This is a genomic window from Vibrio kasasachensis (assembly GCF_050337565.1).
Lineage (GTDB): Bacteria > Pseudomonadota > Gammaproteobacteria > Enterobacterales > Vibrionaceae > Vibrio > Vibrio kasasachensis.
In genome coordinates this window covers 1-57,671 of record NZ_JAKJTB010000018.1, presented here as the reverse complement: position 1 = coordinate 57,671, position 57,671 = coordinate 1, and the positions used below count along the sequence as shown (strand labels likewise).

Annotated in this window: 47 protein-coding genes and 2 pseudogenes (1 of these 49 running past the window's edge); 25 read left to right on the top strand and 24 right to left on the bottom strand. The window is 42.9% G+C overall.

From position 1 onward, the window contains the following. The 3 genes from L4C38_RS15210 to L4C38_RS15200 all read left to right on the top strand — a co-directional run. On the top strand, nucleotides 1–519 hold the 3' portion of the coding sequence (locus L4C38_RS15210; protein ID WP_428798408.1) for a fimbria/pilus periplasmic chaperone. It extends 144 nt beyond the left edge of the window; the window shows 519 of its 663 coding nt (coding positions 145–663); its start codon lies off the left edge, out of view; its stop codon occupies nucleotides 517–519. Between the two features lie 14 nt (nucleotides 520–533). After that, nucleotides 534–2,927: a fimbria/pilus outer membrane usher protein gene (locus L4C38_RS15205; RefSeq protein ID WP_428798407.1), complete on the top strand. Its 2,394-nt coding sequence runs from the start codon at nucleotides 534–536 to the stop codon at nucleotides 2,925–2,927. A 237-nt stretch (nucleotides 2,928–3,164) separates the two neighbouring features. Then, nucleotides 3,165–3,350, top strand: coding sequence for a hypothetical protein (locus L4C38_RS15200; protein ID WP_428798406.1), 186 nt, complete (start codon nucleotides 3,165–3,167; stop codon nucleotides 3,348–3,350). Nucleotides 3,351–3,433: 83 nt separating this feature from the next. Here L4C38_RS15200 and L4C38_RS15195 read toward each other — a convergent pair whose 3' ends face one another. The 7 genes from L4C38_RS15195 to L4C38_RS15165 form a co-directional block, all read right to left on the bottom strand. Next, complete coding sequence (locus L4C38_RS15195; protein ID WP_428798405.1) at nucleotides 3,434–5,005, bottom strand: ABC-F family ATP-binding cassette domain-containing protein; 1,572 nt, start codon at nucleotides 5,003–5,005, stop codon at nucleotides 3,434–3,436. 315 nt (nucleotides 5,006–5,320) lie between these two features. After that, the gene (gene sufE, locus L4C38_RS15190; protein WP_428798404.1) at nucleotides 5,321–5,734 is read right to left on the bottom strand and encodes a cysteine desulfuration protein SufE; all 414 of its coding nucleotides are present in this window, start codon (nucleotides 5,732–5,734) and stop codon (nucleotides 5,321–5,323) included. 4 nt (nucleotides 5,735–5,738) lie between these two features. Beyond that, complete coding sequence (locus L4C38_RS15185; protein ID WP_428798403.1) at nucleotides 5,739–6,971, bottom strand: SufS family cysteine desulfurase; 1,233 nt, start codon at nucleotides 6,969–6,971, stop codon at nucleotides 5,739–5,741. Then, entirely contained in the window at nucleotides 6,964–8,235 is a 1,272-nt protein-coding gene (gene sufD, locus L4C38_RS15180; protein ID WP_428798402.1) for a Fe-S cluster assembly protein SufD, read from the bottom strand. The genes L4C38_RS15185 and sufD overlap by 8 nt, the downstream gene beginning before the upstream one ends. Beyond that, complete coding sequence (gene sufC / locus L4C38_RS15175; protein ID WP_428798401.1) at nucleotides 8,210–8,956, bottom strand: Fe-S cluster assembly ATPase SufC; 747 nt, start codon at nucleotides 8,954–8,956, stop codon at nucleotides 8,210–8,212. The genes sufD and sufC overlap by 26 nt, the downstream gene beginning before the upstream one ends. 5 nt (nucleotides 8,957–8,961) lie before the next feature. Beyond that, a complete protein-coding gene (sufB, locus tag L4C38_RS15170) occupies nucleotides 8,962–10,425 on the bottom strand; it encodes a Fe-S cluster assembly protein SufB (RefSeq protein WP_428798400.1) in 1,464 nt (487 codons plus the stop codon). 2 nt (nucleotides 10,426–10,427) lie between these two features. Beyond that, a complete protein-coding gene (locus tag L4C38_RS15165) occupies nucleotides 10,428–10,796 on the bottom strand; it encodes a HesB/IscA family protein (RefSeq protein WP_428798399.1) in 369 nt (122 codons plus the stop codon). A gap of 190 nt (nucleotides 10,797–10,986) precedes the next feature. Between L4C38_RS15165 and nrdH the strand changes: the two genes are divergently transcribed. The 4 genes from nrdH to nrdF are packed head-to-tail and all read left to right on the top strand — an operon-like array spanning nucleotide 10,987 to nucleotide 14,725. Next, nucleotides 10,987–11,208 carry a glutaredoxin-like protein NrdH gene (gene nrdH, locus L4C38_RS15160; RefSeq protein WP_428798398.1) on the top strand — a complete coding sequence of 74 codons (222 nt, stop codon included), beginning with the start codon at nucleotides 10,987–10,989 and terminating at the stop codon, nucleotides 11,206–11,208. Beyond that, entirely contained in the window at nucleotides 11,208–11,621 is a 414-nt protein-coding gene (gene nrdI, locus L4C38_RS15155; protein ID WP_428798397.1) for a class Ib ribonucleoside-diphosphate reductase assembly flavoprotein NrdI, read from the top strand. The genes nrdH and nrdI overlap by 1 nt, the downstream gene beginning before the upstream one ends. Beyond that, the gene (nrdE, locus tag L4C38_RS15150) at nucleotides 11,599–13,731 is read left to right on the top strand and encodes a class 1b ribonucleoside-diphosphate reductase subunit alpha (protein ID WP_428798396.1); all 2,133 of its coding nucleotides are present in this window, start codon (nucleotides 11,599–11,601) and stop codon (nucleotides 13,729–13,731) included. Before nrdI ends, nrdE begins: the two co-directional genes overlap by 23 nt. A 19-nt stretch (nucleotides 13,732–13,750) precedes the next feature. Continuing rightward, nucleotides 13,751–14,725: a class 1b ribonucleoside-diphosphate reductase subunit beta gene (nrdF, locus tag L4C38_RS15145; protein WP_428798395.1), complete on the top strand. Its 975-nt coding sequence runs from the start codon at nucleotides 13,751–13,753 to the stop codon at nucleotides 14,723–14,725. A gap of 96 nt (nucleotides 14,726–14,821) precedes the next feature. On the opposite strand, the gene fusA is transcribed toward nrdF, so the two are convergent. The 3 genes from fusA to L4C38_RS15130 all read right to left on the bottom strand — a co-directional run bounded on the left by fusA (nucleotide 14,822) and on the right by L4C38_RS15130 (nucleotide 19,271). After that, nucleotides 14,822–16,837 (bottom strand): elongation factor G, encoded by a 2,016-nt coding sequence (fusA, locus tag L4C38_RS15140; RefSeq protein WP_428798394.1) that lies wholly within the window; start codon nucleotides 16,835–16,837, stop codon nucleotides 14,822–14,824. Nucleotides 16,838–17,142: 305 nt separating this feature from the next. Further along, nucleotides 17,143–17,901, bottom strand: a complete 759-nt coding sequence (locus L4C38_RS15135) for a recombinase A (RefSeq protein WP_428798393.1) — start codon at nucleotides 17,899–17,901, stop codon at nucleotides 17,143–17,145. Nucleotides 17,902–18,284: 383 nt separating this feature from the next. After that, nucleotides 18,285–19,271: an acyltransferase gene (locus L4C38_RS15130; protein WP_428798392.1), complete on the bottom strand. Its 987-nt coding sequence runs from the start codon at nucleotides 19,269–19,271 to the stop codon at nucleotides 18,285–18,287. A gap of 985 nt (nucleotides 19,272–20,256) precedes the next feature. On the opposite strand from L4C38_RS15130, the pseudogene L4C38_RS15125 reads away from it, so the two are divergent. From L4C38_RS15125 to L4C38_RS15090, 8 genes and pseudogenes are all read left to right on the top strand, one after another. Continuing rightward, nucleotides 20,257–20,506 (top strand): annotated as a pseudogene (locus tag L4C38_RS15125) (transposase); the annotation flags it as partial. 461 nt (nucleotides 20,507–20,967) lie between these two features. Beyond that, nucleotides 20,968–22,287 (top strand): polysaccharide lyase 6 family protein, encoded by a 1,320-nt coding sequence (locus L4C38_RS15120; protein WP_428798391.1) that lies wholly within the window; start codon nucleotides 20,968–20,970, stop codon nucleotides 22,285–22,287. Between the two features lie 362 nt (nucleotides 22,288–22,649). Further along, on the top strand, nucleotides 22,650–23,942 hold the full coding sequence (locus tag L4C38_RS15115; RefSeq protein WP_428798390.1) for a DEAD/DEAH box helicase: 1,293 nt from the start codon (nucleotides 22,650–22,652) through the stop codon (nucleotides 23,940–23,942). A 368-nt stretch (nucleotides 23,943–24,310) separates the two neighbouring features. Next, nucleotides 24,311–24,502, top strand: a complete 192-nt coding sequence (locus tag L4C38_RS15110) for a YwbE family protein (protein ID WP_428798389.1) — start codon at nucleotides 24,311–24,313, stop codon at nucleotides 24,500–24,502. Between the two features lie 584 nt (nucleotides 24,503–25,086). Further along, nucleotides 25,087–27,021, top strand: a complete 1,935-nt coding sequence (locus tag L4C38_RS15105; protein WP_428798388.1) for a TonB-dependent receptor domain-containing protein — start codon at nucleotides 25,087–25,089, stop codon at nucleotides 27,019–27,021. 53 nt (nucleotides 27,022–27,074) lie between these two features. Beyond that, nucleotides 27,075–28,736: an ABC transporter ATP-binding protein/permease gene (locus L4C38_RS15100; protein WP_428798387.1), complete on the top strand. Its 1,662-nt coding sequence runs from the start codon at nucleotides 27,075–27,077 to the stop codon at nucleotides 28,734–28,736. A 133-nt stretch (nucleotides 28,737–28,869) separates the two neighbouring features. Continuing rightward, on the top strand, nucleotides 28,870–29,493 hold the full coding sequence (locus L4C38_RS15095) for a class I SAM-dependent DNA methyltransferase (protein WP_428798386.1): 624 nt from the start codon (nucleotides 28,870–28,872) through the stop codon (nucleotides 29,491–29,493). Between the two features lie 184 nt (nucleotides 29,494–29,677). Next, entirely contained in the window at nucleotides 29,678–30,697 is a 1,020-nt protein-coding gene (locus L4C38_RS15090; RefSeq protein ID WP_428798385.1) for a Gfo/Idh/MocA family protein, read from the top strand. 12 nt (nucleotides 30,698–30,709) lie between these two features. Here the strand turns inward: L4C38_RS15090 and L4C38_RS15085 are convergent, their stop codons facing one another. From L4C38_RS15085 to L4C38_RS15075, 3 genes are all read right to left on the bottom strand, one after another. Continuing rightward, on the bottom strand, nucleotides 30,710–31,576 hold the full coding sequence (locus L4C38_RS15085; RefSeq protein ID WP_428798384.1) for a helix-turn-helix domain-containing protein: 867 nt from the start codon (nucleotides 31,574–31,576) through the stop codon (nucleotides 30,710–30,712). A gap of 424 nt (nucleotides 31,577–32,000) precedes the next feature. Further along, on the bottom strand, nucleotides 32,001–32,423 hold the full coding sequence (locus tag L4C38_RS15080) for a DUF3010 family protein (protein ID WP_428798383.1): 423 nt from the start codon (nucleotides 32,421–32,423) through the stop codon (nucleotides 32,001–32,003). A 72-nt stretch (nucleotides 32,424–32,495) separates the two neighbouring features. After that, nucleotides 32,496–33,539, bottom strand: a complete 1,044-nt coding sequence (locus tag L4C38_RS15075; protein ID WP_428798382.1) for a helix-turn-helix domain-containing protein — start codon at nucleotides 33,537–33,539, stop codon at nucleotides 32,496–32,498. 184 nt (nucleotides 33,540–33,723) lie between these two features. Here L4C38_RS15075 and L4C38_RS15070 point away from each other — a divergent pair, with 184 nt between their 5' ends. Beyond that, nucleotides 33,724–34,059, top strand: a complete 336-nt coding sequence (locus tag L4C38_RS15070; protein WP_428798486.1) for a DUF805 domain-containing protein — start codon at nucleotides 33,724–33,726, stop codon at nucleotides 34,057–34,059. Continuing rightward, nucleotides 34,056–34,553, top strand: coding sequence for a hypothetical protein (locus L4C38_RS15065; protein ID WP_428798381.1), 498 nt, complete (start codon nucleotides 34,056–34,058; stop codon nucleotides 34,551–34,553). Before L4C38_RS15070 ends, L4C38_RS15065 begins: the two co-directional genes overlap by 4 nt. A gap of 194 nt (nucleotides 34,554–34,747) precedes the next feature. Here the strand turns inward: L4C38_RS15065 and gabT are convergent, their stop codons facing one another. From gabT to L4C38_RS15035, 6 genes are all read right to left on the bottom strand, one after another. Beyond that, nucleotides 34,748–36,019: a 4-aminobutyrate--2-oxoglutarate transaminase gene (gabT, locus tag L4C38_RS15060; protein ID WP_428798380.1), complete on the bottom strand. Its 1,272-nt coding sequence runs from the start codon at nucleotides 36,017–36,019 to the stop codon at nucleotides 34,748–34,750. Nucleotides 36,020–36,164: 145 nt separating this feature from the next. Further along, nucleotides 36,165–36,599 carry a universal stress protein gene (locus L4C38_RS15055; RefSeq protein WP_428798379.1) on the bottom strand — a complete coding sequence of 145 codons (435 nt, stop codon included), beginning with the start codon at nucleotides 36,597–36,599 and terminating at the stop codon, nucleotides 36,165–36,167. Between the two features lies 1 nt (nucleotide 36,600). Continuing rightward, complete coding sequence (locus L4C38_RS15050) at nucleotides 36,601–37,923, bottom strand: TRAP transporter large permease (protein ID WP_428798378.1); 1,323 nt, start codon at nucleotides 37,921–37,923, stop codon at nucleotides 36,601–36,603. Further along, nucleotides 37,920–38,498, bottom strand: coding sequence for a TRAP transporter small permease subunit (locus L4C38_RS15045; RefSeq protein ID WP_428798377.1), 579 nt, complete (start codon nucleotides 38,496–38,498; stop codon nucleotides 37,920–37,922). Before L4C38_RS15045 ends, L4C38_RS15050 begins: the two co-directional genes overlap by 4 nt. 131 nt (nucleotides 38,499–38,629) lie before the next feature. Next, complete coding sequence (locus L4C38_RS15040; RefSeq protein ID WP_428798376.1) at nucleotides 38,630–39,664, bottom strand: TRAP transporter substrate-binding protein; 1,035 nt, start codon at nucleotides 39,662–39,664, stop codon at nucleotides 38,630–38,632. Between the two features lie 331 nt (nucleotides 39,665–39,995). Next, nucleotides 39,996–41,435 (bottom strand): NAD-dependent succinate-semialdehyde dehydrogenase, encoded by a 1,440-nt coding sequence (locus L4C38_RS15035; protein WP_428798485.1) that lies wholly within the window; start codon nucleotides 41,433–41,435, stop codon nucleotides 39,996–39,998. 152 nt (nucleotides 41,436–41,587) lie between these two features. Between L4C38_RS15035 and L4C38_RS15030 the strand changes: the two genes are divergently transcribed. Continuing rightward, nucleotides 41,588–42,520 carry a LysR family transcriptional regulator gene (locus tag L4C38_RS15030; protein WP_428798375.1) on the top strand — a complete coding sequence of 311 codons (933 nt, stop codon included), beginning with the start codon at nucleotides 41,588–41,590 and terminating at the stop codon, nucleotides 42,518–42,520. A gap of 89 nt (nucleotides 42,521–42,609) precedes the next feature. Here the strand turns inward: L4C38_RS15030 and lhgO are convergent, their stop codons facing one another. Further along, nucleotides 42,610–43,860, bottom strand: coding sequence for an L-2-hydroxyglutarate oxidase (lhgO, locus tag L4C38_RS15025; RefSeq protein WP_428798374.1), 1,251 nt, complete (start codon nucleotides 43,858–43,860; stop codon nucleotides 42,610–42,612). A 104-nt stretch (nucleotides 43,861–43,964) separates the two neighbouring features. Next, nucleotides 43,965–44,924 carry a glutarate dioxygenase GlaH gene (glaH, locus tag L4C38_RS15020; RefSeq protein ID WP_428798373.1) on the bottom strand — a complete coding sequence of 320 codons (960 nt, stop codon included), beginning with the start codon at nucleotides 44,922–44,924 and terminating at the stop codon, nucleotides 43,965–43,967. Nucleotides 44,925–45,096: 172 nt separating this feature from the next. Between glaH and L4C38_RS15015 the strand changes: the two genes are divergently transcribed. Further along, the gene (locus tag L4C38_RS15015) at nucleotides 45,097–45,981 is read left to right on the top strand and encodes a LysR family transcriptional regulator (RefSeq protein WP_428798372.1); all 885 of its coding nucleotides are present in this window, start codon (nucleotides 45,097–45,099) and stop codon (nucleotides 45,979–45,981) included. A gap of 82 nt (nucleotides 45,982–46,063) precedes the next feature. Here L4C38_RS15015 and L4C38_RS15010 read toward each other — a convergent pair whose 3' ends face one another. Continuing rightward, on the bottom strand, nucleotides 46,064–47,017 hold the full coding sequence (locus L4C38_RS15010) for a DUF3187 family protein (protein WP_428798371.1): 954 nt from the start codon (nucleotides 47,015–47,017) through the stop codon (nucleotides 46,064–46,066). A gap of 916 nt (nucleotides 47,018–47,933) precedes the next feature. On the opposite strand from L4C38_RS15010, the gene pdhA reads away from it, so the two are divergent. From pdhA to L4C38_RS14995, 3 genes are read left to right on the top strand one after another with little or no spacing between them, the layout of a single operon-like run. Then, nucleotides 47,934–49,028, top strand: a complete 1,095-nt coding sequence (pdhA, locus tag L4C38_RS15005) for a pyruvate dehydrogenase (acetyl-transferring) E1 component subunit alpha (protein WP_428798370.1) — start codon at nucleotides 47,934–47,936, stop codon at nucleotides 49,026–49,028. Beyond that, nucleotides 49,021–50,004, top strand: a complete 984-nt coding sequence (locus L4C38_RS15000; protein ID WP_428798369.1) for an alpha-ketoacid dehydrogenase subunit beta — start codon at nucleotides 49,021–49,023, stop codon at nucleotides 50,002–50,004. The genes pdhA and L4C38_RS15000 overlap by 8 nt, the downstream gene beginning before the upstream one ends. Then, nucleotides 50,001–51,143 carry a dihydrolipoamide acetyltransferase family protein gene (locus L4C38_RS14995; RefSeq protein ID WP_428798368.1) on the top strand — a complete coding sequence of 381 codons (1,143 nt, stop codon included), beginning with the start codon at nucleotides 50,001–50,003 and terminating at the stop codon, nucleotides 51,141–51,143. Before L4C38_RS15000 ends, L4C38_RS14995 begins: the two co-directional genes overlap by 4 nt. Nucleotides 51,144–51,277: 134 nt before the next feature. Here L4C38_RS14995 and L4C38_RS14990 read toward each other — a convergent pair whose 3' ends face one another. Continuing rightward, nucleotides 51,278–52,246, bottom strand: coding sequence for an electron transfer flavoprotein subunit alpha/FixB family protein (locus L4C38_RS14990; RefSeq protein ID WP_428798367.1), 969 nt, complete (start codon nucleotides 52,244–52,246; stop codon nucleotides 51,278–51,280). Nucleotides 52,247–52,394: 148 nt separating this feature from the next. Between L4C38_RS14990 and L4C38_RS14985 the strand changes: the two genes are divergently transcribed. Further along, entirely contained in the window at nucleotides 52,395–54,062 is a 1,668-nt protein-coding gene (locus tag L4C38_RS14985; protein ID WP_428798366.1) for an electron transfer flavoprotein-ubiquinone oxidoreductase, read from the top strand. 82 nt (nucleotides 54,063–54,144) lie between these two features. Here L4C38_RS14985 and L4C38_RS14980 read toward each other — a convergent pair whose 3' ends face one another. Beyond that, entirely contained in the window at nucleotides 54,145–54,840 is a 696-nt protein-coding gene (locus L4C38_RS14980; protein ID WP_428798365.1) for a VC0807 family protein, read from the bottom strand. A 641-nt stretch (nucleotides 54,841–55,481) separates the two neighbouring features. Here L4C38_RS14980 and L4C38_RS14975 point away from each other — a divergent pair. Then, nucleotides 55,482–57,296 carry a methyl-accepting chemotaxis protein gene (locus L4C38_RS14975; RefSeq protein WP_428798364.1) on the top strand — a complete coding sequence of 605 codons (1,815 nt, stop codon included), beginning with the start codon at nucleotides 55,482–55,484 and terminating at the stop codon, nucleotides 57,294–57,296. 123 nt (nucleotides 57,297–57,419) lie between these two features. After that, a pseudogene (locus L4C38_RS14970) lies at nucleotides 57,420–57,671 on the top strand (helix-turn-helix domain-containing protein); the annotation flags it as partial.

Here is a 57,671-nt window from a genome sequence, read left to right as displayed (position 1 = left end):
TATGAAATTTTGGCGACCACACGCGAGATTAACAGTGCTGGAGAAGAAACTCGCCATCCAACGAAAGAAATTCGCGTATTCCCATCAAAAATCATCCTCGAACCTCAGCAGAAAAAACGCATTAAAGTGATTTACCTTGGAAAACGAAATATCTCACGGGAAAAAGCATTTCGCGTGGTGTTTATGCAGCTTGATCGCGACGTCACCGAAAACGAACAGCAAGCTCTAAATTCAAAATTTAACTTCCATACTGCATTTTACGTAACACCTAAAAACGCAACATCCGACCTTAAATCAACGCTATCAGCAAACAGTCAGGGCACGCAACTAGCGCTGTCAAACCTAGGAAGTAAGCATATTATCTTACAGGATTGGCAGCTCAAGCTAACTTCTAGTGAACAAAGCATCATGTATGACCAACCGTTGCCAGACATCAACATGCTCGCCAATAGCCAAGTGTTTATCCCCTTATCTGACAAAGTGAAATCGTATGATTTGGCTGAAGTTATACTCAACTGAAATGCCGTAGTCTTATGGTGAATTGGCGCGGTTTTAACTCAATATTGATCTACACAGTTGGTGTTGTCCCTTCTGTATCCGCGTTAGAAATGGTCATTCCAATTGATGTGGATATAGTCGGCAAAAGAGTTGAGATCACTGGCTATCTTGACGATGAACGTGAACAATATTGGGCATTGGAAGGCAATGAACTGATCCCAGCTCTGGCATTATCTGTCGACGCCACGCGCCTCGACGCTCTAAGAGGCATATTGCAGGATCGTAAGGCCACTAAGGCCGATTTCACACAAGTTGGTTGGCACACTGAATATAATATTGATGAACTACTGATCTCCATTGTTATTCCAGTAAACGAACGAAAATTAATAGAAATACCTTTTGAACCGGCTAGCAACACAGCGCCACCAGCGAATCTTCCTCATGTTAAACCAGCACTGTTTAGCGGAGCGTTAAACACTTATTGGTCTCATACCCGCAATTTAGTCGAGACTGATTATTCCATTTCACAAGTTGCAACACGCACCACTGCCGCCTTTGGGGCAATAACCTTTGAAGACGGACATACCTATAGCTACAACCATTTTAATCATCGTGGAAACTGGCTTCGTGACAGCTCACGATTGATGGCAAACTTACCCAATCGTATGGGCTTTGTTCAATTCGGCGATTACCGGATTAAAACCGACATATCGCCCCTACCAAGCGGCGATCTATTCGGTCTTTCTTATTCCTATCAACCTGAATATATTGAGAATAGCCTTAAGCCAAATATCGTACCTATCAGCTTGGAATCGACCTCACTTGTGACTGTGCGGATCAATGGTGAAGATTATCGAACCATTCGACTCGCTGCTGGGCAATACAACTTGCGCGATTTACCTTTGGAGCAAGGCGTAAACGAAGTTGAAGTGAGCTATATCGATCAAAGCGGCATCGAGCAGAAGCGCTTTTTCAACTTAGTTGATCACCCACAACTACTACTGCAAGGAGACATCGAAACACAGTGGGTTTATGGTGCTGAACAGATATATAGCGATAACGGTGACAAGCGAATCGAGACCGACCGCATCAACACCCAAGGTGTTATTTCATATGGTCTTACGAACTGGTGGACACTTTCATCATCGTTTCTGTTAGAACAAGATTCGCAACACTATTCAATTGATCAAAGCTTTGCTCTTGGCGACTTCTTTATTACGTTTGACGGTGAACTTAACGAGCTAGAAGATTCTCGATCTTACAGCCTACAGAGTCAGTTCTACGCGAGTGAGCTATTGGATGACAATCTTTCAAGCTTCTCACTTCGCTACGGAGTAAACAAAGCCTCAGAAATCACACCTCTTAGCCATACTATCGCTCTGAGTTCAGGCGTGAAGACCCCAGTAGAGACCGGCTATCTCTCTTTTAATATTGAGCATCAATTTAATGATCAAGGCACAATGAAGCAGTCTGCTTCCATTAACACTAGTTATCGAGTAAATGAACTCGTCACCACCAGCCTGAATCTACGTTGGCAAAGGTACAACAACAGCATAGATCGAAGTCTTTACTTAACGGTTTCGCTGCCCCTGCGTTGGAACGACGTGAGTATTTCAACCAGAACCGCCTATGACAGCCGCAATGATGAATATCAAAGTGAGCTTTCTGCATCACAATACAAACCCGAGTATTATTGGCGTGCCGCGACAAAATACAAAGACAAACAGTATGACGGTTTTGATGGGTATGGAAAATGGTATGGAGAACGAGTTACTTGGAACGGTCGCTATTCCTCACGAAATTTGTCTCAACAAACCAGCAGTAGAACCTTATCCATTGGTGCCGACACCGCGTTAGCTTGGGCTGGAAATAACCTAATATGGACCTCTCCTGTTTCAAGCAGTTTTAACATTGTCTCTTTACCGGAAGAACTTACCGATAAATACGCACTTAAGTACGATCAATATCGTCGTATTCAGATTGTTCCAGCTGATGAAGGAGGGCAAAATCAACTGATGGTGCCGGTTAAAAATGATGGGCATCGCACCATTAAAGTCGGGGGAGATAACTTAGAGTTCAACGAAGAACTCAAGCAAGGCGAATTTGTTGCATTCGGCGGATTATATAATGGTTCAGCACATCAACTCAGTGTCGATAAAGGTTACTTTGTGAGTGGCTTCTTTCATAACCAGAATCGCGACCCAATGGCTGATATTGTTGGCGAATTTAGAGACAAACACTCCAAGCATACCTATCCATTCTTTACCGATGAAATGGGCAACTTCGAGCTAGATGTACTGCCCGAAGGTAACTATCAAGTCTATTTCTACGATAACGTCGCACAAGCAGTCGATATTCAAATTTCTCAACAACAAGTTAGTGACGAAGTTTTCATCGATCTTGGTGTTGTACCTGTAAGTGCGAACTAACCATCCGATGGCTGACAAAACGATCACGTTCAACTTCAAACATAAAAGCCGTGACAATGGATTTAGCGTAATTGACCCTGATTCTAGGCAACGTATCCTTGACTACTATACCCAAGAAACTTGAAGATGCAGGTAGGCGGTAAGTAAGAAAGCCCCCTGAGCATAGGTCAACTATGTGATTGGGGCGCACGAACACAGCCAACACCGCTGCAACTTCAAGTATGACGGTTATATCAATTGGCGGAGCTACGCTACTTTCTCGAAGAGCTACTCTTTATCTTAGAAGCCACAACCAGTGGTGAGTTGATCTCAAGCTACTTTTGGCAAAGCGAAAACTACCCACAATATCTCGCCAGCAAATTAGGGCTGTCAGACATTACCTTGTCGATATCTTCAGAGCCAAGCGAACTGAAGCTTTTATAGATTCACCGCCACACTGTTTAAGGGGCAAGATAAGTCAGAAAACACCTGCTGTGTCGATGTATGGGTAGTATACCTAGTTGTGTTTACGCAATCTCGATCTGGCGAGAAACACCCGATTCCACCGCAAAGTCCTGATCATGGCTAATCAAAATATAGCCGCCTTGATAGGATTCCAACGCATTAGCCAGCATGATTTTCGACTCTATATCGAGATGATTGTCCGGCTCATCCAGTAGCAGTAACGGTTGCGTTGGTTGGTGACTAACAATCAGCATCGCTAATTTCATCTTCTCCCCACCGCTGAGTGCCTCGCCCAAGCGAAAAACACTATCTCGGCGAAAACCGATCCCCGCCAGTAGTGTTCTAGCATCACTCTCTTCCATGCCTTCACATCGCCCCACTAGATTTTCGAGTAATGTTAGTTCATGACAAATCGAACCAAAATGCTGATCCAGATAATGAAGCGGCGTATTGAGTTGCACTTCACCTTTTGCAAGGGTGAAGTGACCAAGGAGCGTTTTCAACAAGGTTGATTTCCCACAACCATTCGTTCCAGTCAGATGTACTTTATCATTTGCGGATACTTGCAACGTTATCGGAGTATTGTTGCCAAAAGGCAACACCGCGTTGAGCATCGAAATCACAGTAGATGAACCTTTGTGATCGCTATTTAAATATATTTTCTGGCTCTTTATCTGCTCCAACCGTAACCTCAACGCCTGCTCTTTTTGCCGTAAGTGAACTTTCCTCAATTGTTCATTCTTATTGCGTCTAGACGCTTGCGCAGTCGCACTGTCTTTCTTCGCATCCATGAGTATTTTAGGCTGGCTACCCTGCTTACGTAATCTGTTCCCTTTTGATGCCTGTTGATCGGCTTTTTCACGATTTCGCTGGGCTTGCTCTTCCAATTGCTTTTGCTGGCGACTAATGCTGGATAACTGTCTAGTCACAGCCTGATTTTCAACCTCCTTTTGCTCAGCATAAAAATCGTAGTTACCACCAAACACCTGTATTCCAAGGCTTGAAAGCTCCCATATTTCTCCGCATTCTCGTAGTAACTCTCGGTCATGACTGATCAGTAATATCGCTCCATCAAATAATTGTATGCGCTCAATGAGCCATTGCTTACTGACCGCATCAAGGTGATTGGAAGGTTCGTCGAGCATCAATACATCCACCTCACTCTCAAACAGTTGCCATAACTGTAATCGGGCTAACTGTCCTCCACTCAATTGAGAGCAAGGGAAATTCGGTTCTTGCGGCAAGCTCATTGCGTGTAGTTGCTGCATTAAACGAACTTCTAAATCCCACTGTTCACCAACTATTTCAAACCATTCATCCGCGCAATCACCAGCTTCAATCCTCTTTAATGCAGCGAGTACCGTGTGCTTTCCCAGAAACTCTGCAATAGATAGTTCACCTGAGAGTAATTCTGACGGCTGCTGGCGATAAATAGCAAAAGAAGATGGCGGTGTGACCGTGCCACTGATTGGTATGATCTCTCCAAACAACATCGAGCCCAGAATCGATTTACCGACGCCATTACGCCCAACCAAACCGACTCGCGATTGATTCATTGAGCATGAAATAGATTGAAAGAGTAACTCTCCGTTACCAAATTGATGGCTGATATTAAAAGACTGTAAAAACGGCATAATTTGCCTCCTGTATGACAGGGACAACAGTCGCAGCAACTCGAGATTTGTACTTGAAATAGATCGGAGCCATCAACTTGCCCTAAGCTGTCCTAGGTGAACAACGGGAGCTAATGCTACGAAATATCGGAAAGTGAGCTACGCCTACTAACCCTGTGAATCCAAAGAATATAGTGAAATATGGATGACAGGTTTAGTGCTTCATATTGGCGTAATCTCCTACAGAAATGATGCCGTTAGCTTAACGAATTTCTGATTGAAAAAGCAAGAGAACGAATAAGACTTTAGTCACAAAGCCACGTTCCTTCTTGTTGCTTAACTCGATAATTGCTGGCGAGCATTGGTTTGCACTTCTTTTACAATCGCGTCCAATCCCTGAGTCCTGCTAGGCGTTAAGTGTTCTCTTAACTCAAGCTCATCAAACCAAGAATGGATATCAAAAAGCAGCACTTCTTGCGGCGATTTCTCATCATAGGCAATGTGCAGCAATGCTAATAATCCTTTTACAATAGCAGCGTCACTCGTCGCTAAAAACCTAAGTGATTTTGATTCCAATTGATAGTGAAGAGTAAGCCATACTTTACTCTGACATCCTTTGACTAAGTTCTGAACCGTCATTTGGTCATCAGGGTAATTGGGAAGACGCTCTCCAAGCTCTATTAAGTATAAGTATCGCTCTTCCCAATCGCTGCAACGGTTAAAGTTGCCAACCATTTTATCTGGTGTCATATCGCTACCTCAACAGTTGATTAATTCTATTTAATCCTTCTACCAAAGCATCAATGTCAGCGGACTGTGTATACATACCAATTGACACTCGACAGACGGAACTTTGACCCAACTTTCTAATCAGCGGCATTGCACAATGGTGACCGGTACGTATGGCAACACCATATCGATCTAAAAATGCTCCAACATCAAATGAGTGAAGCCCTTTCATATTAAATGCCACCACGCCAACTCGATTTTCGGCGTTACCATATATTTCTATACCATTAACGTGAGTAAGGCTCTCAACCAAATAAGCCATGATTCGACTTTCATACTCAGCAATATTATTGAGCCCAATAGTATCAATGTATTCAATTGCCGCACCTAAACCCAAAATACCCGCAATGTTTGGTGTTCCGGCTTCAAAACGCCAAGGGGCTTGACCATAAGTAGTTCCCATTGGCAAAGTCACTTGGTCAATCATTGCCCCACCACCTTCCCATGGCTGCATGCGCTCCAAATGACACGACTTAGCGTACAAAATACCGGTTCCTGTTGGACCATAAAGTTTGTGGGCAGAAAATACATAAAAATCGCAGCCGAGTTCAGCCACGTTAACGGCTTGATGCTGCACCGCTTGAGCGCCATCGACTAATACCGAGATGTGACGCTTATGCGCGTAGCTGACAATCTCTTTTATTAAATTGACGGTCCCAAGTACATTCGATACATGGGTCACAGCTATCATTTGAGTTCTGCGCGAAATCAAACGATTTAGGTCACCCAAATCCAACTCATTGCTTTGATTTAGCTGCCACACCTTTATCGTGACTCCACACAGTTCAGATAACAACTGCCAAGGCACCAAATTCGCATGGTGCTCCATTTCCGTTACAATAATTTCATCGCCCGGAGAGAGCAACGTTCTCAAATAACTGTGCGCAACAAGATTGATGGCTTCGGTGGTACCTTTGGTAAAAATGATGTTGCTAGCAGATTCAGCACCAATAAATCGAGAAACCAGAGCTCTAACTTGCTCCATGTCCTCTGTCGCTTTTGCGCTCAGGAAATGAATGCCACGGTGCACTGTCGCATAGTCGTTTTGATAAAAACGTGTCATCCTGTCTATCACAACATTGGGCGTTTGTGCAGTTGCAGCAGTATCAAGATAGCGGAGCGGTTTTTGATAAACCTCGGTTTTCAACGCGGGAAAATCCTCGCACCACGGGCTGTTTATTGAGGCAAGTTCAACCATTGACCTCTCCTTGAGATAAAGCGAGTTCCAACTTGTCACAGACATGTTGCTTCACCAATGGATTGCGGATTTTAAGCGCCACTTCAGCGGCAAACGCAAAGGTTATCATTTGCTCAGCTTTTGACTTTTTGATCCCTCTCGCACGCATATATTCAATCTGGTTCGGGTCGAGTTGCCCGGTCGTCGCACCATGGCTACATTTCACATCATCGGCGTAAATCTCAAGTTTAGGCTTACAGTTAACTTGGGACGCTTTGCTCATGATTAAGTTGTGGCTGTCCATCTGACCATCTGTCTTGAGTGCTTTTGGATCAACATAGATCGTGCCATCAAACACGCCACAAGATGCGCCTCTAGCGATCGTCTTATGCAGTTGTTCACTGCGGCAATGAGCAGCTTGATGCCTTAGATAAGTACGAGTATCAAAGGTTTGTTGATTATCAGGCATCGACAAGCTATTCATTTCGATAAAGCTGTTTTCACCTCGCAAGTGGCTACTGGTTTGATGACGGCATATTAATCCAGACAGCATAAAGCAATTTGATTGCACGCTGGCATCACGTTCAATAACAAGATCATTGTGACCAAAATGATGCTGTAATGGGGACTCTTCAATCAATTTAGTGTGGTATAGATGCGCCCCTTCACCCACATAAAAACTCAGCCTAGAGAGAGTCGCTCCCCCGCCTTGGTCCAACGAAATATGATGTTCTATCACCTCACATTGGGATAGGCGTCCCAACTCAATGTGATGGCGATAACTGCAAACATCGCCTTTCACTCCACTGCTGATGTGCAGTAAATAAATCGGTTTATCAATCAAGGTGCCGGGTTCGACCTCAATCAAAACTCCTCCCATTGCCGTCGCATCGGTTAAGTAAGTAAACGCATCAGGGCAAACCGATTTTGACATTTCATAAGATTCAACGGCAGATAATCTCTCTAGAGGAGTAACGGTTGTTTTAGGGATCCAATCCGAACATCTTACTGAAAATAGACCATCAAAAAACACCAAACGATAACCATCGAGAGCAAGACTTAAGCTCTCATACGAAATATTTTCGGCGGGTTGGCGTGCAGCGCAATGCAGTGGTAGCTGTTTAAACATCGATAACGACGTGTATTTCCAATCCTCATCGCTGTGTACCGGAAGCCCTACGCCTGCCATTTTACTCCATTGTTGTTGCTGCCAATTGTTCGGCTTAACCATAGTTTCAAGGCTTACCAATAAATCCGTATCATTGTTCACCAGTAATCCACCCATAGCCTTTATCCTCTAATTGCTTCGCTAGTGTGTGATCACCAGATTTGACGATTTTCCCTTTGTAGAGCACGTGAACGTAATCTGGCTTTATATAATCTAAAATGCGTTGATAATGCGTGACCAAAATAAACGAACGCTTGCCATCTTTAAGGGCATTAACCCCAGCGGAAACTGCCTTTAATGCATCAATATCAAGCCCTGAATCTGTCTCATCCAGAATGCACAACTGCGGAGATAGCACCGCCATTTGCAAAATGTCATTACGCTTCTTTTCCCCACCGGAAAAGCCCTCATTTACTGAGCGTTGTAACAAATCCATTGGCATTTTCAGCAACTGTGCTTTTTCTTCCAGTAAGTCTTCAAAATCAAACCGGTCGATTTCTTCCTCACCACGATACTTTCGGATGCCGTTCAAGGCCGTTTTCATAAACAATTTGTTGCTAACGCCAGGGATCTCAACCGGGTACTGGAACGCTAAGAAGACGCCCTCGCCCGCCCGCTCTTCGGGATCCAGCTCAGTTAATTGCTTGCCTTTAAAAACAATTGTTCCCTTATCTACTTGGTAGTCTTCTTTACCTGCCAATGCCGAAGACAAGGTACTTTTCCCGGAACCATTCGGCCCCATAATCGCGTGAACCTCTCCAGGTTTGATGTGTAAATCAATACCTTGAAGAATTGGCTTATCGTCAACGCTGACGTGTAAATCTTTAATTTTTAGCATCTTGGTTACCCCACGCTATGCTCGAGGCTAATTGAAAGCAGTTTTTGAGCTTCTACCGCAAACTCTAACGGCAATTCAGAAAATACATCTTTGCAGAACCCATTAACAATCATCGAAATGGCATCATCTTCACTGATACCTCTTTGAGTACAATAGAAGAGCTGATCTTCGCCGATGCGGGAAGTTGTCGCTTCATGCTCAACCTGAGCATTCGGGTTACTTACTTCAACATAAGGAAACGTGTGGGCACCGCAGTCGGCTCCAATCAACATCGAGTCACATTGAGTAAAATTACGCGCCCCTTCCGCATTGGCTAAAATTTTAACCAGACCCCGGTAACTATTTTGACTTTTACCAGCTGAGATCCCTTTTGAAATAATCGTTGAACGGGTATTTTTTCCGATATGGATCATCTTCGTTCCCGTATCCGCTTGCTGAATACCACTGGTGAGGGCTACAGAGAAAAATTCCCCCACAGAGTGGTCACCTTTCAAAATTACGCTCGGATACTTCCATGTGATGGCTGAACCCGTTTCTGACTGTGTCCATGACATTTTGCTGTAATCGCCATCGCACACGGCTCGCTTTGTCACGAAGTTAAGTATCCCGCCCTTGCTCTCTTCATCACCCGAAAACCAGTTTTGTACCGTCGAATATTTCACTTCTGCATGTCGATGAACAATCACCTCAACCACAGCGGCGTGCAGTTGATAATTGTCTCGTACTGGCGCTGAACAGCCCTCAATATAGCTCACATACGAGCCTTCATCGGCAATTAAAATCGTTCGTTCAAACTGACCTGTCTTAGCCTGATTAATACGAAAATAAGTGGAAAGTTCTCTAGGGCAACGAACGCCTTTCGGTATGTAAACAAAGGTGCCATCAGAGGCTACAGCAGCATTTAAAGCCGCAAAAAAGTTATCATCAGCTGGCACGACCGTTCCTAAATATTGACGTACCAAATCAGGATATTCATGGATAGCCTCACTGAATGAGCAAAAAATTATTCCCTGATCTTTTAACTCTTTCTGATAAGTCGTCGTAACCGAAACAGAATCAAATATGGCATCAACCGCTACTTCTGCCCCTTCTCTTACCGGGACACCAAGTTGCTTAAACGCGGCTTCTACCTCATTGGTTAGAAATTCATTGGAGCCATCGTCCTTCGTCGAACCATCGCATTTTCCGCAAGCCGGTGCAGAATAGTAACTGTAGCTTTGATAATCGAGACCAAAATACTCGGCTTTAAGCCAGTGAGGTTCTTTCATTTTTTGCCATTTACCAAAGGCATCCAACCTAAATTCCAACATCCACTCAGGTTCGTTGCGCTTTGCAGAGATAGCACGTACGACGTCTTCATTAAGTCCTACTGATAACGTATCTGACGGTAATTCAGTATAGAAACCTTGTTTGTAGCTGCTGTTTTGCAGCATCTGTTCAACTTGCGGTTGTGTTTCAACAGCACACATTTTCAAACTCCGAAACTTTCGCCACAACCACACATATTTTTGACGTTGGGATTGTGGTAGACAAAGTTACTATTCAACCCTTGACGAACAAAATCGATTTCTGTTCCATCAAGCATTGGCATTGCACTTAAGGCGACGTAAAACTCAATCCCCCTAGAATTCAACTTAAGGTCCGTTTGCAGCGCTTGTTCGATAAGCGCTACCTCATAGGCGAATCCCGTACACCCCGAAGGACGAACACTTAAGTGAAAGGACTGCCCATTTGCAGATAGTTGTAGGATTCGGTTGGCTGCCGATTCTGATAATTCAATCCCCTTCCACTCCATGTCATGAATAGAAATTTCAGTTGATTCTGAACTTTGAATGCTCATCTCAAACTCCTCATTCTGCCTATCAAATTGCACTCATTGCATGAGAATGATATTGATTATCACAAAAGATTCAACCACTCAGTTTATAAGGCTTTATTTGTGACACACTACATATTGACATTTTGATATTTGCAAATACCATATATAGAATCATATGCTAACGATTATCATTACATTTAGGATGAATAAGATGGATATTATTGTTTACTCAAAACCTCAGTGCGTGCAGTGCACAGCGACAGTAAAAGCGCTTCAAACAAAAGGGATTGAACACAAAGTAATTGACCTAACGCAAGATGATTCTGCAATGAGCACGGTGCAATCTTTGGGTTACAGACAAGCACCCGTTGTTGTGGCGGGATCACGCCATTGGTCTGGGTTCCGCCCTGATATGATCAGCCAGATCAGCTAATGCTGGTTTATTATTCGAGTGAATCGGGCAACACACAACGCTTTATAAACCAGCTTGAATTGCCCGCTATTCGCTTACCTATTGACCCTGACGGTTACTTCCCGCCAATAACATGCCCTTTTGTTCTGGTATGCCCGACGTATGCAGATGGCCAAGGGCGCGGAGCGGTACCAAAATCGGTAATTAAAGCTCTAAATGAAGAGCATACTCGCTCACTGCTTATGGGCGTTATCGCATCAGGGAATAGAAACTTCGGAACGCTATTTGCCCAATCAGGCAATATTATTTCCCGCAAGTGCAACGTACCAGTGCTGTATCGATTTGAACTCTCAGGGACACCACAAGATGTACAAATCGTGCGTCAAGGGCTAACACAATTTTGGAGCCATCATGGACACGCAATTCACTCATGAGCATCTCGATTACCATGAGCTAAATGCCATGCTCAACCTTCTTGATCAACAAGGAGATATTCAGTTCGAGTCAGACAAGCAAGCCGCTCGGCAGTTCTTTCTTCAACACGTTAATCAAAATACGGTTTTCTTTCATAACTTGAGTGAAAAGCTCGATTACTTAATCAAAGAAGGTTATTACGAAGCCGAAGTATTACAGCAATACAGCCCTGCATTCATTAGCCAAATTTGGGATCAGGCTTACCAGACCAAATTCCGTTTTCGTACTTTTCTCGGTGCTTACAAATTTTTTACTTCTTACGCCCTTAAAACCCGCGATGGGAAACGATACCTAGAACGTTTTGAAGATCGAGTGGTGATGACCGCACTAACATTAGCCAGAGGCGACGAAACGTTCGCCCTGCAGTTGATGAATGAGATCATCCACCAACGATTTCAGCCGGCCACACCGACTTTTATCAATTCAGGTAAGAAAAGCCGTGGGGAATTGATCTCTTGTTTTCTGCTTAGAATTGAAGACAACATGGAAAGCATTGGGCGAGCAATTAACTCTTCATTGCAGCTTTCAAGACGAGGGGGAGGCGTTGCGTTATTGCTGAGTAACTTACGTGAGCAAGGCGCTCCAATTAAAGGCATCCTCAATCAGAGCTCTGGAGTTGTTCCGGTAATGAAGTTGCTTGAAGACAGCTTCTCGTACGCCAACCAGCTCGGAGCAAGGCAAGGCGCAGGTGCTGTTTATCTAAATGTACATCATCCCGATATCATGCAGTTTTTAGATACTAAACGCGAAAATGCCGATGAAAAAATCCGTATAAAAACACTCAGCCTCGGCGTAGTGGTACCTGATATTACCTTGGAACTTGCCAAGCAAAATAAAGACATGTATCTGTTCTCCCCGCATGATGTAGAGAAGCTGTATGGCATGCCGTTCTCTGAAATAAGCGTCACCGAAAAGTACCATGAGATGGTTGACGATCCGCGGATCCGAAAAACCAAGATCAGCGCACGAGTTTTATTCCAAACCCTAGCAGAGATTCAGTTTGAATCTGGCTACCCTTACATCATGTTTGAAGATACGGTTAATCAGGCAAACCCAATTGAAGGGCGGATTAACATGTCTAATTTATGCTCTGAAATACTTCAAGTAAATGATGCATCGGAGTTTAACGACGACTTAAGCTACGCACATTTAGGGCGGGATATTTCATGTAATTTAGGCTCAATTAATATTGCCAAAGCACTCGATGGCGGTGATCTTCCTCAGACAATTGATGTATCTATTAGGGCGCTTAATGCCGTTTCTGAAATGTGCGCCATCGACAGTGTTCCTTCAATACGTAAAGGTAATGATGAAAGTCACGCAATTGGGCTTGGGCAAATGAATCTACATGGATTTTTAGCTCGCGAAGGCATCCATTATGACAGCCCTGAAGCTGTTGATTTTACCAATGTTTACTTCGCTACAGTTCTGTTCCATTGCCTTGTTGCCTCAAACCGCTTGGCAAAACAAAGGCAAACCACCTTTAATGGATTTGAACAGTCAAGCTATGCGAGTGGCGAGTTTTTTAACCAATATTTGGAAACAAACTTCCAGCCAAACACTGAGCAAGTATCTGAGTTACTCGCGAAGTTAGACTTAAAACTCCCCAACCAAGATGATTGGGCGACGCTCAAACAGCAGGTTATGCAAGATGGGCTCTACAATCGTAACTTACAAGCTATACCGCCCACGGGTTCGATCAGCTATATCAATGACTCTACCGCTTCTATTCACCCTGTTACCGCGAAAATCGAGATTCGTAAAGAAGGAAAGATAGGCCGTGTGTACTTCCCTGCTCCCTATCTGGATAACAGCAATCTCGAGTATTACCGAGATGCCTATGAAATAGGGGCGGAAGCCATTATTGACGTGTATGCTGCCGCGACTCGCCACGTCGATCAAGGTTTGTCTTTAACCTTATTCTTTAACGATAACGTCACAACACGTGATATCAACAAAGCGCAAATTTACGCATGGAAAAATAAAATTAAAACGCTTTATTACATTCGTATGCGCCAAAAGGCGTTAGATGGTACTCAGGTTGATGGCTGCGTTTCTTGTACGCTTTGATTGAATGGAAAACCAAATTATGACGACAATAACCACTTTACAACCAGTCAGAGCAATCAACTGGAACCGCATGCAAGATGACAAAGATCTTGAGATTTGGAACCGACTCACGGTGAATTTTTGGTTACCTGAAAAAGTTCCTCTTTCCAATGACATTCCAACATGGAAGCAGCTCACTGAAGAAGAGCAAACTTTAACCATTCGTGTCTTTACCGGATTAACACTGCTCGACACCATACAGAACACAGTTGGTGCTCCTGCATTAATGGCAGACTCTAGAACTCAACATGAAGAAGCAATACTCACTAATATTGCCTTTATGGAAGCGGTGCATGCACGTAGTTACTCTTCGGTATTCTCGACCCTTTGCACTACCCCTCAAATTGATGAGGCTTTCCGTTGGGCTGAAGAGAACGAACTGCTGCAGCGCAAAGCCCAGATTATTTTGGACGATTACAAAGCCAATGAAAATCCTCTAAAGAAAAAAGTCGCCAGTGTTTTTCTCGAAAGCTTTTTGTTCTATTCCGGCTTTTATCTACCTATGTATTGGTCAAGCCGCGCAAAGTTAACCAACACTGCCGATCTCATTCGTTTGATCATTAGAGACGAAGCCATTCATGGCTACTACATAGGGTATAAATTCCAACAAGCGTTCAGCGAGCTTAGTGAAGCGGAGCAGGCGATAGTGAAAGATGAAGCGTTTGCGTTGATGTTCTCTTTATATGAACTAGAAAGCCAATATACCGAGTCATTGTATGATGACGTAGGGCTAACTGAAGATGTAAAACATTTCCTTCACTACAATGCCAATAAAGCACTAATGAATTTGGGTTTTGAGCCGCTGTTCCCTGATGAGCTGTGCCAAGTTAGCCCCGCAATTATGGCGGCACTCTCCCCTAACGCTGATGAGAACCATGACTTTTTCTCGGGTTCGGGATCCTCTTACGTGATAGGTAAAGCCGTCGCAACCGAAGATGAAGATTGGGATTTCTAACATTGTAAATATCAGAATCACTTTAATGTGCTTCCCATCCCCGTTCATTGTGTAGCAAACACCGGCAATATTACCGGTGTTTGCTACGTAGTGGTTTTAAGCTAAATCCTCACACACTCGATTTTGTACATTAGGTGGGGCTGGTTCGTAATGACTCAACGTCATATTAAACGTACCTTCACCCCCAGTAAGCGAACGAAGCCTACGAGCATAGTCTTGCAACTCATTCACTGGCGCTTTTGCTCTCAATATAGTGAAATTATTAGCCTCAGGCTCTGTACCTTCAATCAAGCCGCGATTACCCGATAGGTCACCAGAGACATCACCAACACTTGATGTGGGAATGTACAGTTCCATTTGAACTATCGGTTCAAGCACAATAGGGGCGGCATTATTAACAGCATCTAAAAAGGCTTTTTTACCCGCAATAACAAAGGCAATCTCTTTCGAGTCCACAGAATGGTATTTGCCATCGTAAACTGTCACTTCAAGATCTTTAATTGGATTGCCGGAAATTGCCCCCTCTTCCAATGCTTGATGTATGCCCTTCTCAACGGCAGGGAGTAGCGCGGTAGGAATAGAGCCTCCAACCACCTTGTTCACTAGCTTAAATCCTGTGCCCCGCTCTAGTGGACGAACTTTTAACTGAACTTCACCAAATTGCCCCGCACCGCCACTTTGCTTTTTATGCCTATATTGCCCTTCGGCAGCTTTGGTTATAGTTTCAAAATACTCGACACTCGGTTGCTCAGTCTCTACATCTAACTTATAGATATTCGCCATTTTTTCTAGGGCTACTTTAAGATGAAACTCACCTTGACCACTGAGAATGGTTTCGTTAGTGCGTGTTCTATGCTCTATACGTAAGGAAGGGTCTTCACTGATAATACGATTAATCACATCGCCAAGCTTTTGCTCATCCCCCCGCTTCTTAGCTTTTAAACTAACGGAATACATAGAGTTAGGAAAGTTAAGCGTTTTTAGCTGAACATCATCTTCGGCATGAGAGTCATGCACTATTGAGTCAAATTCCAACTCATCCACTTTTGCAAGAACGCAAAAATCCCCCGCTAGCGCTTTATGAATTTCATATCGGTCTTTACCTTGCAACTGATATAGGTGCCCAACTTTAAAAGATTTATTACTGCCACCGATATATAAATGGCTACCTGCGGTGATCTCACCTTGGAAAACACGTAAATAGGCGAGTTTACCCATATATGGATCGACACTGACCTTATAAACATGAGCGACGCTGTGCTCTAAAGTTTCACAATTTACTTTTATCTTTGTACCATTTTTTTCTAATAATGGCGGGTTGCCTTCATTAGGCATCGGCATAATTTCTGAAAGCGTTTTTAATAATAGTTCAACCCCCGCCCCGGTTTGTGCCGATACAAAGCAAATAGGGATAACATGGTGAGTGCGAAGCGCTTCTTCAAATGGATCGTGAAGTTGCTCTGGGGTTAGCTCTGAACCTTGTTCAAGGTAGAGTTCCATCAATTCTTCATCGACCTCAATAACTTGGTCAATAAGAGTTTCATAAGCTTCACTGACATTAGAAATCAATGTTTCTTGCTCATGTTGGGGCTCAAAGTAGCAATCAACGACAGATTGACCATCAACCGATGGAAGATTTATCGGCAGACAGTTATCACCAAAATGCTCAAAGATCTTATCCAAAATTTGTTCGAGTTTATTGCCGTGATTATCTAACTTGTTAATGATGATCATTTGGCATTTTTTCTGCTCTTTGGCGAAAGCAAATAATCGGCTTGCTGTTTTGTTTATCGGAGTTTGAGGATCAATAACTAGAGCGGAAGTTTCTACGGAGGGGAATATACTTAACGTTCTACCAAGCAATTCACTTTGTCCGGGAGTATCTATGATATTGAAGCGCCGATTTTGCCAAGACAATGTCACTGGGGTGGCTTCAATACTCCGTTGATATTGAATCGACTGGGCATCAAAATCGGTGACTGTGTCTCCTTTTTCTACACACCCTAAATGCGTTGTTGCCTCTGAAGTAAATAGGAGTTTTTCGATCAGCGTGGTTTTGCCTGTACCCGTTTGACCAACAAACGCAATGTTGCGGATTTTATTAATAGGCATGGAGCCTCCTTGCGAGATGACGAGAGAAGACAACCTGATTTCAGGTTACAAGTTAATTTAAGTAGGCGGGTTTACCGCCTTCTCGTCTTCCATGTCATTTTCCGGATGGCTCTATGCATAGATACCTCAGTCATTGATGAATAGAGGGTTTAACTAGCGTGCCGTATCAACAACAATATTTATGTGACGTATTTCAAGCTGCTTTGATTACATTCTAATCTATTTAACAAAAATCACCTTTAATATGGCTCGTTACCCATTCTAACTTCACTTTATCGCGTTCGAAAAACCAGCCCTTGTATTGATTACTTCATTTCACTCATGGCAAATTGAATCTCTTCTGACGAAAATCCTTTGCGGCTTAACATAGCATATGCTTTGTTTCGTTCTTTATGCGTGCTTAAATCGTAGGATTTTTTCTCTAGTTGCTCTAGGCAAGCGCCGTAAAAATCTAACTGTTCAGAGTGAATTAATTTTTCTACTAGGGAATCAAGATCGGTGATGTCTATTTTCCGCTGGCGCAACTCTTGGCGAATCACTGTCATCCCCTTCCCCTTGCGGGCATATTTCAACACTTCCTTTTCTAAATCCGCTTTTTCCGCTTTGATCTCAAGGTTAGTTTGCAGTTGATGAAAACAGACATGTTGTTTTATCGCTTCATTGACTTGAGAATAACTGAAGCCTCTTTTTTGCAGCGTTGCCGTGAGCTTTTCTTTGCTCATGCTGAACTCTTGATAATAGCTATTTACACGTTCATTTAAAATCGCTTGCTCATCAATACACAATTCATCCTTTACCTTGGCAATGGTTTCATTGATCAGCGTACTGTTAAGCCCTTTCTTTTTTAGCTTTTCGAAAATGTACCCGCTGCCATACTCACTGGAAAATGAACGTTCTGCGAACTTAACGGCAAACTCGTTATCTGATTTTAGATAACCAAAGCCACGCAACTTCTCTAGAGTGTCGGCTATCCAATCTTCGTTATCTGTTTTGACTCGAAGCTTAGCAAGTAACTCACTTTCCGTAAGGTCCTTTTGACCCAAGTGCCACAATGCTGAGTTCATAACACTTTCTATACGCGTTGCTTTTTTAACTCGATTTTCGTCAGGGCGCACACTGCGGTCTCTTTTTAAAGGAATGCACCAAAGAGTTTACACTAATCTCTATCTTTTCTGGGCGAACTATTAACGATTCGTTAAGCCATTTCCCTATCACACTTAAACTCGCCATGATAAAAGGTTCAATGACCAATTGACTGCGCGACAACTATACCCAAGAAACTTTAAAATTCAGCAATCACAACATTGATGAGCATGACAAGTGCGCTTTGTGCAGAGCGTCAAAAAGAAACAAACTTTTAGACATATTTGGCATTCTCCAATCTACCGCCTTAGCTCATCAACATACGGACCTACCTGAGTAACCTTATTGCCGCTGGAAATTCATATTAGATCCCCAACCATTTGTGGGAAAACTCGACCTTGCTAAGATAATAGATTATCACCCACGAAATAAAAAACGTAATGATTGCATACAAGCTAGCATCTAATACCATAATTCCAGTTAATACTTCATTAGTAGAACGAGATAAAAATTCCAATATAATATAATGAATACAATATATTCCCATCGTATACTTGCTAACTTTACTTAGTTTGCTTTCCTTATTATCTAATCCATTGAAGAAAACATATAAGCTAATAGCACCAATCATGGTGGTGTAAACAGTGCCTGATGAAAACATGAAAGCCACATCATTCTTCAAATCGATAAAATATACAGTTAACCCGACGGCTACAAACATTGATGCAAAGTACCCTAATAGACTGATAATCTTGCCTTTTGAGCCAACAACAAAGTCTTTCAAGATATCTCCCATAGTAAAATACCCTATATAGGTGAACAATTGTAAGATTTGAATTTTCATGTTCATTTCAAATACAGGCGCTATGAGAAGAGAAACCACACTGAATAACACATAACCTTTTGTCGATAGCTTGTTTTTAATTTTGTATAATAAAGGCGTAACCAAATACAGACCAAATATCATATACAAAAACCACAAGTGTATATAAGGAGTTCCAACAAAAAAATCCACAACAACGCTGCTTACTGTACTTCCTTCAACGAAAAACATCTTATATCCACTATAAATAACTGACCAAAATAGTAAGGGATATAAAACTCGATTTGCTCTCTTAACATAAAAATCTTTGATGCTTATTTTTGAAAGACAATCCATCAAATATCTACCACTAACCATTACAAACAAAGGCACTGCAACCCTAGTAAAAACAGCGATAGATGTTGATAGCTTCAAATCAAGATTGAACTTATCAAAATTAGCTATTATAAATATTGCAAAACTATGCAATATAACCACCATTATGATGGCAATGACTCTCAAAGAGTCTATATTCATTTCCCTTTTCATTTACCACACCATTATCATTGTGAAACATAATTTTCAAAACTTATCTAAATCCTAGTTAAGCTAAAACCTACAAATATAGCACTTACTCCCTTTACATTAACGACATACCATTTACCATAAGAAAACCATCAATTATTCCGTCAATTTTTACAATATTCCAATTAACATTTGAATAAAAATTTTTAATCAGAGATTTATTATACTCACCATTCAAATGACGTTGATTCGATAGAAATACTCTACCTTCAGTTATTCTCCTCTAGGAGTCGTATACGTTAATACAGGAGTACTATTCGCTTACATTCTAGCCATGCTGCAATCTAAAATGCCTGATAAGTACTGAAAATATGAAGGAAAAGTTGGAGTCGTACCTCACGCCTAGGCACTTCTTGCGGTAAACTAAATAAAGAACCCATCGGCATCGATGAAAAAACATTTCCTTAGCGTTGTTCAATTTGCATTACATTCGAAATGTCGTCCAACTCAGCCCTGCGAATAACTATCTTATTCTTTTTGAGGTTATCTCCACTTTTTAACAAATCCATAATTGAAACAAGTGCTAGTCGCTAATTTACCTATGAGTGCGAATGAATGATAACGGCTCCCTCTCCCATAGTGATTAACAACATGCTGAAGAACCTACGGATATGATGTCTACAGTTCGAACTATTGCTGTTAATCTTGCCTATAATTCGCTCAGTATTCACAGCGCTGATATATATAGCAAGTGTACTTTGTGAAAAACCTTCAAAAGAAACAAACTCTTAGACACATTCGGCATTTTACAATCTACCGCTCACCTTATTAATACTAAAACGGCGGGACACACATTTTAAATTTGCCCTTCTATTTGGCTTTGTTTCCTAAATAATGGAACTAACTCATCAACCTACGATCTGATCAACTAAGTTCATTCAAATACTTAGACCAATGGGCCAAGCCTCGCTACAAAACAACTAACTGGAAACACTAAAACCAAGCTTTAATCAATCGCGGTTAACTGACATCTGGGATTGATGAAGAAGCCATTCAGCTATGGAAGCAAATCAAGCAAGGCAACCGTGAGAGACTTCGTTTGTTTAATGACTTAGCCATTGAGAGGTCTGCAAGGGTTCATCAACTCAATTATCAAGCTCGCTCAACTACCGTTGTCATGCCCTCATTGTTCATGCATTAGCAAGCAAGCCAAAACGGTCAACGTCGTGTTCAAGACAAAGACTAGAGCTAGTATTAGGGTCACCCGTTGCCTTCGCTATCTGCTTCCACTATTTACTTGAGGTGCGTGTGTCCTTCCCTCATAAAACCGTGTCCGAAAATGGGGGAATTTCTTATAGCATGATTAAAATAATGTAATAATCAGATCTAAAATGCATAAAAAACCTCTTTATTATAATTAATTATCGACGGAAAACTTAAGTGTTCAGATGAAAACAACAACGTATTATTGACACTATTGAGACGTTTATTTGACGTATTATGAAGTGCTGTTTAATTTTCATCAAATATTAACAAACGAAACCAATTGAATTTAAAGAGAGTATATTTAATTTAATAAGGTAAATAAAAAATCATGTTGCAAAACTTAATGTGATAAACAATGATTTACAGAGTGAGATAATTAACACCCATCAAACTGTTCACATTTATGGTTATGATTAGAAAGTGAATACATATCATTTTTATATGAGGTATCGCAATGAAAGCATTTAAGTGTACATTTGATATTATTTTGATGTTATTGACATCATCATTCTATGTATCAGCAACTGAATATCGAGTATTTTCTGTTGATACATTGGAAACAACGCTTTCCGAACTAGAATTAGGTGATAGCATTATTATGGATCCCAACGGGAATTGGCATGATAAAGAGATTAATATTAATGTCTCAGGTACAGCCGATAGTCGAATCACAATATCAGGAGGAGGGCAGTTAATACCCATATCTGGCACTTCAGTCATCACTGTTAATGGCAGTTTTATCGATCTTTCTGATTTTAAATTTTCTGGAGAGACATCAACAAGCACTGGTGTTATTCACATTCATGGCGATGAAGTATCGCTCACGGATTCTGTATTTGATGGCATAGAAGGCGAAGGAAAGTGGCTATCTATTTCAGGTCGATTCGCTAATATTTCTCATAATGTTTTTGAAAACAAGAATACAAAAGGTCAAATCTTAACAGTTTGGCGCCCCGATTCCTCCCCAAATTTCACTAAAATCACCGCCAATCATTTCAAAAATTTTGCGGATGGTCGAGGTGAGAATGGCTGGGAAGCAATCAGAATTGGAACATCCCACACATCTCTCTCTGGCTCATATTCAACTGTTTCAGGAAACTTGTTTGAAAGTATGAATGGAGAAATAGAATTGATTTCTCTCAAATCTGGCCATAATAAAGTACGTAATAATACCGTGATTGGTAGTAAAGGGCTAATTACTTCGCGGCATGGAAATTACAACGAGTTTAGCGATAATATCATATTAGCAAATGGCGTTAAGCATGCTGGTGGTTTTCGTTTATATGGCTCACACCATGTGGTTAAGAATAATTATATCCAAGGAATTAGAACCACTTCCAACACACGAGGTGGAATTGTTATACATAGCGGGACTAACTCACCATCTGATCATTCAATTCCATTAAGTTCAAAGTGGACCGCAAATAATATTATCATCGAAGACAATACGATGATAGATTCTGAGCAAAGTATACTGTTTGATAATAAGTATAGTTTTTCGCCTGAAAATATCGTTTTGGAAAACAATGTCATCATTGCATTAAGTGGTAAAGAAACTATTAGAATCGATTCAACCCCAATTAATTCATGGTGGATTGGAGGCGTATATGAAGGAGTTGATGCACGATATATTGATGAAATTAATATGGTCCCTACTCCTAGCGATGAATCGATGTTTTATAGTACTATGGATGGATTGTTACTTCATCAACATATTGGTGCGCATGATTTAACGCGACTATATCCCTCTGATGTTGGCCGCAGGAGTGAATAATAGCATTAGCTCTTGAAAGGACAGGCACCCCATGTATTAAAAATCGTAAGATGCGATAAACTTAATCAGCTAAACCCAAAGGTAAAAGGCAAGACCTGCCCCTTCGGTTCCATTAAACCTTGCCACTGCATATACCCAGAAACTTGAAGATGCAGGTAGGCGGCAAGTAAGAAAGCCCCCTGAGCATAGGTGAACTATGTGATTGAGGCGCACGAACACAGCCAACACCGCTGCAACTTCAAGTATGACGGGTATAGACCAAAGAGCGCAATTCACCGATTAAGCTCATCATTGTGCTACTGCGCAGCACTCAAATACGCTAAGATGCACGCCATTATTTTAGCTAGAGCCTTTATTACCCAATGACTAATGCCACAACGCCAACCACCTTTGCGGAACTTGCCCTAATTCAACCTTTGTTAGCTCGGCTAACAGAGCTGGAATATCAACAACCTACACCAATTCAAGCGCAAGTTATTCCATGTGTGTTAGCAGGGCGTGACTTAATTGCAGGTGCAAATACGGGATCGGGTAAAACGGCAGCTTTTGCACTGCCAATGCTACAGGCAATTTTTGCTAAAAAAGAAGCAGAGTACGCTAGAGGCAGCAAAGGTAACTACGTTACTGGGCTGATTTTAGTCCCAACGCGTGAACTGGCTAAACAAGTTGCTGATAGCGTGAAGTCATACGCTACGCACTTCAACGGCGCAATTAAAACCGTAGCGGTGTTTGGTGGTGTTTCTACCAATACTCAAATGCTTGCCTTGCGTGGCGGTACCGATATTTTGGTAGCGACACCAGGTCGATTACTCGATTTAATTTCAAGCAATGCGATTAAGCTTGATCGAGTAAAAACCTTAGTACTTGATGAAGCCGATCGAATGCTAAGCCTAGGCTTTACTGAGGAACTGTCTGAATTATTGGGCAAACTACCACAACAAAAACAGACGCTGCTGTTTTCTGCAACCTTCCCAGAGCAAGTACAAGCTTTAACTCAAGAGTTACTCAACGACCCTGTTGAAGTTCAGCTACAAAGTGATGATGCCAGTACTGTAGTACAGCGTGTTTTTAACGTGAATAAAGGCGAAAAGACCGCAGTGTTAGCGCATTTGATTAAAAAGCATCAATGGCGACAGGCACTGATTTTCGTCAACGCTAAAAATAGTTGTGAGCACTTAGCCGATAAACTGTACAAGCGCGGCATTGAAGTAGATGTATTTCATGGTGACAAAGGCCAAGGCTACCGTACTCGTATACTTGATGCATTTAAATCAGGTGAGATTGATGTATTAATCGCAACAGATATTGCTGCCCGTGGTTTAGATATTGAAAAACTACCAGTGGTGATCAACTTTGATCTTCCAAGAAGTCCATCAGATTACATGCACCGCATTGGTCGAAGTGGTCGTGCTGGCGAAGTTGGCCTAGCCTTATCTCTGATTGATTATGAAGACCTTCATCATTTCAAAGTTATCGAGAAGAAGAACAAAATCCGCCTCGAACGTGAACAGGTAGAAGGGTTCGAAGTCGATGAAAGCATTACCCAAGAGATGTTAGAAGCAAATAAGCCTATGGCTAAACCTGAAGGCACGGGTAAGAAAAAGCGCAAGAAGAAAGCACTTAATACCTCAGATGTTTGGTTGAGAAATTCATAGCCAAACCATTAATGGTATAGCCAAGAAACTTGAAGGTGCAGGTAGGCGGCAAGTAAGAAAGCCCCCTGAGCATAGGTGAACTATGTGATTGGGGCGCACGAATACAGCCAACACCGCTGCAACTTCAAGTATGACGGATATATACCCAAGTACCTTAGCGTCACTTGGGTATACTGGTAGATAGATATAATTTGATTTGAGAAGCGTCAAATCACTGATACACCCAATTAACTTGAAGATGCAGGTAGGCGGCAAGTAAGAAAGTCCCCAGAGCATAGGTGAACGATGTGATTGGGGCGCACGAATACAGCCAACACAGCTGCAACTTCAAGTATGGCGGGTATACACAGAACAATAAGGTAGAGACAATGAGTGGAACCATTCGAGCCAATATTCAGCCTGGATCAAAGGTGAAAATTGTCCTTAAAAAAGATCAGCGAAGCGGAACACTAACCTCTGGTGTTGTAAAAGACATTTTAACTAAGTCGCCAAACCACCCACACGGAATTAAAGTTCGCTTACAAAATGGTGATGTTGGGCGCGTGAAAGAGATCGATTAGTCAATTATCTAAAGCCCTTCATCAAACACAATGAGAAGCGATAATGTGCTTCTCATTTACGCCTTAAATTCAACTAAGTCCACCAGCTACATACCCAGCGAAATATCTATCCCCTATTAGCACCTGAAACTAAACGAGCAAATACAGCCACTAAAGCCGCCTCTCAGCAGCTTATTTATTATTGTAAATCAGTGCATCTCGACACTCACCTTCATCTAACTCTCTGAATAAATTAGATCTATACCCAAAAAACCTGAAGATGCAGGTAGGCGGCAAGTAAGAAAGTCCCCTGAGCATAGGTGAACTATGTGATTGGGGCGCACGAACACAGCCAACACCGCTGCAACTTCAAGTATGACGGGTATATTCCAATATTACCTTTGAGACTTAGTTCACCTAAGAATTAGAAAACAAACCCGCCACTACGATCAATATCAATAGTAATGCAAATAATATTAAGTATCATTTGCATTACTATTGATGGTTACATTAATATCTCCACCATGAATGTAAGTGATTCTCAGTTCACTTCCAATACAACCCTCATAACCTGTATTAATTCATTTAAATATTACGGATAATTAATGAAAAGATTTAAGCTCTCTATAATCGCTGTTTTTGTAGCTAATTCTCTTACCAACATCGCCGTTGCGGATACTGATACCCCAGATATCGGAAATTACGAAACGGTTGTCGTTACCGCTACCAAAACAGACAAGTACATTACCGATGTACCTCAAATGATTGCTGTTGCCAGCGATGAAGATATCAAAAACCAACAAGCAACAGACATTAGTGAAACCCTGAATAGAATGGCAGGGGTTGAGGCAACTGGTGGTCCTTATGGCCAAGTTTCTATACGTGGCGGTAGCCGTGGGCAAGTAATTTTGAATGTTGATGGCATAAATCAATCTGTTGATACCAACAAAGGAATGGCCAGTAACCCGCTCAGTATTGACCCATTGTTAGTGAAGCAAATAGAAGTCATCAAAGGCGGAGGATCGGTTCTTTATGGCTCTGGTGGTATTGGCGGTGTTGTTGTTATTCGAACCAAGAGTGTCGATGATTTATTGAGCGGCAATCACAATCATGGTGGTTTTGTTCGCACCCGCTACGACTCATCAGATGAAGCATTTCATAATGGTATCGGCATTTACGGGCGCACATCCGACACTAGCTTTGACTATTTGATTACAGCCGACGGTTATGACAGTGAACTAAATGAAGATAACCTAACGAAACACACCAAGAACCAAAGCCGTAATTTCGCTGGCAAATTTGGCATGAACATTGATGACGACCAGCGTCTGCAATTAAACCTCAAACACTCAGAACGTGAATATACGAGTGCAGTTGTCGCGCCCGATAATTATGACAACGACTCAATACAACTAACTCATGAGTTGTACCGTGGCGATAATATTAATCTAAAAACCAATATAAGTTACGCAAAAATTGAACGTAGAGCCGCTATGACTAACGCTCTTGCTGGTCTACAAGAGAGCAATGTCGATCGCTTTCAGTTTGATACTCAAAACACCCACTACATTAAACTTGACTCATTCTCTCATGAGGTTACTTATGGCTTGAACGCATTAGATACCGAACAAAAAGGCTGGGTAAACGGAGAAGTAGAAAGCTTCGCCAATGCGAACGGACAGCGTAAAGAGTACGGTGTATTTATTCAAGATACGATGAACTTGGGGATAGTGACCGCGACTGGTGCACTGCGCTATGTTAACTACAACATGGATGGCACTAGTTCCACTAGCGTTAATACAGAAAAGACACTCCCAAGCTTGGGGTTAACTATTGACGCAACCGACTGGCTTGCTTTGTACGCAAATTACAGCCGCGATTTTCGAGCCCCTTCTATTGACGAGATGTACACAGAAATTCAGTTCTCACCGTTTATGGCTATCGTACCTAACCCAGATCTGAAACCAGAAAATAGCGTTAATCGAGAAGTTGGCTTTGGGTTACATAATTCTGGGCTATTTACTGAAAGTGATTATGGAAGCCTCCGCTTCACCTATTTCGATCAAGATATTGACGATATGATCGAAGCAAGCCCAACTTTCACCATTAACCCAGTTACTGGGGGAAGGGAATATACCACCATTAATATTGCTAAAGCGAATCGATCTGGTGTGGAATTAGAACTAAATTACAGCCTGGATAATGTGACGTTTTCAGCATCGACCGACTATCGAAAAATGAAAGACAAAAAAGCGAATGTTGAATACCGCTATGCTCGTAACCTCAACACCGCGATTACCTATCACCTCCCCATTTTGAATATGGCTGCTACTTGGCTTACGAAATCAGCAAGTTCTTCCGAGATATCTGGCTCACGAATCAGTGGTTACACCGTTCAAGGTTTGCGAGTTCAAGCCAGTTACAATGGCTTAGAACTTAGTGCCGGTGTGCGAAATCTATTCGATACAGAATACCAAACAGAAAGAGGCATTGATGGAGAAGAACGCACCTACATGATTGGCGCTGCGTACCACTTCTAGCAAACCACAACAACAAAGAGCCTACGAAGTTCGTAGGCTCTTTAGGTTCTATTATGACAAGAATCAATTTACTCATCAGCCTTGTTTCACCTTATTGGCGTAGCAAAGAAGGTCTTAAGGGGTGGGGACTATTATCCATCACCTTTCTATTAACCTCCTTAACGACGTACTCAAGTGTTTACTTCGCTGAATGGAATGCCACTTTCTATAATGCTTTGGAAAGCCGTGACTATGACCGAATCATGCATGAGGTGTACCGCTTCATCTACATATTATCGGCAATGGCTATAATCGGTGCGAACCGAACATACTTTCTCGTTTGGCTGAAATTGCATTGGCGAGAATGGATGACCAGAACATACACAAAAAAATGGCTGAAAGACAATCGCTTTTATCACGTTAATCGTGACAGCAAAATAGATAACATTGACCAGCGGATAAGTGCTGACATCTCGATATTCACCAATGAAACGACCACATTGTTCTTCAGTTTTCTTGATGCAGTGATGACAGTGGGCAGTTTTGTTGTTGTCCTTTGGAATCTATCCGGCACCTTAGATTTCGAACTACATGGCTACTATTTTTCAATTGAGGGTTACTTAGTATACGGCGCATTTATTTATGCAATCTTGGGGTTTTTAGGCGCTCGTTTGGTTGGTAAACGTTTTAAATTCCTAAACTGGCAAGGAGAGAAAGTAGAAGCTGATTATCGCCGCCATGTAATGACAATTACTGAACATAACGAAGCGATTGCCTTTGCCAAAGCTGGGAACACAGAGCAAAAAAGGCTTCAACGTTTTTTTGAAGCTATATACAGCAACGCTAAAGAGACAATGAAAGTAAATCGTCGCTTCAGTCTGTTTACCTTGTTTTATGGTCAGGGCATGTTTCTGCCACCACTATTTCTAACGCTTCCAAAATTTTTAAGCGGAGCAATAGATCTCGGCGGTTATATGCAAATAAGAATTGCATTCTCTCAAGTCGTTGGCTCAATTAGCTGGTTTTCCGACTCGTACGACTTATTAATGTCATGGTTCGCAACAATGGATCGAATCGGACAAGTTCGTGAAAGTATCATCGATGAAAGCAGTCAAAACCTCGAATTATCCACTAATTGTAATGCCTTGATCATTAAAGATTTAGACCTATTCACGCCAACCGGGCAACACTTACTAAGTATCCCAAATTGGGAAATGAAACGTGGCGAAAGGTGTCATATTAACGCGCCATCTGGCTCAGGAAAAACATCTCTAATTAAGGCAATAACGGGGTTATGGCCCCACGCTAATGGATCGATTGAAGTAACGGATAGTCTCCTCGTTATATCTCAACGTGATTATATTCCAGCAATCAAGCTACGTGATGCGATAACTTATCCGCACAGTATAGAAATTGATGATGAGCACTTAATCTCGGCTTTGCACATGGTCAACCTTTCGAGCTTTTCCGAGCGCTTAGATACGGTTGAAGAGTGGCAGCAACAGTTGTCTGGTGGAGAACGCCAGCGCCTAAAACTTGCAAAATGTTTTTTATTAAATCCTCGCTGGCTCATTCTCGATGAGGCTTTTAGTGCCATTGATGAATGCACTGCAAAAGCAATCACAAATAATATCTTCTCGGCGCTCCCTAGTGCAGGGCTTATTTGTATTGCTCATAACGAATGGACAAAGGATCTATACCCAAGAAACTTGAAGATGCAGGTAGGCGGCAAGTAAGAAAGTCCCCTGAGCATAGGTGAACTATGTGATTGGGGCGCACGAACACAGCCAACACCGCTGCAACTTCAAGTATGACAGGGATATTTAGTAAACCACTAGAATTTGAAGGCACAATATGAAGAAACGGAACATGTTTCATTGGACTCAAGAAGCGCATTTGTACATTGACTTAATGTTTAGGCGAGAGTTTGTTCGAGGATTTAGAGCAATAGACGCAATAACACCACTGGAAAAGCTCAAAATATTAGATGCTGGCTGTGGTTTTGGAAGCCTTACTCGAGAGTTAGCTGAACACTTCGAACCTCATACTATATTTGGATGCGATATAGATGAGAATTGCATCGATTCATGTAAAGAGAAACACAACAGCATTAACTATTTCACCCAAGACTTATTGCAACCGATTCAAACCGGTGAAAAGTTTGATCTGGTTATACTAACGACCGCTATGGCTCAGTTTTCAGAGCAAGACCAACTCGTTGTTTTGAAAAATATTACAGAGAGGTTAAACCAAGGTGGATTCATTTGGATAGTCGATGTAAATAGTGAAAACACCACCTCAATATTTCGCGATTTATCAAAAATGCATAGTGTCGTATACAAAAATAAATATAGTAAACAGTTACTTTATAAGTTTCCGATCTATTCACTTACTAAATACTTACCACTTTCATTAGTTCATATCATTGATCGATTGGGAATTGGTTCAAATGTCCTAACCCAGATGATATTACAGATTGAACCAACGCCGTAAGCCGTTACATCAACAACCTACTACCGCATGTAAGGTATTCGCTCTTTAATTGATCGCCCCCCCCCCAGAAAGTGCCAGCGATAATCATCGCTGGCACGCCTCTATAAGTTCACCCCACGCGATTGACGGTTGGCACCATCAAACGATAGTATCAACTAAATGTTTCAATTAATTAAGTCTTAATATGAGTAGCAACAAGGTTCATTGGGGTATTGCTGGATTGGGTAAAATAGCCCATCGCTTCGCGAGAGATCTGACGCAACATGCGGAAAAATCTGAACTTTATGCTGTTGCGGCAAGAGATCAACAGCGTGCCGATGAGTTTGCCGAGCAATACCACTGCCAACACAGTTATGCGTCTTATCAGGCTCTAGCAGAGGACCAAATTGTTAATGTTGTCTACATCGCTACCATTCATCCTTTACACAAAAACATGGTTGAATTGTTTTTAACTCACGGCAAACATGTCTTGGTTGAAAAGCCTGCTTTTACCAACATAGAAGACTGGGATGAGATGTCTGCTCTCGCCAAAGAGAAAGGATTACTGTTAATCGAGGGAATGAAGTCCGTCACCTTTCCCGCATACCAAGCATTGCGGCAGTTTATTCAAGAAAACAATGTGAAAATCGACTCAGTCGACGCTTCCTTTGGTAACTGGCATGCATTCGATACAAATCAACAAATATTCAACCCAAATTTATGTGGTGGAGCTACTTTGGATGTCGGTGTATACGCTTTATGGCTATATGCCGATTTATGCCACCTCACGAAAACCTCAATATTAAAGCCCTCGGTGAACTACCATAAAGATAATGCCGAGTCCGAAGTGGACGAAAATGTTGAATTTGTTTTCGATGGAGAAATCAAAGGCAAAATCTGCGCCTCTATTACCCAAAACCTAAAGCGCGAAGCGATAATTAAAGGCCCTGAGCTTGAAATCATTATTCATGACAAGTGGTGGAATCCTAAAACCATCGATATTTCATATTTAGGTAAGAAGCAAAAAATAATAACGCCAACAAGAGGTGGTGGATTTGAATATGAGATTGAGCATGTATCCTCACTCATCCTCAATAGTAAATTTCAATCCGATATCGTTCGTCACGAGACCAGTCGACAAGTAATTTCCGTCATGGAAACAAGCTTGATGGAAAATGGCTTTCAGTATTTGCTTCGTTCATCAGGTAAGGATAAGTTTAACTAAAACAAACTCACCTTACCGAAAGCGCTTCATTTCTGAACGATAGCCGTTCGGAGTCACTCGCTTGTAAGCTTTAAATTGACGATTAAAATTTGCTTGATTTTCGTACCCTACCTTCTCAAAAATTATACTTACCGGAAGGTCGGTATTGACGAGCATATCGCAGGCCATGTTAAGACGGATTTTCTTGAGATGCTGACTAAAACTCTCATTAAAGTGCTTTGAAAACAATCTGCGCACGCTACTTTCACTAAGGAACAAGTGCTTGGCAAGGTGGCTCAGTGATATTTTTTCATTAAAATGAGCCAGCAAATACGCCTCGGTTTTTTCAATGTTTTCATTAGCCCGACTTTGTCCTAGGCTAGTTATCATTGCCGTTGAATTAATCAGCCGGACAGTATGGTTATCCTCAAGTAATAGAGCAAAGATTGTCATCAAAGTCGCGAGTTGTTTTGCTGGAGTCAACTCTAATACATTCGACAATAGACTAACCACTTGTTCTGCCGTCTCTGTTGAAAACTCTAACCCACTGCCAGCGTCTTCCAGCAATGCACTTAATGGTTTCAATTCGTGGCAGTCATTAATCAATGAGTTAATCCACTGCTTTCGAAACCATATAACATGTGTTTCTTTTATATTTGAGTGATCGGTAGAGTCAGAATAAATAGCGTGAGGCAACCCCGGCCCCATCAAAATCATATGATTATGATAGAGTTCACTATTGTAATGCCCCACAAAGTAGTGCCCCGTAAAGTTGCGATGAATGGCAATTTCGTATTCGTTATGCCTGTGCCAACCATAACTCTTGCATGGTTCAAGTATTTTTTTATAGCGCCAAGAAGCGCCTATGCGCTGAGGTACACGTTCCAACTTACCCTTCATATTCATCCATAAAGTACTTATTAGATATCGACAGGCTACTATAACAGCAAAATATAAGCGAATAGTACTACCACATAAACATATGCGACTCCTGCAAGGTAATACCTGAAGTTAGAGTATTACTAACGAATCAACATCAGGACGATACTATGAATAAATTTATGACAAACATTCATCAGCTCATTACCAATACCCGCAAAATGTGGATTAGAGAAATCGTTTACGAGTATCGTATTTCGAACAAAGATTTGTGGAAATATTATGGTTACCGTTCACCTAATGAGATGAAAAGCGATTTAGAGTAGGTCTTCTTGCAGTACTTCTTTGACTATTTAGTTAAATAAAAAGGACACCATTATTAAGGTGTCCTTTTTATAACTTATTACTTAGGGATAGCGCCCTCGGGCAGCAACCATCGCCCGTTTTAATTCATGATGCATGCGTAAGCAACAAGAAACGCTGGCTCTTGATATTGCTTTAGACCCGTTTCTTTAAACGGTACCGAAAGTGGGTTTCGTTTCAAGCGCTCTTTGATTTCGGTCGCCTCAACGACTCTGACCGAAAGGCCCTCGATCAATTGAATAGCTGCTTCCAATTTAAAACCGACCGCACCACCAGCAAATTTACCTTTTGCCTGACGCTGACGGATCACCACACCATCGATCTGGTAATCTTGCATCAATTTAGCAAACGAAAACTGAAAGTCTTTCATTTTTTGAGTGTCGTTTGCATCGCTTATGGATAGCTTAGCCACTCGGCAATCAGGAATCGTAAACACCCCATCAGACAGTGATAGAAGGCTTATAATTGCATCATTACCACTAAGTTCAACACCACAAATTTTCATTTCATTACCTTGTCATTGATGAACCTGTAATTATACGGTGCGTTGGCTTGATGCACCAGCACGAGGTTAATGCTATTTTCTGATGTGTTGAATGCTGCTCTTCCTATATTCACTTGGTGTCATTCCCGCAATTCTTGAAAACTCGCGATTAAAGTTGGATTTAGTCTGAAAGCCAGAATTCATGAAAATTTGGGTAATGCTGTCTTGCGATGTCATCAAAGCGTGTTTAGCATGATCGATCCGGTACTCATTGAGCAGTTTCGAAATGTTCTTTTTATGTACTTGATTCACCGCAATTGAAATCTGTTTCGCCGGCACACCTAACTTACGTGTCAATTTGGCAAGCGTCAGTTCTGGATCAAGGTAAAGAGAGTCTCGGCGGATCTTAGTATCCAGCAACGCGGTGATCTCTAGCGCCACTTCCTTGGTCATTGTTACCGTACTACTTTCCTTCGGCTTGCTAGCCTCCTTCTCTGGTTGAGTCTCTTCCAAAATAGGCGTGTTGATGCCAACAACCGTCACAGCAATCGATAAAACTGGTAGAAGAATCATATGCGCCGTCGTGAGAATATAGAGCGCCAGTTCTCCTTGGTTAAACATAAAATCGATAGATACCAATGTATCAATAAGCGCTGAAAATATTAGCGTCCACCCAGCAATACTCTCTGCTTTTTTTACGCCTTCCCAGCTTCCCAATGAGACATTAATCAGTAGCGTTTGTTTAGTGGAAATGCGGATTAATGCCATTCCGTAACCGACATAAATTAAGGTAAGAATTCCATCGAGTGGAAGTGCCAACCACGGTTGAGTAATCGCGCTAAAAATGACGACTAAGGGCGCCATGAAATGTTTAGTTGGTAAAAAGCCATGCTCCTGACTTGCGTGCGCAAAAGTATACCAAGCCGCGATAGGAATGACGGAAGCCAAGATTGGTTGCGCGATACTGAACGCGCCGAGTTCAAAACTCCAACGTAAACCCACCATTGCCGTGGTTACGGCACATAGCCCTAAAAACACACAAGCGAGCTTAGCTTGCTGCGAAAATCGTACATAAAGTGCTACAGCCAACAATCCGAGCAACATAGAGACGACGAATGGGACGGGAATCGCGAGCATAAAAGATCCTAGATAAATAAATCGATACTGATTTGAACCATGTTCAGGATAACTATTTGAAATACAATTAAAACCCAAAGAAGGACAAATGTCAGTTTTAGGACGACCTAAAACCCGTTTAAGGGCGTATATCCCTTTAATCCATCGCAATATGCCATCTCTCATCAAATACGGAGGTGGTTTTATGTCGTTCTATTTTCTTGCTTGGAAGCGAGGTGCAGATTTTTCAGGGTGCTCGTCCCGTGAAGAGTTTTGGATGTTTTTTTTGATACATATGTTGGTAACTATTGTATGTATCTCACTAGATATCGTTATGGGTTCAACAACGTGGTTTGACGCTATTTACGGTGTCGTGAGTTTTGTTCCAATGCTTAGTGCAATTGCCAGACGATTGCATGATATCGCCAAGTCTGGCTATTGGGGGCTGGTTTTTTTCATCCCAGCAATTGGACCTTTTTGGTTGGTGTATTTGTTGATTCAACCGACTAGCACCCACCAAAATGTGGAGGTTTCAGCATGAAAAACAGCGTGTTTCTAAGTATTTTTTTCTCTGCTTTTATCTCAATATTTAGCCATGCCTCAACCGAGTTACCTATAGGCGCTTTTGGTGTTGTATCTGTCGACAGCATGACACAAGGCCAGCTCTTTTGGTTGAAAGGACGAATTGGAGAAGCCCGTTATACAACAACCACTGAAAACATGGATACATGTACCATTCTCGTTCCTGTTGTCGTGGGTAATATCGCCGATTCTGGGTTGGGTATTGAGAATACCGAAGGCTTAACCATCGTGGTGATGAGCCAGCAGCTTAACGATGCGTTAATGCAAGGAGAAAGGATACGCCAACAAGATTGGCATTTTACAACACGGAAAAACGACACTAAAACAGATGGGCTGATTGTAAAAGGTATAGGTGCTGAAGAGGGTTTTGTTCTTAATTCGAAAAGGCGATGGTTCTCTTGGTTCATGAGCGACAAACCAAAACCAAATTGCCTTTATACCCAAGAAACTTGAAGGTGCAGGTAGGCGGCAAGTAAGAAAGTCCCCTGAGCATAGGTGAACTATGTGATTGGGACGCACGAACACAGCCAACACCGCTGCAATTTCAAGTATGACGGGTATAGACCGTTTTTTCCTCTCAATAGATAACAAGGGGTTAGCTCTTACACTAACCCCTTGTTTGAGAAACCTATCGATGTGGCGTTAAGCTAAACCACTTCTAAAATGATTTTCTCTAATCTATCTAAACCTTCACTTAACACTTCTTGTTCGATTGTTAGTGGTGGCAGCAGACGAATTACATTGGATTTAACACCACAAGAAAGCAAAATTAGACCGTTTTCTTGTGCCTTACTAACGATGGTTTTGGTTAAATCAGCTAAAGGTTGCCCTGATTGAGGATCGGTAAATTCGATCGCCATCATCGCGCCCGTCGTACGAACATCGCCAATAACTGGAACGGATTTTTGTAACTTCGTCATACGTGCATGAACTACCTCACCGATCCCCATCGCTTTGGCACATAAATCATCTTCTTCAATAATTTTAAGTACTTCTAGCGCAGCAACACAAGCCAAAGGAGAACCTGCGTAAGTACCCCCTAACCCACCAGGTGCCGCGGAATCCATAACCTCTGATTTACCAACTACAGCAGACAATGGGAAACCACCAGCGATGCCTTTCGCCATCGTAATCATATCCGGTTCGATACCCAAGTGATCTGTTGCAAACATTTTTCCTGTACGAGCAAAGCCGGATTGAATTTCATCGGCAATCAGCATGATCCCATGTTTATCACACATCTCACGTAAGCCTTGCGCAAATTCTGCTGGCGCTTGATAGAAGCCACCTTCGCCTTGAACTGGTTCGAAAATAATTGCCGCAACACGTGAAGGTTCAATATCACAGGCAAATAAGTCTTCTAACGCTTGGAGACTTTGCTCAACGCTGATCCCATGATATTCATTCGGATAAGGAGCATGGAAAATTTCACTCGGGAACGGACCAAAGTCTGCTTTGTATGCCGCCACTTTACCAGTGAGACCCATAGTCAAATTCGTACGGCCATGGAAACCACCTTTAAAGGCAATAGCACCACTACGCCCTGTGTGCGCACGAGCAATTTTTATCGCATTTTCAACCGCTTCCGCCCCCGTCGTCAGAAAGACGGCTTTCTTATCCGTTTCACCGGGAGTAACTTGTGTTAGCTTCTCTGCCAATTCAATAAATGAAGCATATGGCGTGACCAACGCACACGTGTGAGAGAAGTTATCTAACTGCGCTTTAACAGCTTCACTGATACGTTTGTTTGAATGACCCGTGTTAGTTACGGCTATTCCCGCTGCAAAATCAATATATTGTGTCCCTTCTACATCCCATATATGAGCGTTCTCTGCTTTCTCAACATAAAGTGGATACAGTGCGCCCATGCCTTTAGCAATGACTTGGCTTCTTCTTTGGTGCAGTTGTTGGTTGGTCATCATCTTTTCCTTGAGTTTATTGCTTTTGCGTTCACCAAGATTCCACTCTCTTGGCTAAGATATTTCCAGATGTCTCTTGATTAACAGAGCACTGACTTAACCCGTTGCATCGCGTTATTTACTGCGCTTTGCCTACCGGTAATTATTATTGATCTTCTTTCACCACAAACACTGAGCAAGGTGAATGGCGCACAATTTTTGCTGCATTAGAGCCAAGTAAATAAGAGCGTAGCCTTGGCTTTGCCGATGCCATGACTATTGCATCAGCTTTTGATTGTTTGGCTTGCAACACCACCTCATCAAATACCACGCCACAACGTACAATACTTTTACCGCGATGCGCTTTAGGCACTAACTGCTCTAACATGGTTTGCACGCTATCAAACGCACTTTGATGCTGAGCTGAGAAAGCCGTTCCCGATGCCGTAGGCACCATGCTGCGATGAACTCTAGCTTCATCAACGTAAAGCATGTCAATCACGCCATTCTCAGCAATCAGCTTTAACGCAAGCTTCACTTCTCTTCTCACCACTTCTATGTAAGCGAGGTCAACGGGCATTAAAATACGCTGTAAACTCATATCAATTTACTCCCATCACTTTGTTAGGCAGCCACAGCACTACTTCAGGGAACAACATACACATCACCAGTACGCATAGCTTAAGTAAGATAAATGGCAAAATAGATCGGTAGATATCCATCATGCTGACTCCCGGCGGAGCTATTCCTTTTAGATAGAACAATGCAAAACCGTAGGGAGGGGTTTGCACCGCAATCTCAATGTTTAAGATCATCAAGATGCCAAACCAAATAGGGTCATAGCCGAGAGATATAGCGATTGGAGCGAACAAGGGTGCGCACATCAAAACAATGATTAGCTCATCAATAATAAAACCGAGTAATAGCATGATGACCTGAAGCAAGATGATTACGCCAAGCGGAGGCAACCCAAGATCTTGGGTGATTTGCGCCACCATAGTTTGCACGCCACTGAGCATGTGGAAATTACTAAACAGCGATGCGCCGAGAATAATCCACATCGACACACTCACTAGCATCGCCGTTTCAAAGCCCGATGATTTAAACATTTCAAAACGAAAACGCTTAAAAATAACCGCTAAGAAAATAGCGCCAACAACGCCTATAGCACCAGACTCCGTTGGCGTTGCGATACCCGTGATGATACTGCCCAATACAGCAACGATGAGTAGCAAAGAAAATAGCCCGTCACGCGCGGTTCTAACCTTCTCTTTACCTGTCATTTTACTTTCAATACCCGTGCCAAGCGGCGCTCGGTTTGGATTTAGCTTACAACTGATGATGACATAGCTAACTAACAGCGTAATGGAAATAAGCGCTGGAATAATCGCCGCCAAAAACATACGCCCAACGGAATTTTGCGTGGTTGCCGCGTACATGATCATTGGAATACTTGGTGGAATTAGAATACCTAGACCACCACCGGCCATAATTACGCCAAGTGCAAGACGCTTATCGTACCCGCGCTCAAGCATCGGTTTCAGTGCAATACTGCCTGAGGTCATGATGCCAGCACCGATAATGCCCACCATTGCACCAATCATAGAACACACGCCGATCACACTGATCGCCAGCGAGCCTCTCAAACGTCCAATCACCATTTGGCTGGCATTAAACATCGCATCGCCAATACCAGAGCGAGTTAATAACTGCCCCATATAGATATACAACGGGATGGCTAACAGTATGAAGCTAAAGAAATTACTCTCAATCGTTGTCGGTACTAGGTTAAATATCCCTTCTCCCCAAGTCAGATACCCCATTCCCATCGCAATGCCACCTAGCGCGAGCCCAACGGGCGCGCCCAAAGCAAAACAAAATAAAATACAGCCAATCAATAACAACGTTAGAACTTCAATACTCATACATCCCCCGCTTGCTCAATCAGCGTGTCTTGTTGCTCGCTCTCTTCTGGCTCTTGCTCAATCAGCGTTTTGCCAGTAAATAGGTAATAAAGATCTTGTACAACGTCGCTGGTAAACTGAACGATAAAAGCACCAGAGGCGACCATCATCATCATCCAAAAATGCGCCATTGATGGAGCCCACTCAGATTGGCGTCGATAGTTAAACTCAATCGCTTCTTCAAACTTCCCGAATGCCATCATCAACACCACTGAAAGGAAGAATATTGCCAAAGAGTATGAAACTAGATTAAAAAACGAACGCACTCGCATTGATACCGAAAGGTAAAGCACATCGACATTGATATGTGCTTTGTTCTGTTGAGCTAGAGCACCGCCAAGCGCAGCGATATAACCAAATAAGAAAAGTGATACGTCATAAGCCCAGATGGTTGGTTCACCAAGCACATAACGAGAAAAGACTTCAAAGGCGACTGTCGCTGCAAGAAGCGGCATTAATACCGATGCAGAAAAGCCAATCCAATACACTAAGCGATTAATTCCTCGGCAATAAGCCCTCAATATCTTACTTAACATACACTTCATCCTTGGCTGCATGAAAAGAAAAGGGGGAAACGCCCCCCTATTTCCAATTTAATAATTAATTCAAAATCTTAGTTTTGATTTTAACTAGGCTAACTCGCCATATATGCCCAAATGTGAAATGATTATTGGGTATCTTGTACAATCTTAATTAGACGCTGGCTGTACTTATCCGAGTCCGCGTATTCAGTCCATAATGAGTCCGCTGCACCATTCCATGTAGCCACATCTGCCGCACTTGGCTCTGGGCTCCATTTCATGCCTTTAGATTCCATGTCAGCAATCGCTTGAGATTCCCATAGGCGTGATTTCGTCATCTGCTCACGAGCATGAACCGCACTTGCCGCGCGTACAATCGCTTGTAAATCGTCTGGTAGCTTGTTCCAAGCACTCTTGTTTACAACGATTGGTAATGCTTGAGCGCCAGCAATTGGTAGACGGTACATGTACTTCGCCACTTCTACGTGGTTACCATCACGGTGATCGATGATGTTACTGCCGATAGAGCCATCGATAACACCCGTTGCCAGGCTGGTGTAGATTTCACTCCAAGACAAAGAGGCTGGCGATGCACCTAAGTTACGTAAGAACTTACCGTAGGCGCCAGGAGCACGAATCTTCAGACCTTCAAAATCTTCAATTGAGTTAATTGGCTCTTTAGTAAGAACATAAACTGGTAACTGGATGTAGGGTTCTAGCCAAACTAGGTTTTGTTTGTCGTAGGCTTCTTCTAGTACTTCGCCCCAACCTTTTTCATGGAACAATGCGCTTAATTCACCCACATCATCCGTCATACCTGGCAAACCAACTTCCACCACGCCAGCAGGGAATTCACCCGCATGCATTGGTTGGAAAGGTGCGCCCATTGTCATCAATCCTGATTTGACCGAGCCAAGTACGCCTGTTTGGCCAACACCTTCGCCGGCATACATTACTTGAACAGAAATACGACCATTCGACATTGCCACGATATTATCCGCAAAGCTTTTGTACACTTCGCCGTAGGCAGTTCCGCGTGAATATAGGTTTACAAATCGCCAGTTGTGCTCAGCAGCAAAAGCCTGAGATGCGGTAAAGAAAGTGCTCGAAAACGCCAATGCGTATGCCGCTACCTTTTTCGTTAGACTTCTTTTGCTTAGCTTACTTAGGGTTTTAAACATGAATTATCTCCTTGATGTATTCCTGCTTGCTCTGGCTATGCCAGTAACAGTATTGATGTGACGTGTCACTTCCTCGTTGTCACTGTGTTATAAACAATTACATTTTGTTTACATTCATTAAATTCGTATTTCTCCACCTAAAGTTTTACTGCGCTCAACCTTTCAACATCTGTTAGCCATTTTTCTACAAATTGCTCAAATCCAGACGAAAAAAAGCAGCACATGTCGTGCTGCTAAAATCATGTGCCCTAAAGCGTCTGGAAGGACTCACTCTTCAGGGTCGACATGTCCAAATGTATCTAAACTACAAAAGGCATAGGGAATAACGGATTTATATACCATGACATAAATATTTGATCTCTAGATAATCATCAATACCGTACTTGGAACCTTCACGGCCACATCCCGACTCCTTCACCCCACCAAACGGGGCGACTTCTGTCGAAATAATACCTTCATTGATGCCAACAATGCCGTACTCTAGCGCTTCACTCACTCTCCATACTCGGCTGTGGTCTTGGGTATAGAAGTACGCAGCTAAACCAAATGGCGTGTCGTTGGCACGGCGAATGACATCATCTTCATCATTGAAACGGAAGATAGTCGAAACCGGGCCAAACAGTTCTTGGTGAGCAATTTCCATCTCTTCCGTCACATCGGTTAAAATTGTTGGCTGGTAAAACTGAGCCCCAGCATCCGATACATGGCCACCTAACGTCAGCTTTGCACCTTGCTCGACAGCTTTTTCTACCAACAAACCCACTTTATCAATCGCTTTTTGATTAATTAGAGGGCCTATCTCTACGCCCTCTACCAAGCCATCACCAATCTTTAGATCGTTAACAGCTTGAGTGAATTTTTCTAAAAACTGCTCGTAAACGGCATCGTGGATGTAAAGTCGATTGCTGCACACACAAGTTTGCCCTGCATTGCGATATTTGGAGATCAATGCGCCTTGTACTGCTTTATCGATATCAGCATCTTCAAACACAATAAACGGCGCATTGCCGCCAAGCTCAAGGGACACTTTCTTCACCGTATCAGACGCTTGACGCAGAATCAGCTTGCCAACTGGGGTTGAACCCGTAAACGAAACCTTGCGAACCAGAGGGTGTCTGCACAGCACATCGCCCACTTCTGCTGGGCGAGAGGTTGTCACGACGTTAATCACCCCTTTAGGAATACCGGCTTTCTCCGCCAGCAGTGCCATCGCCAACGCACATAACGGCGTATCTTCCCCCGGCTTAATCACCACAGTACACCCAGCAGCCAAAGCAGGCGCCGCTTTACGGGTGATCATCGCAACGGGGAAATTCCAAGGCGTGATCGCACTCACCACACCCACGGGTTGTTTAATGGTCATGTAACGATTGTTTGGGTTAGCCGCCGGAATTACATCGCCATACATGCGCTTGGCTTCTTCAGCAAACCACTCAATAAATGAAGCGCCGTACATTACTTCCCCGTAGGCTTCTTTGTAAGGTTTGCCTTGCTCAGATGTAAGCAGTTTCGCCAGACCATCAGCGTTTTCAACCATCAAATCAAACCATTTCTTAAGTAAACCAGCGCGGTGTTTGGCGGTGGTTTTACGCCAATCTTGAAAAGCGTTATGTGCTGCAACAACAGCGGCTTCTGATTCTTCCTTACCCATATCGGGTACGGCAGTAATAATAGCGCCAGTGGATGGGTTAACTATATTTACCTGCTTCCCGTCAATAGCGTCGACCCATTCTCCATTGATCAAGCTACGGGATAAGACCAAATCTCTCATCACTTAAATTCCTACTGTTATAAACATTAACAACGTCAAAGATTAAAAAATCAAAATCGCGCATAATCATCAAAAGATACAACAAAATTATAACAATGCGTTGGGGAGATAAATATTCCCCAATAAACATGAAGTTTTATGAGCCTAAAACAATGACGAAAAATCCTTCGCCTGTCGGTCAAATTGGTGACTACGAAATAAAGCAACTCAAGATCTTCAAAGTCGTCGCAGATTGCGGCGGTTTCTCCGCGGCTGAAACAGAACTCAATATCAGTCGCTCCACCATCAGCATTCATATTTCCAACTTGGAGTCTCGATTAAACCTAATTCTCTGCCGCCGGGGGCGCTCTGGATTCGCTTTAACCGAAGAAGGCACAGTAGTGTATGAAGCAACCGTCAAATTGCTTGGAGAGCTTGACGATTTTAGACACACCATCAATCACTTAGATATTCAACTATCCGGAAGCCTAACGATCCTCTTTAGTGACAACATCAGCTTAGATCCAAGAGCCAGCATTCCCGAGGTCATCCGTAATTTTTCAAGTATCGCCAAGGAGGTTTACTTAACAGCAGAAGTGTCTCGAATGACAGAGATCGAAAGAATGGTGATGCAAGATGAGGCTGATATTGGCTTTATTCCCTTTCATCGAGCACTCGATGGATTGGAATATGAATACATTTATACCGATATCTGTTACCTCTACGCGAGTGTCGATAATCCATTATCTCAGCTAGCGGACACCGAACTGACTGATGAAGTGATTGATGGGTTCCCTGTCGCTTACGCTGGGCTAAAAACCCAAGAGCGCATCAACGGTCATTTGGCGAACATGAACCTAAAAGCGACGGCGTACAACTATGAGTCGCGAATGGCGCTGTTGCTCTCTTCGCGGTTTATTGGTTATTTGCCCGAGCACCAAGCGAAACCTTATGTCGAATCGGGTGAGTTGATCGCGATAGCGCCTTCTCGCCGTTACTACCACCTCGAAATAATGGCGATCACCAAAAAGACCAACGCTGTTAATAAAGTTCGCTCACTGTTTGTCAAAACCATGCGTGATTACTACCGTAAGCAGAACGAATAATTTAAGAAGACAACGAGAAAGCAACTACCTGAATAGTCAGCTCTTCAGGTCGTTGCCAGATTGATAAAGTGTGATGGGTGGTTGAGCTGTTAAGCGGTTTCTAGCGCTCCGTTGCTCTCTTGTTCTGGTTGCTGTTTTCGCGCAATTTTATCGCAGATGTAACCACCGATTGGAATGGCAGATGTTGCCGCCGGAGAAGGCGCGTTACACACGTGCAGACTGCGTTCGCTTTCAGCAAACAGAAAATCGTGAACCAATGTACCATCTTTTAAAACCGCTTGAGCGCGAATGCCTGCAGGATAGGGCTGCAAGTCTTCTACTTTGATTTTAGGACAGTATTTATTCACTAACTTCAAATACCCCGGCTTCCACCAAGAGTTCTTCGTTTCACTCAATCCTATCATAAGATGCTTAGCTGATACTTTCCAAAAACCGGCAAAACTCACCATGTCTAGCACATCACGTAAGTTGAAATTGATTTTTCCGTACCCTTCTCGCTTCCAACCTTGAACTGCGTTAGGTCCAACCGTGACTGAGCCATCAATCATACGAGTTAAGTGCACACCAAGAAACGGTAGATCAGGGTCAGGAATTGGATAGATCAAATGATTAACGATGTCATTGTATTTAGGCGGCAAACGATAATATTCACCGCGATAAGGGATAATCTGGAACTCGGTTTCAATACCCATCATGCGTGTCATTCTATCTGCCATTAAGCCAGAACAAACCACTAAGAATTGGCAAGCGAATGATACTGGTACGTCACTATGCACGCCGGATACCAAAACACGATTCTTTGACTCCACCAAACTCGTTACTTGTGTACCTAATGACAACATGCCGCCAGCATCGACGAACTCTTGCGCCATTTTTTCGGTCACTTGGCGATAGTTCACAATACTCGTGGTTGATACAACTATTGCGCCTAAGCCGACAATATTGGGTTCACGCACTTTGAGTTCATCTTGATCGATAAGCTCTACATCCAGCCCGTTTTGATGGCAACGTTCATATAACGCATTCATTCGTTCAACTTCTTGCGGCGAAGTTGCCACGAGTAATTTTCCGCAATTCTCTACTGGAATATCATGTTTTGCGCAAAAATCGGTTGTTGCCGCCACTCCAGCTTGGCAGAATTTCGCCTTCAAACTACCCGGCGCATAATAAACCCCAGCGTGAATTACGCCGCTGTTATGCCCCGTTTGATGATGAGAAAAACCCGATTCTTTTTCGATCAGCAAAATCGATTTATCTGGAAAGCGACTCTGCAACTGCCATGCTGTTGACACACCGACAATTCCGCCGCCGATCACTACGTAGTCATACATTTCTTCCACGTTTGGTGCTCCTTCACTCTCATTGTTTTAATTATAGTTATATTTTTTCATATAGTTATAGCAAAACGGCTTCACCAACGAAACGATAAAGCCGCTTTACTAAGTTAACGTGTAAAGTGACCACGCTGACGAAGCAGCTCACGCTTAAGCCCTTTATGCGCTACAAATTTATCACGTCCGTGCAGCCAACAATGGTTTTGTACTACCAGCATACTACCCGTATTTACTCGTATATTAAGGCAGTTACTATCACGCTCCAGTGACTCACTCATCTGATGTAAGTACAGACCTTGCTGCATATTTTGAGGCTGTGCAAATTGGTCAATAAACAGCATATGCGGTTTGCCATTTTTGTCTTCCTCGAAAAAGACCGGGTGATCAATAGTGTAACCGACATTTTTACTCGGTGGAGCTCCCCAAACAATATTCTGCTTCGCCATTGGGTGATGGTAGAACTGCTCAAGATCTTGCCAATCATCTACGTGAAGCAGTAATGAATCGCCCATCTGCATATTCTTCTCGTCCATCTTCATCATGAGAACGAAATCTGTGCGTTCATTTACGTAGGTGCCATCGTTGTGTAGCTCCATGCGACGATGCGCCTGACGCAGATAGCTATCGCTGTCATCGTCATTTTTGACGGTAAAGCGAGCATAGTATTTGCCAAACATTGAATCAAAGTTTGGTACCCCGATTAGGTGAGAAATTGCCGTAGAAAGAATTACAAAGAAATCACGCTGCTCATCGCTGTCTTCAAATAGAGCTTTGGCTTCTTCTGATGGCTCCAGCAGGAATGCTCCTCTCTCGCGATCTTCCATCGTTTCAACTAAAAATTGACCCAGTTGATAATCACACGCTTTATCTAACGCATCTGCGACAGCAAAACGAAGAAACGCTTTGTACTCCAATGATTGAAGATTGTAGTTTTGAATTAGATCCGCAAACTCATCCAACGTTTCTTTCGCTAGTGTGACAACTTGTACACGAGGACTCTCTGGGTGCAAAGAGACCGTAAATCCGCAACGTTCTTCTGTATTCTGGTTGAAGACTTTAGCAATATTCATTGTGTTACTTCCTTATTTGGCTGAGCAGCAAACTGCCATATACGTCATGTTGTTTTGGGATTAAGCGACTGGACCGACGCTTTAATTAACAAAACTATAACGAGCGCAGGTTTATATTAACAACATATGGTATATATAGTTTCCATATACAAAATAGATGGCGAGAGATCAGATGGACTTGAAGCGACTGCACTATTTCAATCAACTAGCGAAAACTGGCAACTTCACTAAAGCGGCTGATCAACTTGGTATAGCGCAATCAGCACTGAGTACCAGCATCAAAAAGTTGGAACATCAGCTTGGTTTAAAGCTGATTAATCGGACCGAAAGGAAGATGAGTTTAACCGCTGAAGGGCAAGTTTTACTGCGCCATACCAACATAATATTGGAAGATGTCGAGCAGGCAGAAAAAGAACTTCAAGAACTTAAAGGGCTCAGTAGCGGGGTGATTAACTTTGGTGCATCCGCCATGTTAGCGTCTTACTTCTTACCCGACGCACTGGAGAAATTCAAAAAGTCTTACCCAGGGATACAGATCAATATCCAAGAAGCAGGCACGGCAACGCTCGCGCAAATGTTGGTGAATGGAGAATTAGATCTCGCTTTAATTCGTGGTGATCGAGAACATGAGCAGATCCGCCAAACTATCCTCGCACAAGATCAAATCGCAGCTTGCGTTCCCGCAGGGCATCCATTTGCTTCACGTGAGAGCATCACTTTAGAGGAGTTTTGCAATCAGCCTTTAGTGCTGTTCAAAAATGGCTATTTTTTACGTGAATCCGTCAACGGCTACTGCCAACAGCATAAATTAAAACCAAATATTCAATTTGAGACCAACTTGCCTGAGTTGCTCAAATCTATGGTCAAACGCCAAATCGGTATTGGAACTTGCCTACCAATCTTGGTTGCGGATGATCCTCTATTGAAGGCCATTCCGTTCAACCCTCCCATCCCTCTACAATTAGGCATCGGTTGGAAGTCGAGCCACTACCTTTCAACCGCCGCCAAAGCCTTTGTCAGCTTTTTACAAGGTAACTACCGCAAACACGATAACTGACGATTCAGGATATTTATCTACACTATGATTTCCACGTCATCGCGGTCATATTAATACGTATTCAAGAGTACTCCTTCAATGCTTATCTGAAGAAATACCGCAGACCAACGCCAAACGCGATATCAGTAGAATTATCCATGTTGATAATATTTTCTGTAGAGGTGAATTCAATTAGAAGATTCTGCATATAGTATCTATACCCGACTACAATTTCATGTGATGCTGTGGAAAACACGCTATCATCATTTAAAATCCCTTCAAAACCATGATACTCAATCAAAAATTCGTGATTTCTAGCAAAGCGACGACCATATCCCAGCCCTAATGCTACCGAGTTATTTTTCACGGGCATCCCTCCTAGTAGGTCATCCTCTTCACGGTGTGTTATTCCCGCTGTGGAAAAGAAAGAATTGTTACCAGACAAATACGTATAGTTAACTTGTAGACCCTGTTCAAAGCTTGACGTTTCAAAGGGAGAGTCATCTACGTCATTGTAATAGAGAGATCCGCCGACTGAAAGTATATGGGGACCTTGTTCATATACCTGATACTGAAGGTAGCCATGTAGTGCATTAACCATAACTTCACCTTCGAAGTCGTTAACAGATACATCATATTCTTGGCTTTCGATGCTGAACTGATGTTTACCAGCCTCCAATCGGCCATTTTGACCAAGACCAAAAAAGTCATGAAATTTGATGGTGATAGTATCTAAGTGGTTATTTGCCGCCCAAGAGTATTGATACTTAAGTTCTGCGCTAAATCGGCTGTTTATACGCCATTGTGCTCCTGTCATTGCATGGTTCTGATAATAATCTAACTCAAATTCCGCGCTATGAGCCCAAACGCTAGTCATGCTTGCATTGGCGAATATTTCAGTCGATTGAGGGGCACTGGCAGAACGCAACTGTGTCGCTAATGAATTAGCCTGATAAGGAGATGTCGGATAGGTTCGAAGCGGTGTTGATTGAATACTCGCCATTGCAGACTCTGCAACCATTATTAACCACATTGGGATTAATACCCGCTTTAGCATCTTTCTCCTCTCCATATTCATAAAAATCCGGTACTTATGTTACCAACTCACAATTGAACAGTGTTCATTAAACGAATTTTTATTAATAAAGCAAGGCAAATAGTTTTTTTTTGTGTAACCGCATACTGATTTATACCCAAGTGACTTCAAGATGCAGGATTCAGAGTCTTGTCACTGGTTCCCGTGACCGACTCTCACAGGGCGAGTTTGTTAGGTCCGCAGACTACGTTATCGATTCTTAATTTAGAGCGACTAGATTTCCAAATCGACGCCTTGCCTGCAAACCTAGCAACTCTAGTTTTACGTGATCAGGAGCTTTATCGCCGCCTTGGAGTACTGATAAATTGCTCAACTTACAGGATTTTAGCGCGTAATTTTGTTGCAAAATTCTCGTAAAACTTAGTGATTTCATTCAATTCTTAACACATACAATTCTAATAACCAGTGTTTTACGCTGCAAAAGTAGGGTTTCAGCAAAACTTTACTGTGGTTCCTGACTCAAATTAAAGCATTATTTAACATTTTGTTTACACTTACTATATCTGGTTATACCAAAATTCATCTCTAGATTGGGCAATGTATACAACAGTATTACGTGACAACTTATGTTTAACCACAACACAACTTTGCTTGTAGAGACGAATAAAGAGGGGTGCCGATAACTATACCCAAGAAACTTGAAGATGCAGGTAGGCGGCAAGTAAGAAAGTCCCCTGAGGATAGGTGAACTTTTGATTGGGCCGCACGAACACAGCCAACATCGCTGCAACTTCAAGTATGACAGGTATATCAAAACAACTGCAATCCTAGGTGTGACCTTATGCGCTGATATCGAAGCCTGAGTACCCATACAGGTTTTGGTTAAACTATGAACCGCTGCAGTTCAAAAGACACGCAGCGTCAAAAGGAGCTTGAGATGAACGTTCAGGCATTACCCATGCATAGGTTTATCGACCACAATGGGAACCTCATCAGCCAACTACCCAACTGGGCTGACTTAGAAACCTTGGTCGGGTTCTATCAAGACATGGTATTAACTCGCACCTACGATAACAAAGCCGTTGCTCTGCAACGCACTGGTAAATTAGGCACTTACCCTTCGCACCTTGGCTCGGAAGCCGTTGGTATTGCTGTAGGTCATGCGCTTAAGTCCAGCGATGTTTTTGTCCCTTACTATCGTGACATGCCCGCTATGTGGTGCAGGGGGATTGGCATGGAAAAGAACCTGCAATATTGGGGGGGCGATGAACGGGGCAGCGATTTCGCACCTGAAAACAGCCCAATTCCGAGCCGTGACTTACCTTTCTGCGTCCCTATCGCAACTCAATGCACCCACGCTGTAGGCGTTGCAGCAGCATTAAAAATACAAGGCAATCACGAGGCTGCTCTGGTTATGTGTGGCGATGGTGCAACATCTAAAGGAGACTTTCTTGAATCGATCAATTGCGCTGGTGCATGGAACATTCCATTGGTGTTTGTGGTGAATAACAACCAATGGGCGATATCTGTCCCGCGCAGTTTGCAATGTGCCGCTGAGTTTTTATCTGAAAAAGCCACAGGCGCCGGTATTCCGGGCATTACCGTCGATGGTAATGATGTCATAGCTGTGTATGACGCCACCCTGAGCGCCCTAGATCGAGCCAGAAAAGGCAAAGGTGCCACATTGATAGAAGCAGTGAGCTACCGCTTAAGCGACCATACTACTGCCGACGACGCCACCCGTTATCGCGATGCGGATGAAGTGCAAACCGCATGGCAATACGAGCCGGTTCGCCGCCTCAAAGCATTCTTAATCAACCAAGGGATTTGGAGCGAAGAGCAAGAGCTTCATTGGCAAGATCACTGCAAACAACAAGTCGAACTAGCGGTTGAACGCTATCTCAACATCCCTAATCAAGCGCCAGAAACAGGCTTTGACTTCCTATACGAATCACTCCCTCAAGAGCTCCACGCTCAAAGGGATACCCTGATCAATAAAGCAATGCGAATGCAGGGAGGGAAACATGGCTGAACTCACGTTAGTTGAAGCAGTAAATCTCGCTCTGCATCATGAAATGGAACACGATCCAAACGTCGTCGTCCTCGGTGAAGACGTCGGTGATAACGGCGGTGTATTCCGTGCGACTGTGGGACTCAAACAGAAGTATGGTCTAAAACGCGTTATCGATACACCACTTGCCGAAGCCTTAATCGGTGGTGTCACCGTCGGTATGGCAACACAAGGGCTGCGACCGATTGCCGAATTCCAATTTCAAGGTTTTGTCTTCCCTGCCATGGAACATTTGATGTGCCATGCTGCAAGAATGCGTAACCGTACTAGAGGTCGGCTCACCTGCCCTGCGGTATTTCGCGCACCTTTTGGTGGGGGGATACATGCACCGGAGCATCATTCAGAAAGTATCGAAGCACTCTTTGCACATACGGCGGGATTAAAAGTGGTGGTTGCCTCTTCACCTCAACGCGCTTATGGGCTGCTCCTTGCCGCGATTCGAAGTAATGATCCTGTGATGTTCTTCGAACCCAAACGCATCTACCGCACGGTAAAATCGGAAGTGATCGACACCGGTGAAGCACTGCCTTTAGACACTTGTTTTACTCTGCGTAAAGGTCGCGACATTACTTTAGTCACTTGGGGGGCTTGTGTGGTGGAGTCACTACAGGCTGCGCAAACTTTGTCAAAGCAAGGCATTGAAGTTGAAGTCATTGATTTAGCGAGCATCAAACCGATTGATACAGCCACCATCTTCCGTTCTTTAGAAAAAACGGGGCGGCTACTTGTCGTACATGAAGCAAGCAAGACATGCGGCGTAGGCGCAGAGCTTTTAGCTCGAACCGCCGAACACGCAATGTGCTTACTTAAAGCACCGCCAAAACGCGTCACCGGAATGGATACCATCATGCCTTACTACCGCAACGAAGATTATTACATGATTCAGGAAGAAGACATTGTACTAGCAGCTCGCGAACTCGTGGAGGGTTGGAAATGAAGACGTTTAATTTACCCGATCTCGGCGAGGGTCTCGCTGAGTCTGAAATCATAAAATGGCACATTAACGTTGGCGATATAGTCAAACTCGACCAAGTGGTGCTCACGGTCGAAACCGCAAAAGCAACGGTTGATGTACCTGCGCCATACAGCGGTCGAATCGTCCGTCGCCTTGGTGAAGAAGGCGATGTGATCAATATTGGTGCCTTACTGCTCGAAATCGACGAAACAGGCGCAAAGCATGTTGCCTCAGAGAAGTCACAAACTGCCGATGCAGCGACCGTAGTCGGTAACGTTTCTCAGCAAGCACACAGTGTGAACGTGGATAATTTCTGGGTGGGTGGCGAGCATAATCCTTCGCAAGATAACCTTATTACTGCCCTACCCTCTGCGCGTTTACTGGCGAAGAAGCTCGGGGTGGATCTTAACTGTGTGAAAGGCAGCGGTCCCAATCAATTAATCTTGGATTCGGACATCTATGACGAGGCAGGCAAGCAGCACGTTGGCACTGAGGTGCTCAAAGGCGCTCGCCGTTCCATGGTTTCTGCCATGGCAGAATCCCATCATAATGTCGCTGCGGTTACCATCACCGAAGAAGCAGTATTAGAGGGCTGGAAATCAGGTGAAGATATTAGCATTCGCCTTGTCCAAGCCATCGTACATGCCTGCCAAGAAGAGCCAGCAATGAACGCGTGGTTCGACGCTGAAACGATGACACGTTGCCTGCACAGCACTGTCAACATTGGTATTGCCGTAGACAGCCGTCATGGCTTATATGTACCAGTACTGCGCCACGCCGATGAGTATGAACCCAATGAGGTGCGCCGTTGGTTGGATCAGACCGTACAAGGTATTCGTGAAAGGAAGATTGGTCGTGAGCAACTGCAGCACGCCACCATCACCCTGTCTAACTTTGGCGCAATTGCAGGCATCTATGCAACGCCTGTGGTAACACCGCCTCAAGTAGCGATTGTTGGTGCAGGCCGGATCATCGAGAAAGTGGTGATTCGAGATGGACAAGCGGTTGCCGTCAAAGCCTTACCATTGTCAATCACCTTTGACCATCGAGCGTGTACTGGTGGCGAAGCGGCAAGATTTACCAAGGTATTGGCTGCGCATTTAAGAAGATCAAGCGTGTAAGTACTAGCATCCAGCCCCCATCAAGGGCTTGCAATTGAAGCCCTTACTTTCCACTCATATCCCCGTCATACTTGAAGTTGCAGCGGTGATCGCCTACCTGCATCTTCAAGTTTCTAAGGTACAAGCATCTTGATTTAAATTTTATCCAACAGCTCTGGCACAATCTCGAACAAATCACCAACCAAGCCATAATCTGCCACTTCGAATATCGGCGCGTCAGGATCGCTATTGATCGCCACTATCACCTTGGAACCTTTCATCCCTGCTACGTGCTGTATCGCGCCCGAAATACCAACCGCAATATACAACTGCGGCGCAACGATTTTGCCCGTTTGACCCACTTGCAAATCATTCGAAACAAAGCCCGCATCCACGGCAGCGCGAGATGCCCCAATAGCACCACCAAGCTTATCTGCCAACTGTTCCACCAGCGCGAAGTTCTCTTTGCTACCCAAGCCACGCCCTCCTGATACCACAACGCTGGCTGCTGATAGTTCTGGTCTTTCACTTTTTACTTTTTGTTGTGAGACAAACTCACATTGCGTAGCAGCAATGACAGTGTCTAGCGTAACAATATTCTCTATAAATGGTGATTCAGAAACCATCACGGCATCAAAGGCTGTACTCCGAATCGTCATCACTTTGATCGGATCAGATGAACGCACTCTGGCTAACGCATTACCAGCGTAAATTGGGCGTATTATTGTATCTAAAGATTCGATAGCGCACACATCAGACAACTGACCGACATCGAGCAATGCTGCCACACGCGGCATTAAGTTCTTACCAAATGTACTGGCTGGTGCAAGGATATGGGAGTAGTCCTTAGCAACTTCAGCAACGAGCTTAGAGAGATTTTCAGCCAACTGATGTTCATGTTCAGGGGCGTTCGCAACGATAATTTTTGATATGCCCTTGGTGCACTTCAATACATCTAGAACCGCTGAGCATTGATACCCCACCAAAAATGCCGTAACAGGTAACGATGTGCCATCTTGCTGTATTTGTGCAGCGGCGTTTAACACTCTTAGCGTATTCACTGAGAGTAATTGGTTATCATGCTCGACAATCATCAAGGTTGCTAACTGTTTGTTTTCCGTCATTACGCCTCCCTAAATCACTTTCGCTTGTTTGTTTAGCTTATTGACTCGCTTACGCACACTGCCTACCTTTTGAGCCTAGCCCAGCGTACTCTCGCGTCAACCAAGCTATAGTTTTTGTACAATCGTTTTGTATAAAGGAAGCAAAGAGATGGAAAGAGAATGCATGGAGTTTGACGTGGTAATTGTCGGGGCTGGACCTGCTGGTCTAAGTGCCGCTTGTCGATTAGCACAGTTGAACCAAGAACATGAAAGTAAAGGAGAAGCGCTATCAATCTGTGTGGTAGAAAAAGGCTCCGAAGTTGGCGCACACATTCTATCCGGTGCTGTGTTCGAAACCCGTGCATTTGATGAGCTCTTTCCTGATTGGCCGAACATGGATGCACCGCTTTCTGCTTCTGTCCAACACGATGCGTTGCTCTATCTCACTAATAAGTTCAACCACATTAGTGTCCCGCACTTTCTTACGCCAAACCCGCTGCACAATGACGACAACAGTTACGTCATTAGCTTGGCAAACTTGTGTCGTTGGATAGCAATGCAAGCTGAATCATTAGGCGTAGAGATCTACCCCGGTTTTGCGGCATCGAGCATTAACTACAATGCATCTGGAACCGTGACAGGAATTAACACCAGCGATATGGGCGTAGATAAAAATGGCGAAGCCAAGCCAAACTTTGAAGCTGGTATCGAACTCAAAGCCAAATACACCGTCTTCGCGGAAGGCTGCCGCGGGCATTTAGGCAAAGAGCTGATCCAACGATTCGATTTAGATGAAGGCAAGCAACCACAACATTATGCATTAGGTTTGAAAGAGATATGGCAGCTTCCAACAAATGCCAAGGCTCAATCCGGCGATGTTATCCACACCGCAGGTTGGCCACTCCATGAGACAAACACCACCGGGGGCGGCTTTGTCTATCATATGGAAAACAACCAAATTTCCGTCGGTTTGATCATCGATTTGAATTACAGTAATTCCTATCTGAGCCCCTTTGATGAGTTCCAGCGTTTTAAGCATCACCCTGCTATCAAACAACATTTAAAAGGCGCGCAGCGCATCGCTTATGGCGCGAGAGCCATCGCCAAAGGTGGGTTATCTTCATTGCCAAAACAACAATTCGCTGGCGGCGTGCTGATTGGCTGTGACGCAGGGACGTTGAATGTCGCCAAGATCAAAGGCAGCCATACGGCGATGAAATCTGGCTTGTTAGCAGCAGAAGCGATTTTCGAGGCAGCGTCTCAATCAAACCCAGAGCCTGATTACCAAAGCGAGTTTGAAAACTCATGGCTGTATGACGAGTTGAGCGAAACGCGTAACTTTGGCGCAAATATCCATAAGTTCGGTAGCCTGTTCGGTGGCGCGCTTTCCACCTTGGAACACAACCTATGGCAGCCACTGGTTAAGAAGCCGTTTCCATGGACAAGCACAGATCTATCATTTGATCATGAACAATTGAAACCCATTCAAGAGTGCCAACCCATCGATTATCAAAAGCCAGATGGGGTGATCAGTTTTGATAAACCATCATCGGTGTTTTTGTCTGGTACACAACATGAAGAGAACCAGCCGTGTCACTTGCACCTGACTTATCGACATATACCAATTGAAGTACATTTGGCTAAGTTTGATGAACCAAGCCAACGCTACTGCCCTGCAGGCGTGTATGAAGTGATAGAGCTGAATGGAAAACCGATCTTCCAAATTAACGCCACCAACTGCGTGCATTGTAAAACCTGCGATATCAAAGACCCTTCGCAGAATATTACATGGAAAGCCCCTGAGGGCGGTGGCGGACCAAATTATCAGAATATGTAATGGTCGAGATAAGGCATGTTCACAAGGCTAGGATCGTTATTCCAACTCGATTCTAACCTTGTGTTTTATGAGCTTCGCTTTTCTATTTTATATGGAAAATTTGCTCTGTCTCGAGAGAGGTCATTGCTCGAATCTGACGCCAAACGTAATAAAAAATACCAAACATCATCAACATACTTGGAATCGCAATGATCGGGTAACTATATAGAGTCAGCTTACCTAACTCTTCGTTAAACTGCGCTGTACCTGCTGGACTTGTAACAATCCAGGTTGCCAGAAAATAGTTCATGGCTGAAGAAAACGCAAAAGTGCTAGCGAACAGATAATTCGATGACATTAGGCAACGCTCAAATGCCTCTGACTTACCGCTTTGTCTTAATCGCTCGGTGATCAAAGAGAGGTTCAGCACAGTGTCGTTTAGGATCATCTTCTGCATGAATGGGTAGCGTGTAAACGTTGAACCCAAAACAGCTAAACCAATCAGACCGGGAATCAATGCTTCTTTCAGCGCCAACCAGCGTGTATCGAGCTCTAATAAGCCAATACCACCTGTCAATAAAACACTGACAAAGCCGAGGGCGGCGATAAAGTTAAACTTCTTGTTGCGGATAAGATCCATACCACCGTAAACAATGGGAAAGAGCAAAGCGACAATGAGTGCCATTGCTGTCCCTAGGTGTTCATCACCACTCAACTTCATCAATATGAGTGAAGGGATGAATACGTTAAAGAGGATCTCAAATAGGGGATTCGACTTTTTCGCGGTCTTGTTATTCATAATCTAGTACTGACTCTACTATATCGGCTGTTAATTAATTTCGAGGGGGAGTGTTCATCGCCTAGCGCCAGATGTAAAGCGTTAAAGCATCAAGTTATGTAACGACTTATGAAATAGGTGGGCATGGGCATGTTAACTCAACACACGTGAAGAGTAGTTCTATTCAAGACTACAATTATGATAAATGTTCAATTTTTCAAAGATGTGTCGCGGAGTAACAAAACAGCCTTGCCAGTATGATTATGAAATAACGCTAACCGTTGCTTTTTAGATAGTTATTAATGGATAAATTAAAAGCGATACTTGACCAATTTTGTTCTAACAACCTCTTTAAATGTGACTTACGTCGATAATACATGCAATTTTCCTATTTCTTGTGTAAGTCACCTCAAATAGTATGTAGCATATATCACTGCAATAATAGTCATATGCATTATCTAACTTCTATAAAATCACATATATGCAGTCCTAACCTCCAAATCGTCAGTAATCTATATTCAATAATATCTAATATAGATTGTTGACACGCGCACTTTTACATTACGATATACGGTATGTCAATGGTCAGAAAAATAAACATCTCGCTTCTCGTTATTACCTTGCTAAGTTGTCTTCTATTTTCGTCAATTTTATATTTCAAAATGCAAGATGATAGAAAAAATCTTATCGAGTTAGCAAACAAGGAGAATGTTAGCTCGTTAACCAATCAATACACTTCATCTCTTGAAAGTTATCAAACGCTTATGGAGACAGTATCAACTTTAATTTCACTGCAACTTCATGAGATACCGAAGGGCTCAGAGAAAAATTTACTTGATTACGTCCATTACTTAACGAAAACGTACAATCTAAAAGAAGTTATCGTTTCAGATGTGAATGGCAACTCATACGGCAATCTAGATGTTCACAAAGAGCAAAACCCTAAGCAGCTAAATAGACCATGGTACATGGATGTGATGCAGAAAGACGCAGATTTCTATATGTCATCTGTGTACCAATCTATTGCCACAGGTGATTTCGTGATCACGTTGTCAGTACCAATTACCTACGATAATCAACGCATTGGTGTATTACTGTTTGATATGGATCCTGGTGGGTTTATTACTGATAGTGTGAATGAATTTTTAATCACAAATGATGAAGGCAGTGTTTTTGCTACCGATGCTAGCAATACAGACTCAATTTCACAGAATATATTCCAATTACGACCAGCCTTCAAAAGTGTTGGCATCAAGCCTTTCATATATCAAAATCCTGACAAAGAATGGTTTTCTGTGACCCGTAATCAACTCTCAGGTGGGAAAAACCTATGGGCGATAACACCACTTGATCATGAAATAAAAAGTACTCAATCACAGCTGATTACCCAAATCACGTTATTGCTGACACTCAGCGCTATTCTAATGTGCGTAGTCGCTCTAATCGTCAAGCGAGAATTAAGAAATCTAAGTGGGATAAGCGATTGGATACTCGAGATGTCGAAAGGCATTTTTTGTGAAGACAAGCGCATAGTACGCTCAAACAATGAATTTGATAATATCGTTGATGCGCTATTTGCACTTCACAACAATATATCGTCGATTGTGACCTCGTCTCATACCTCTATAACGAGTTTGAGTGGTTATCAAACTCGAATTTCAGACGCCATTACTACCAGCCTTGATAACGCAGAAAATGAAATGTCAAAGGTGACTGAACTGGCGGGAGTAGCAACGGATCTATCACAAACATCTTCTGAAGTAGCACTCAATGCGCAACAAGCTGATGACGCTACGAATGCTGCCATTATTGCGCTTGATGATGCAATTGGGACATTGCAACATTCTGAGTTGATGTCGAGTAACATGATCAACTCGATAACTGAGTCATCGCATAAAATGTCCGAACTGAAAACGCACTCAAAAAAAATCAGTTCCGTTGTTGATGTGATCAACAGTATCTCAGACCAGATCAATCTCTTAGCACTGAATGCTGCCATCGAAGCTGCTAGGGCTGGGGAGTATGGTCGCGGATTTGCAGTGGTTGCTGATGAAGTTCGATCATTAGCAGCAAAAACACAAGAAGCGACCATTGGGGTTCAAGATGAAATAATTGTACTACAGCAACAGTCACAAGACGCCGACGGGATAATGCAAAGTAACGTATCGCTTGTAACTGAATCCCAAGAACTAATGGGTAGGTTCGCGAAACTTTTTGGAGAAATCGGTAATAAAGTGAAAGAAGTTTCGGTAATTAACGTGAATGTTGCAAAAGCCGCGGACAATCAACTGGATCTAGCAAATACAGTTTCATCGAATCTGAATGACATACAAGAGATCGTATCTAGTAATGTTTCAGGGTATCAGCAAGTTGAAAGGGTAAACGATACCATCACAGATCTCACTAAAGATCTCACTAAAGAGTTGGAGTTTTTTACGATAAAAAATGACAGCCATCAAACAAGAATAGATAGTTAAGAGTAGTCCCCATCAAAAACCAGTCTGATTTTTCCTTTGCCACTTACCAAAATTCAGGCAAAAAAAGAGCCGCAAAATGAACTGACCCCCAATAGTTAGACACCAATTATTGGGGGTCTTTTTATGTCCAAATATAGCCGAGAGCTAAAATGTATCATTGCTAAGCAATACTTAGATGGCACGTCATCTCTCTACTTAGCAAAACAATATTCAATTTCTTCAAGACAGATACGGTATTGGGCTCAAGTCTTTGCCATCCATGGTACTGATTCATTTTTACCAACTAAGCATGCTGCTACTGCTCAAACAAAACGAAAAGCATTTAATTTAATGTGGACGAATGAATGGTCTCTCACGCACACTAGCGCAGTATAT

Coding starts and splice junctions, on each gene's coding strand:
- L4C38_RS15205 (WP_428798407.1), top strand. CDS start 534: ATGGTGAATTGGCGCGGTTTTAACTCAATATTGATCTACACAGTTGGT.
- L4C38_RS15195 (WP_428798405.1), bottom strand. CDS start 5,005: ATGCCGTTTTTACAGTCTTTTAATATCAGCCATCAATTTGGTAACGGA.
- sufE (WP_428798404.1), bottom strand. CDS start 5,734: ATGACACCAGATAAAATGGTTGGCAACTTTAACCGTTGCAGCGATTGG.
- L4C38_RS15185 (WP_428798403.1), bottom strand. CDS start 6,971: ATGGTTGAACTTGCCTCAATAAACAGCCCGTGGTGCGAGGATTTTCCC.
- sufD (WP_428798402.1), bottom strand. CDS start 8,235: ATGGGTGGATTACTGGTGAACAATGATACGGATTTATTGGTAAGCCTT.
- sufC (WP_428798401.1), bottom strand. CDS start 8,956: ATGCTAAAAATTAAAGATTTACACGTCAGCGTTGACGATAAGCCAATT.
- sufB (WP_428798400.1), bottom strand. CDS start 10,425: ATGTGTGCTGTTGAAACACAACCGCAAGTTGAACAGATGCTGCAAAAC.
- L4C38_RS15165 (WP_428798399.1), bottom strand. CDS start 10,796: ATGAGCATTCAAAGTTCAGAATCAACTGAAATTTCTATTCATGACATG.
- nrdH (WP_428798398.1), top strand. CDS start 10,987: ATGGATATTATTGTTTACTCAAAACCTCAGTGCGTGCAGTGCACAGCG.
- nrdI (WP_428798397.1), top strand. CDS start 11,208: ATGCTGGTTTATTATTCGAGTGAATCGGGCAACACACAACGCTTTATA.
- nrdE (WP_428798396.1), top strand. CDS start 11,599: ATGGACACGCAATTCACTCATGAGCATCTCGATTACCATGAGCTAAAT.
- nrdF (WP_428798395.1), top strand. CDS start 13,751: ATGACGACAATAACCACTTTACAACCAGTCAGAGCAATCAACTGGAAC.
- fusA (WP_428798394.1), bottom strand. CDS start 16,837: ATGCCTATTAATAAAATCCGCAACATTGCGTTTGTTGGTCAAACGGGT.
- L4C38_RS15135 (WP_428798393.1), bottom strand. CDS start 17,901: ATGAACTCAGCATTGTGGCACTTGGGTCAAAAGGACCTTACGGAAAGT.
- L4C38_RS15130 (WP_428798392.1), bottom strand. CDS start 19,271: ATGAAAAGGGAAATGAATATAGACTCTTTGAGAGTCATTGCCATCATA.
- L4C38_RS15120 (WP_428798391.1), top strand. CDS start 20,968: ATGAAAGCATTTAAGTGTACATTTGATATTATTTTGATGTTATTGACA.
- L4C38_RS15115 (WP_428798390.1), top strand. CDS start 22,650: ATGACTAATGCCACAACGCCAACCACCTTTGCGGAACTTGCCCTAATT.
- L4C38_RS15110 (WP_428798389.1), top strand. CDS start 24,311: ATGAGTGGAACCATTCGAGCCAATATTCAGCCTGGATCAAAGGTGAAA.
- L4C38_RS15105 (WP_428798388.1), top strand. CDS start 25,087: ATGAAAAGATTTAAGCTCTCTATAATCGCTGTTTTTGTAGCTAATTCT.
- L4C38_RS15100 (WP_428798387.1), top strand. CDS start 27,075: ATGACAAGAATCAATTTACTCATCAGCCTTGTTTCACCTTATTGGCGT.
- L4C38_RS15095 (WP_428798386.1), top strand. CDS start 28,870: ATGTTTCATTGGACTCAAGAAGCGCATTTGTACATTGACTTAATGTTT.
- L4C38_RS15090 (WP_428798385.1), top strand. CDS start 29,678: ATGAGTAGCAACAAGGTTCATTGGGGTATTGCTGGATTGGGTAAAATA.
- L4C38_RS15085 (WP_428798384.1), bottom strand. CDS start 31,576: ATGAAGGGTAAGTTGGAACGTGTACCTCAGCGCATAGGCGCTTCTTGG.
- L4C38_RS15080 (WP_428798383.1), bottom strand. CDS start 32,423: ATGAAAATTTGTGGTGTTGAACTTAGTGGTAATGATGCAATTATAAGC.
- L4C38_RS15075 (WP_428798382.1), bottom strand. CDS start 33,539: ATGCTCGCGATTCCCGTCCCATTCGTCGTCTCTATGTTGCTCGGATTG.
- L4C38_RS15070 (WP_428798486.1), top strand. CDS start 33,724: ATGTCGTTCTATTTTCTTGCTTGGAAGCGAGGTGCAGATTTTTCAGGG.
- L4C38_RS15065 (WP_428798381.1), top strand. CDS start 34,056: ATGAAAAACAGCGTGTTTCTAAGTATTTTTTTCTCTGCTTTTATCTCA.
- gabT (WP_428798380.1), bottom strand. CDS start 36,019: ATGACCAACCAACAACTGCACCAAAGAAGAAGCCAAGTCATTGCTAAA.
- L4C38_RS15055 (WP_428798379.1), bottom strand. CDS start 36,599: ATGAGTTTACAGCGTATTTTAATGCCCGTTGACCTCGCTTACATAGAA.
- L4C38_RS15050 (WP_428798378.1), bottom strand. CDS start 37,923: ATGAGTATTGAAGTTCTAACGTTGTTATTGATTGGCTGTATTTTATTT.
- L4C38_RS15045 (WP_428798377.1), bottom strand. CDS start 38,498: ATGTTAAGTAAGATATTGAGGGCTTATTGCCGAGGAATTAATCGCTTA.
- L4C38_RS15040 (WP_428798376.1), bottom strand. CDS start 39,664: ATGTTTAAAACCCTAAGTAAGCTAAGCAAAAGAAGTCTAACGAAAAAG.
- L4C38_RS15035 (WP_428798485.1), bottom strand. CDS start 41,435: ATGAGAGATTTGGTCTTATCCCGTAGCTTGATCAATGGAGAATGGGTC.
- L4C38_RS15030 (WP_428798375.1), top strand. CDS start 41,588: ATGACGAAAAATCCTTCGCCTGTCGGTCAAATTGGTGACTACGAAATA.
- glaH (WP_428798373.1), bottom strand. CDS start 44,924: ATGAATATTGCTAAAGTCTTCAACCAGAATACAGAAGAACGTTGCGGA.
- L4C38_RS15015 (WP_428798372.1), top strand. CDS start 45,097: ATGGACTTGAAGCGACTGCACTATTTCAATCAACTAGCGAAAACTGGC.
- L4C38_RS15010 (WP_428798371.1), bottom strand. CDS start 47,017: ATGCTAAAGCGGGTATTAATCCCAATGTGGTTAATAATGGTTGCAGAG.
- pdhA (WP_428798370.1), top strand. CDS start 47,934: ATGAACGTTCAGGCATTACCCATGCATAGGTTTATCGACCACAATGGG.
- L4C38_RS15000 (WP_428798369.1), top strand. CDS start 49,021: ATGGCTGAACTCACGTTAGTTGAAGCAGTAAATCTCGCTCTGCATCAT.
- L4C38_RS14995 (WP_428798368.1), top strand. CDS start 50,001: ATGAAGACGTTTAATTTACCCGATCTCGGCGAGGGTCTCGCTGAGTCT.
- L4C38_RS14990 (WP_428798367.1), bottom strand. CDS start 52,246: ATGACGGAAAACAAACAGTTAGCAACCTTGATGATTGTCGAGCATGAT.
- L4C38_RS14985 (WP_428798366.1), top strand. CDS start 52,395: ATGGAAAGAGAATGCATGGAGTTTGACGTGGTAATTGTCGGGGCTGGA.
- L4C38_RS14980 (WP_428798365.1), bottom strand. CDS start 54,840: ATGAATAACAAGACCGCGAAAAAGTCGAATCCCCTATTTGAGATCCTC.
- L4C38_RS14975 (WP_428798364.1), top strand. CDS start 55,482: ATGCAAGATGATAGAAAAAATCTTATCGAGTTAGCAAACAAGGAGAAT.